We start from the raw sequence: 57,671 nt of genomic DNA on the forward strand, positions 1-57,671 counted from the left end.
AGGATATTGAATGGATTTGGTTGTTGTACACCCAGTTGCAATCATCGCAATGACGATTAGGCTTAAGAAAGACTTATTCATATGAAAACAGGCCTGAAGAATGGTTGATATATTAAAAACATGTGAATTTTTCGATATTGTTAAGCAATAATAAATAATTATTGTGACAAATGATACTGAGAATTATTCACTTTGCTCAGATAAAAATTGGTCTTATATTTGAGTACACTAATTTTTATTTTTTACTGATTAACCTTTCATTTTTTTAAATAAAATCTTTTAAATTCCCCGTCCGAATTGGGTAATAGGAGAAATTACTTTTATTTCACTTCAATCTATATCGTTGTTTAGGGCTTTTCGGCTTATCTGGAATGGTACGTTCAATAAGGTTTGCGTCTAACGCAGGATTGAGATAATTCTTTTGGAATGTTGCACGATGGGATAAATCTAATAACCGCATCAATTCAAACAAGCTATACTCTTTTTCCTGCATAACTGAAATTAAACGCTGAACTTGGTCGCTTACTTGTACGTCAACTTGAGCGCTATCTTGAGCGGTGTTATTTGAGTCCAATATCGCATCCAAAATCATCTGCAAAATAAACTCTATAAATGCTGCAGAATCAGTACTGTCTGTGCTGGCTTGTAAAGCCTCATAGTAGGCCTTTTGATTTTGATAAATCAGACTCTCAACAGGAATATTTGCAAAAATAGTATTCCATCGGCTAAGTATCAATGTTTGCCAAAGTCTCCCCATACGTCCATTCCCATCAGCAAATGGATGTATAAACTCAAACTCATAATGAAATACCGAACTCTGAATGAGTGGGTGTTCTTGACTATCTTTAAGCCATTCCAGTAAATCAGACATTAAACGAGGAACCTGATTCGCTGACGGAGCCATATGCACCACTTGATCACCAGACATGACACCTACATTGGCATGACGGTATTGTCCAACATCATCAATCAAGCCTGTCATTAAAATTTGATGTGCTTGTAATAAATCTACTTCTTGGCTGGGTTGCCATTTTTGAAATGCTTCATAAGCTTTTATGGCATTACGTACTTCTTGAACTTCTTTAGGTGGTGCAATTACAGCTTTACCATTCAGAATCGCGGTAATTTGTTCTGTGCTGAGGGTATTTCCTTCAATTGCAAGCGAACCTTGAATTGTTCGGATACGATTGGCTTTTCTCAGTTTTATGTTGTGTTGGACTTCCTCTAAAGCACTCAAACGCCCTATATTCTCACTGATCTGCACAATCAGATGAATAATTTTTGATGTGATGGTATAAGGCGGTTGATATTTCATGCCATTCCTAAACAGAAGTAAATACAAAGCACTGTTGATTAAACGCTAAAAGTTTTGTCTTTCATAGGCTATTGAATGCTTTCAGAAATGCCACCCTCTATTTAACCATAACCCTATAGTTGAAATAAAAAACAATCCTTTATCTCGACTCAGTTGGCATCACAACATCCGCAGACTGACACACCTCTTGCCATTTTAGCTTAAAATCATTAATCGCTTTTTGTCGGGTTAAAGGTATCTGATAAATCGGTACACCCTTTGCATCGTCAATCATACCTTTTAACAATACCTGTTCTTTTGCAGACAATGCTTCAGGATTAAAATCAACATCATCCAACGATAAACCGTTTTGACGTAACTGCATTAACATTTCGGAGGTCTGTTCAAGTAACTGACATTCTTTAGGAGCTTCAGCATGTGCGACAGAAACCAATAATAATAAAATACTGAATCGTTTCATTCTCAATTGTTCTAGTTTTTACTTAACTTAGTTATACGATATTTGAGCTATTTTTTGAAGCAAATAGATACATATCCACTCAACTAAAAAGACAATTGACTATTTCAATTCAAACTTTCTTGAATTAGTATCAAGTGAAAAGAACTTCTAGCACGATTCAAAGGAGGTGAAATACAAAATAAAAATCATATAGATGTAACGTTCTCTTAAGATAATCATGATGCGGTACTTATTAGCGATTCAAACAAGTTAAAAGCATAAAACTGCTATTCGGGAGTGACAATGAATAACAGCGCCAATTATGTAAGACAAGTCAAAAATGCTAAACGTGGTGGATACACCCCAACTATTGCCAAAGATGTAAATAAGCATAAAATTCAGAAAGCTATCCAATTGATTGAGCAATGGAGAAAACTCGCAAACGAATTGAAACCCCAAATGCAAATAGATATGGCAATCACCCTAGAAGAATGCGCACAAGATCTGGATCATATTTTAAGGAGAAAATAAGTCTATATTTCAAAACTGATAAAGATTTATTGATTTAACCCCAAATACTCAAGGCTTACCCCTCCGTAAGCCTTTTTAGTCGGAAGATTAAAGCGATTACTCATCGTTACTCTAGTTATCTTTGTTAACCTGAGTTCAATATAAAGTTCTTGATGAAATATGATACGCGGAAACGTCATCCGCAACTGTCTGAGGCAGGACTCCATTTATAAAGTGTTGTTTCTGCGATTCATTGAATGAGTTGCTGGTGGCCGACGAGTTTTGCAGTGAGCAGCGATGTAGCTGCGCAAGATGGCTGCCCTTGCGGAGCTTAGCTCCTCATGTCGAAACAAAAGTAGGGCGAGCCGCAGGCTGATCCAGAAATTGGATGAAAGCTCAGCAAGACTCCGCCAAGATCATTGTTTTTCAATAAGTCAAAGAGATAGCTAGGTCGAGTCCATGTTTTGTTATTTTTTCTGTCTACAAATTAAAAGCTGTAAAACCCTTTGCTCTCTAAAAATCTAAGCATCCATAGCACACGGCATTATCAGCATCTAAACAAGACCCCATCGCTAAGACTATAAATATTAAAGATTATTCAATTGTTTATTTTTTGGCTTGCAATCTTATAAATATTCTGTAAAATTCTCGCCACGTTGCCGGCATAGCTCAGTTGGTAGAGCAACTGACTTGTAATCAGTAGGTCCACAGTTCGAATCCGTGTGCCGGCACCATTTTTACTTAGCCTCGCTTTTTTAGTGAGGCTTTGTTGTTTTTGGCTGAGGCATTTTCTTATAATTTTTTGATCTGTTTGATCTCATCGTAAATAATAAAAATTATGTTTTGACTGCACTGAGCTGTATATATCGAACAATTCCCTCTTCAAATAACCTTTGACAAAGTTTTGCGGTCATTTGTATTTTGATTTGATCTAGCCCTCCACGCTCCGTTTTTGCTCGTGTCGCAATATATTGACTAAAACCAGCCAATACTGCTATAGAGAGATCTTCAAGCGCGATTTGCTCAAGACCATGCTGTTGCAGGGCATGATTGATTTGAGTCGTGGTCATCAGTGATTTTAAATCGACATCAGCGGCTTTAAGTAGCCATTTATATTTCATTTTTTGTTTTGAATTTAAAACTGTGTCTGAAAGCATCAACGTATGAAAACCCAAACGACCTTTTGAATTTAAAATTGGAACGACTGAATTTAAAAATAAACTTAAATCACTGTGATAAGCCGCATCAATACACAACACCACATCAAAAGGTTGCGTCAATAAAAGCGCATTTAAATTTAAAAAAGATTGGCAGTGAATCGCCTTAATCTGCGGGAGTTGTTTTTGAATTTTATCGACACACTGTTGTTGTAACTCAACCGCTTCTAAATCTTGAATTTGGTAGTGTTCTAACCAGTATTTTAAACTGGCACCCTGACCACAGCCTAGGTCTAGTACCCGATCATGTGGTGTAAGCTGTACCGCTTGTGCAAGTCGTTCAGCAAGTTGCTGACAGGCTTGAGGGTAAGAGGATGTAGCTTCATCCCAATAGCCTAGATTGCTCCAAGCACACTCAGCATTATCTCCTAACATTTTTGCATCGATTGCATATTTATGTTTTGGAAGTTTTTGCTGAATCGCTTGAAGCCATTTCATTTTAAATCATTCACTTATTCAGTTATGAATTCATTAAACTTTATATGAATTCACTGGGCTTTAATAGCCAAGTTGCGGAGCCACCTCAACTTTAGGTTTTAATCCTACAAATGGCAATGGTGCACCAAAAATTTCTGCGATATGCATTGCAGAAGTTACCGCAGATTCAAGAATTGGCAAACCATCACATGACCATGAGCCACAATAGAATACTTTACGATTAGCGACTTTATGACGCGCTTGCAACTCAATGTTCAATGCTACTGTTTCAGAATCCACCACAGCACGGGTTAAGGTCACTGTAGAAATGACTTTCTTCGGATCGATGCTGGTCACAGGACGCCATGTTTGGAACACTGGAGATTTACCCACCAGACTTGGTTCAATCGAGTTCAGCCAAACTGTGAATTGTTGTTTGGTAAATTTACGATCCATCATATAGCTCAACACAGCCCAATCTTTACGATTTGGCGGCATCACAGATGCATCGGTATGCATGACCAATTCGCCTTGCTCAAACTTAAATTTTTGCAATAAAGCGATATCATCAGCAAATTGTTGTTTATTTAAAAAGTTTTCTAATTTATTGGTCGGTGTTGCAACCACCACACGGTCAAATTGAAATTGCTCACCTTGTGCATTTTCAACCAGAACAGTATTACCCTGTTCCTCAACTTTGGTGATTTCAGAACCGCTATGAATATCAATACCTTCAATCAATTTATCGACAAAAGCAGGTGTTCCACCATGTAAACGCAATAAAGCATCACCATCGGTTAATTGCTTTAAAAAGATTAAGAGCGGTTTTGCAGGCCATTCACCAATAGTTTTAGGGTCACAGGTGCAAATGGTATAAAGCACAGGCATTACTGCACCATGCCAAAATACTTCTTCAATGTCATTGTGATTGATAAAATCAGCAAGGGTAATGTCTTGATTTTTAGATTTAAAAAATTGAGAAATGGCGGTTTTAAGCTGCAACATCCCTTTGACTAAACGCCAACCATACTGCTTAATCCCTTTACGGTTATTGATAATGGGGAAATTACCAATACGGGTACGTGATGTGGTCAACCAAGTTTCTGTTTTATCTTCAAATAACCAACTGCATGCCATAAAGGTACGCACTGGAAAGGTTTTTATGCCGAGGTGTGTTGCAAGGCTCAGTGTATTTTTCCATAAATGCTGATTCATCACGCGCAAAGGTGCATCAATTAAACCACCTTCAAACTCAATGCTGTGACTATCCATACCACGACCAGGTAATGCTTCGAAGATGGTAATGTTATGACCTGCATCTTTAAGAATTCTTGCGGTGGCCAGGCCAGCCATACCACTACCAATCACTGCAATATCCAAAGTTATTATCCGTGCGTAACCATTTTTTTTATTATGAGCTATAGCCGATTAAATCGCGGTATTAAAAAGTTCCAGTTTTAACTTTTTTTGTTGGAAATTTTTTAGGAAAAATCTCCATTCCTCGGTGTTTATTTAATTTTAGTGGTTTTAGACCAAGCTCTTGTGCGACACCCTGCTTATACTTGATTGATATTTATATATATAAAAAAATACTGTTAAAAACATACAGATAATTTAACTATTTATTAAAAAAACATTTACAAATGCCAATTTATTAATTATTATTTACAGCATAAAAACGATAAATAATTCACATTTACAATAAAAACAAATAATTATGACAACACACACAATAAAAGAAACTACAGCATAAAAAGGATCTCTATAGTGTGGAATAGGGATCCTTTTTTTTACCTTGAATTTGCTTTTTAAGTAGATCAATTGCACGACGTGTAAAATGACAGCATACAAAAAATACTGAAACAACGGATATAAATTAACCAAATGAAATATATTGTGCTTTACTTCACATTTTTAATTAATTATGATGCGCGAATAACAAAACAACCCAATCAAAACAAGACATAATCATCTAAAGAAAAAAACTACAGCGTAAGAGAGCTTCTGTTCGATAAGAGCAAAGCTCTTTTCTTTTTTTAAATTTCTGACCTTTTTGGTGCTAAAAATTTTACATATAAAAAAAGCGGATTTTACAATCCGCTTTTTGAGTTCTCTCGATATCTCATACATGGCTGAACTCATAGACTAAAGACATGCAAGGTATCCGTTATACACAAATACCTATCATCAACATCAACTAAGCTTCCGCTACAATTTCACCAAATTTGCCATTATTGAAATCGTTAAACGCTTGCACGATTTCTTCTTTGCTATTCATCACAAATGGACCATAGCCTTGAATTGGCTCATTCAGTGGTTTACCTGTAAGGACCAAAAACTTAGCATCTTGCACTGCTTCAAGTTGAATTGCTGCATCGCCATCTTTTTCAAACATGACAATCGAGCTATCAAGTACCTTTTGTGTGCCATTGAGCAGCATTTCACCTTCGAGTACAACCACCAAAGTATTGTGGTCAACAGGTACATGAATAATTTGCTCATGACCCGCTTTAAGCTGACCATCCCAAACATTGACAGGGCTAAAGGTTGAAGCAGCGCCTTGTTGTTCAGCGTATTTCCCAGCAACCACACGTAAGTGGCCTGCATCGTCATCAAAATGAATCACAGGAATATCTTGCGCAGAAATTGCTTGATACTTAGGTTGAGTCATTTTATCGGCCGCAGGTAAATTCACCCATAGCTGAACCATTTCAAAGATTCCACCTTTTTCAGTGAATTCATGTGAATGGAATTCTTCATGAACCAAGCCTGCGCCCGCAGTCATCCATTGCACATCACCTGTTTTAATGGTTCCACCTCCACCATGGGAGTCTTTATGAGTAACTTCACCTTGATAGGCGAGTGTCACTGTTTCAAAACCACGATGTGGATGTGAACCTACACCGTGCTGTTCATGGCTAGGTGCAAATGTATAAGGCGCTGCATAATCCAATAATAAAAAAGGACTAATCGCTTGACCTAAACGATCATAAGAAAACAAGTTTTTTACAGGAAAGCCATCACCGACCCAATGCATATTTTGATTGCGGTATACACCAATAATTCTTTTCATCTCAATACTCCTATCTCTAGGCTTTAATATGAATCCATTTTAGGTTTTTTAAAGTGATCAATACAGCAATCTACCAATACGCTGAATCCCAAATATAGGATATTCAATAGCGACGGCACAGCGTAGTTTTTAATCAATCATCTTATTTATGAGATTATTAATCTCAGTTTATAGGCTTAATTATCATCATTAAGCCACGTAACATGAAATCCATGCAAAATAATTTGTTTTGTATTTAAGCACAATTTAAATTTTAGTGACTTCAAGGATATAAAAAATGGGAAAACCTTACGTTCGTTTAAACAAAGATGATACTGCGGTATTGTTAGTCGATCATCAAACTGGATTACTTTCTTTAGTCCGCGACATTGACCCAGATAAGTTTAAAAACAATGTTCTGGCACTGGCTGCGGCGGCTCAATATTTTAACCTTCCCACTATCCTGACCACCAGTTTTGAAGATGGTCCCAATGGCCCACTGGTACCCGAGTTAAAAGCGCTTTTTCCAGATGCGCCTTATATCGCTCGCCCTGGTCAAATCAACGCTTGGGACAATGAAGACTTTGTCAAAGCGGTAAAAGCAACAGGTAAAAAACAACTGATTATTGCGGGTGTTGTCACCGAGGTTTGTGTTGCCTTTCCTGCACTTTCTGCCCTTGAAGAAGACTTTGAGGTCTTTGTGATCACCGATGCTTCAGGAACATTTAACCCGCTGACACGTGACTCAGCTTGGGACCGTATGAGCAATGCAGGTGCACAATTAATGACTTGGTTTGGTGCTTCTTGTGAGCTACATCGTGATTGGCGTAATGATATTGAAGGTTTAGGTACGCTATTTGGTAACCATATCCCTGACTATCGTAATCTGATCAACAGCTACACACAAAACACTTCTCAAAAATAAGATAATCGTTGTCGCTAGGAATGTAAGTCTTGCATTCCTCGCTTTTGTTTGTGCATTTTATTTGTACGAATTTTAAAATATTTTCCTATTAATGATACTATTTTATCATCAACACACCTGAGATGAAGCTGTGCACTCTTTTGATGACTACTATTATTTCTATCTTGTGGTAAAACATGGTGGATTTAGTGCTGCGAGTGAAGCCAGTAATATCACCAAGTCTAAACTGAGCCGACGTATTCTGGATTTAGAAGCCAAATTTAATGTGACTTTGATTCAACGCTCGACACGGCATTTTAAAGTCACACCACTAGGACAAGAATTCTTTGAGGAATGTGCAAAGATTATTGAACAGGCGGATAATGCTCAGAATGTCTTATTAAAACAAGAAATTGAATTACAGGGACTAATTAAAATTAGTTGCCCACCCGTCATGATGGAACATCAAATTCGACCGATTCTAAATCAGTTTTTAAAAAAATATCCCAAAGTTCGGGTTGAATTGGCTCTCACTAGTCGACGTATCGATGTGCTGCATGATGATATTGATTTGGCCATTCGTACTAACTTTTCAAGCAATGAAGATTCCAGCATTATCGTTAGAGATGTGATTAAAACCACGCACTGTTTAGTGATTAGTCCTGAACTTTTAGGCGATCGTGAAATTCAACATGTCACGGAACTTTGTGAATTTCCAACCATTGTATTAGGTACAGATAAACAGCACTATCATTGGCATTTACATCATATTCAGCAACGAGAAGAAATCGATATTCCATTACAGCCTCGGGTCAAAAGCAATGACTTAATGGGCGCATATTATGCGGTACTTGATGGCTTAGGTATTGCTGATCTTCCCTATTTAACGGTAGAACGAGACATTGCTTCAGGGCGTTTAATCCATCTGTTACCAGAGTGGTGTTCCAATATTGGGGTTGTACAGTTGGTTTATGCATCTCGCAAAGGTCAACGCTTAGTCATGGAAAAATTGATTGAAGATTTAGTCGATGGTATTCGTGCCTATGCCCCTAAACACGACGGTTATATTTTATAAAGCCAACAATCGAACAATAAAAAACCAGAAGCTAAACTTCTGGTTTTTCAATTCTAATCCTATGCAATGATTAGATTTTACCGATCAGATCAATTGAAGGTGCAAGTGTTGCATCGCCTTCTTTCCATTTTGCAGGACATACTTCACCTGGGTGTGCGTGCACATATTGTGCTGCTTTCACTTTACGCAGTAATTCTTGTGCATCACGTCCAATGCCACCAGCATTGATTTCAATAATTTGAATTTTACCTTCAGGATCAATCACGAAAGTGCCACGATCTGCAAGGCCTTCGGCTTCTATCAACACTTCAAAGTTTTTTGCCAAAGCCCAAGTTGGATCACCCACCATTGGGTATTGGATCTTTTTGATTTCATCTGAGTTGTCATGCCATGCTTTATGGGTAAAGTGTGTATCGGTAGAAACTGAATAAATTTCTACACCCATTTTTTGGAATTCAGCATAGTTGTCTGCTAGATCGCCTAACTCTGTTGGGCAGACAAAAGTAAAGTCAGCAGGATAGAAAAATACCACAGACCATTTACCCAAGAAGTCTTTTTCAGACACTTCGATAAATTCACCATTTTTATATGCAGTTGCGTTAAATGCTTTAACTTCAGTATTGATCAAACTCATTTGGTCTTCCTTCAATTGGTTTCAGGGATTGCTTATCTGTGAAATCACTATACGAAAAATTATTAAATCGGTAAAACTGGAGTTTTTAATAAAAATAATCGGTTTTATAGATTTATTTTTCCAATCTGTTGGCTTGGTTTGATCGAAAATATTATTTCAAACTTTGCTTGACCTTTCACCGTTTACTCTATAGATTTTCTTTTTGAGTGGACTTTAAAAAATGACGTTCTCAATTCTTTTGGACCAATTCCAAAACCTTCCTTTTGGTACAGACGCTTTTAAACAACTGAAAATAAACTGTGAATCTCAAATTGCTCATTCTGAGTCTGATTTTGAGAAAACGGCGATTTTTATGATTTATGGTTTTGCCAAAAACTATGTCTTACTTTATGAAGATCAAGCCATTACTGCTGAATTTGCAGCAAAAGCAAAAAACCAATTGCTAGGCTATATGCAGCAACTGGACACAGCAATTCAGACTCAAGATCGCGCAACAATTCTTAATCACTTAGATCAAGTCACAGCGCACTATATGCAAAGCTCACGAATTTTTTAATCATAGCATCCTTGATTTAACAAGCTTGGTTATTCAGCTTTGTTGTTACTGATATACGCTTTCTAAACTGCACCAAGCCGCATGTGACAATGCTGCTTGGTAAACTTTTGGCGTGGCTTTCACTTTACCTGACAACCATGCCCGACAATAACTTTCTGTCGATCCAACCATAAATGACAATAATAATTCATGGGGAATATTCTTGATCACCCCATAATCGGGTTGCTGTTTCATCCAAGCGAATAAGTGCTGATTACGTAAATGATTCTGCTGTTTTAGCTGATCCCGTTGAGTACTTTTAGAAATACTAAAATTGGCAGTATATAAAAATCTGGCGAAATCAGGATAATCCATGACCCAGTCTATATAACTTGCTGTCATCACTTGGATACCCTGCTGTAGACTTTGTGCAGACAATAATGCTTGATCACGGCGTTCTGCTTGGTCTTCTATGGCTAAAATATACAGGGCGGCCACTAAACCTTCTTTATTTTTAAAATGGTGATAAATCGCTCCCACACTGGTTTGCGCACGTTCACGGATCATTTCTATTGTTGTTGTTTCAATCCCATATTCTAAAAAACAGGCTAATGCTTCCGTTAAAATCACACGTTTTAATTCTGCACGACGCCCACTATAACGACGTTCCAACAAACTTTGATTATTCATGTACAGCCTTTGATTTTATTTAAGCATTTTCTATATGACATTTTACGCGATTCAAATCTTCTGTCGAGCCAATAACAGAATTTCATTCTGTATTAGAATAATATTCTGTAAACTAAATAAGGAATACAACAATGAGCCAAACCCTAAAACTGTGGAATAGATTTAAAAATAAGCCCGCTGGCAAATGGACATTTTCAAAATTATTGTGCTTAAAAGCGCCTTATTTCAGCAGTATTTCTCCTGTTTTTGAACGACTCGAAACGAATTATGCTGAAATTAAAATCAAAAAACACCGTGCTGTACTCAATCATATTGGTACAGTCCATGCTATTGCCATGTGTAATATGGCTGAACTTGCTGGTGGAACCATGACCGACGTAACTGTGCCTTCCACGCATCGTTGGATTCCCAAAGGGATGACTGTTGAATATTTAAAGAAGGCTGAAACTGATTTAATTGCGATTACCACGCCTGTTGAGCGCAATTTTCAGTGGAATCAAGGTAGTGATTATTTGGTCAATGTGGAGGTCAAAGACACGCAAAATAATCTGGTGTTTAAAGCCGTGATTACCATGTGGGTTTCTGCGAAAAAGTGATTGTCTAAACCCAAATCATGAAGTTCATAAAAAAACCCTTTGTTTTCACAAAGGGTTTTGATAAAGCTTGACCGTTTTTATCAATTAAAACGGTAAGTCATCATCCAAATCCGCAGGGGCAGCAGTAGGTGCTGATGGTGCAGCTGCAGGTTTAGGCGATTGAAAACCTTGGTTTACATTGTTTCCGCCATTGCCATAGCCACCTTGTGGATTGGCATTGCCGTAACCACCGCCTTGATTACCTTGATTCGCATAACCGCCACCGCCTTGGTTGTTGTTAAAACCACCTTGCTGGTTGTTATTGAAACGTGGTTGGTTATAACCACCATTGTCAGCAGCAGCGCCTTCACCTTGTTGACGGTTGTTATCAAGCATCTGCATTTGTTCGCCACGAATTTCAGTGGTATAGCGCTCTTGACCATTTTGATCCGTCCACTGACGGGTACGTAAAGAACCTTCAATATAAACTTTTGAACCTTTACGTAAATACTGCTGTGCAATCTCACCTAAACGGTTGTGCAATACAATACGATGCCATTCCGTTTGTTCTTTTCTTTCACCGGAATTTTTGTCTGTCCAAGATTCACTTGTCGCAATTGAAAATTGAGTGAGAGAACCCCCATTTGGGAAAGTTTTAGTCTCAGGATCACGACCTAAAGTACCAACTAAAATAACTTTATTTACACCACGCATTAGATGTTATCTTCCTATTCGATTCTATGTTTTACTTTATAAGAGTTATGTTTAAATGGCTACCTCTTTCCCAAACAACTGCGTTAAATGTTGTCGCGCAGCATCATCAATTTGCTGTTTATCAACTTTTATATACGCAACTTGCTGGTCAGACATAACCACAACTTCCTCAATACCACGAATTGACAACAACTGAGAAGTCCAATTATCGGTTTGTTTATCCTCAGGCAATCGTAATACGATTGATGTTAAATATCGTGGTTGAGCTAGCCCAAAACTAATGAGCAACCAAAGTATAGCAATAGCTGATAAGACACTCCAACCCATTGTTGTATTATTGAGCAAAATTAATTGTCCACCGAGCGTCCCACCAAAAAAAGCCCCTAAAAATTGAGCACTTGCATTGACACCCATCGCTGTTGCTTTGGATTGAATCGGTGCTGCTTTAGACAACCATGAAGGGAGTAATGCTTCCATGACATTAAAGGCAATAAAGAACAATCCAAGGCCTAACAACAAGATATATTTGGATTCATAACCAAAAATCAGAACGACTAATCCCGCTATAATTCCCGCAATTGCCGTTAGAAAAATGCTGCGCATTTTACGGTATTTTTCAGCCAGAATAATGCTCGGAAATGCAAAGAACAAACTTATGACCAACAAAGGCAAGTAAACAATGCCATGCTGAGCCAAAGGGATCCCAGCAAAATTGATCAATTGAGAAGGCACATAAACAAACATTGCAGTAAGCAATAAGTGCAGCGCAAAAACTGAAACATGTAAACGATTTAAATCGCCCATTTTTAAGACTTGTTTGAGCTGATGCAGATAACCTTGTTTAAAGTTTTTATGGTGACGTGTGGTTTTAGGCACCATAAACAACATGAGGATTGCCAATAATCCCATGATTGTTGTTACCCAGAATAGTCCTGAAATCCCCACCAAACTGGTGAGCCAAGGCCCTAAACTAAAAGCCACAACAAAAGACAATCCGATACTCATGCCCATCACAGCCATAGCTTTGGTTCGATTCTCTTCACGGGTGACATCCGCCAACAAAGCCATAACAACCGCAGATACAGCCCCAGCGCCAGCAATCGCACGGCCAATAATGACCCCATAAATGGTTTCAGACATTGCCGCAACAGCACCGCCCAAAGCAAACAGCAGTAAGCCAAAAACAATCAAAGGTTTACGACTAAAACGATCTGCCCATAAGCTAAAAGGAATTTGCAGAAGTGCTTGGCTGAGGCCATAAACGCCGACCGCTAAACCGATCAAAGCAGGTGTGGCATACTGATAAGACTGACCAACCACCGCAAACACAGGGATAATCATGAACAACCCCAACATGCGTAAAGCAAAAATACTACTTAATGCAAAGGTCGAGCGGCGTTCTAAAGGATTCATCATATCTACTGGCTTATCAAAACTGGCGAGCTAATTATCAAACACATCATCGCATATTGTGGCAACTTTGTGGAAACATTGAGCATAAAAAAGAGCACTGTTAAAGTGCTCTTGTATTGTAATCTCTTTTCTTAAAAAAGGATTAACTCTGTTGTTCAATTCGCTTGTTATATTGAATCGATGCAATGACTGCCCAAACAATAAAGGCAACACCAATCAAACCTGTTACCACCTCAGGTACATGTAAACCTGTACCACTTGCAATCATGATAAATGCCAAAGCACCAATGGCATAATGCGCACCATGCTCAAGGTAGATATAGGCATCAAGTGTACCTTTATCGACCAAGTAAATTGTCATTGAACGAACAAACATCGCACCAATGGCCAAACCAAGCATAATGATGACAACATCAGAGGTAATCGCAAACGCACCGATCACGCCGTCAAAACTAAACGATGCATCTAAGACTTCTAGGTAAATAAAGCCACCAATACCCGCTTTGATCACACCTGTAGGTGCACCATTGGCATCATGACCCACAGCATTGCCGTCTTCATCCACTTCTGGCTCGCCACCCAGTAAATGACTGAGTACTTGTACACCAATATAAATCACGATGCCCCAGATACCTGCCATTGTGACCACAAGGCGTTTCGCTTCATCTACATTTGCAGCCATAATCAGCAATGCCACTAAAGCAAGGAATACCGACATTGCTGGTACATTGGCCAAGTTGGCTAAACGCTTTTCAATCCATTTAAACCAATGGGTATCTTTGCCTTCATCCAAGAAAAAGTTTAAAAATACCAATAACAAGAATGAACCACCAAAAGCGGCGATTTCAGCATGATGTGCCAATAATTTTTCTGAGTATTGAATTGGATCATTTAATGCCATTTTCACAACATCAAACATGCCCATATCCGCTGTGACTGCAACAATCACAACAGGAAATACCAGTCGCATACCAAACACAGCAATCAAAATACCAACAGTTAAAAAGATCATTTTCCAGAAATGATCCCAATTACGCAGTACAGATGCATTTACAACAGCATTGTCAAAAGACAGAGACACTTCCATCACAGCAAGAATTGCCGTAATAGTCAGTGCAGAGAGCATGGCTTGCACGCCTGCATTTGGACCATGGGTAAAGCCCCAATATGCAGAGATTGCCAAACACACGATCGTAAAAAATATTGAGAAACCAAAATGTTTCATCATGGGAATTCGACCTACGGAGAATAGTTTTTGAATCAGAAAACTGAAATAAAAATCGCGTTTTTAATGCGCACATTATGACGACTTTTTCACATTTATCCAAAGTTCTTTGTCATATTTTTATGCAAATACAGCCGAATTTTCTGCATTCAAATACCTAAAGCAATTTAGAGTTGTTATAGTCTTGCAAACTGAAATCATTTTATAACTTGAATCATTGCATAGGAAAATGACATGTCTTTTTCTCAAGACGTATGGCAACGTAATCTTGCTTTATATAACAAAACTTTAGCGCTTCCATTTAACCAAGAACTCGCGACAGGCTCATTAAACAAGGAAGCTTTTTGTCATTATGTGATTCAGGATGCGTATTATCTGGTGGCTTATGGTCGTGCATTGGCTGTCTGTGGCGCAAAAGCATTTGATGCTGACGATATCATCCAATTTACCCAAGGTGCGAAAGAAGCAATTGTGGTTGAACGTAGCCTACACGATGGATTTATGAAAGATTTTGGGATTAGCAAAGCTGACTTTGAGAATACCCCGCTTACCCTTGCCTGCCATCACTACACTGCTTTTTTAACTGCGACGGCTTGGTCTGAAAGCTATCCTGTGGTTTTGGCTTCGTTACTGCCTTGCTTCTGGATTTATGCAGAAGTTGGAAAAGATATTGTGAGTAAATCTATTGCCAATAATCCATATCAAGCATGGATCGATACCTATTCGGGTGAAGAGTTTAACGAAGCAGTTAAAAATGTTTTAGCGACGATTGACCGTATTGCAGAACATTGCGATGCAGATACCCTTGAGAAAATGCATAAGGCTTATACCAAAGGTGCTGAGTTAGAGTGGTTGTTCTGGGATAGCGCTTATCATCAAAGACAATGGTTAGGCTTAGATCAGTAATATAATTTTATTGAAAATTAACGATGTAGATAAAGATGAATAATTAAGCTACTTCATGTATTACATCTACAACTATCCCTCATAAAACTGAGGGATAGCCTCAATAAAAAAGAGTGCCAAAGCACTCTTTACTCGCAACAGAATACATCAAAACGCTATTTTAAATTAATCTGATAAATTGCTGTACTGCCACTGACTTCATTGCCCACAATCAACATAGGCTTTGCATTTGGTGAATCTTTGGCAGAGACAAACGTCAGTCCTTCAGGACCTAAATCACTTTTCTCAATCAGAACCGGTTTATCATCCTTGTTTAAGATTGGCTGACCTTGGGCATCTTTATAAACCTGATCCTGTTTAAAGGTACGATTATTAAAATACTGTATAAACACAGGCTTTTGTGGATTGCTAATGTCGTATACCATTATCCCACTTTGGCGCTCTAAGCCGATAAAGGCAAAGGTTTTTTTACCAATTGTACCCAGCGCTAAACCTTCAGGCTCAGGTCCTTTCTTGCCACTTCGGTCATCAAAAGCCGCCGCTTCATGATCACTATTAAAATAATTTGGAAATAGCTCAGCAACTTTACGCTCAAACTCACTGCCTGAATCCCAAACTAACTTACCTTGTGCATCCCATATACTGAAAGAACGTGCGCCATAGCTATAAAGTTTACTATAGGTCAATAATCCATTGGCATCCAATTTTGGTGAGCCATCCGTGTTGGTTTGATAACCCATATTCCAAGCAATGTTTAAACGTCCTAATTGTGTATCATCACGGCACATGCCCGGATCAGTCGCTGTTGCACCACAATAGGCAAAAACTGTGGCATCTAGTTTGGCCCCTTTTACACCCGCAACAAGATTGGTCAAATGAGCAGGATAATCGCCTTTATTATTGAAACCTTTGACGTTGAATAAATGCTTCATTCGAATTGCTTCTGCAAAACCTTTACTTTGATCTCCAGCATAATATGCAGTTGAGTCCTTCAACCATTCACGTGAATCACCTTCATTGGCTGTGACTAAATAACTTGCCCCATTGGCTTGATAATGGGCAATTGAATCAGGTTGATACATCCCCACCAAACCCGGCCAAGCCTGAATATTAATTTTTCCATCTTTATCACTGACATCTAGCGCATTATTGGCAAGCCCATGATCTTTATAACCTAATGGAAAAATATCTGTCACTTTTTTAGCGACGATATCAATTTTGGCAATGGCATTATTTTCTTGTAAGGTCGCCCAAGCAGTTTTCCCATCATTGCTGATGGTGATGTACTCAGGTTCTAGATCCTGAGCCACTGTCGCTTTAGGACCAAAAATGCGTACACCCGCTTTAATCAAATCGGCTTTTTTATCATTAAACCCTTTAAAATCGACAAGGTTGGCGGTTGGTCGTTGAATATTGCTGATATCAATAATGCTGATTGAACCTTCAGGATCGATACTATAGTCATCATTGGGTTCAGCCTCATTTGCCACCAAAACAGTTTTACCATCTGGGCTAAATGTCAGCATATCAGGCAAAGCACCAACTTCGACTGTACTGATCAATTTCAAATCTTTGGCATTAAAAAATGCCACAATACCCTTATCTGTTTTTTGTTTGGCTTGAACGGCTAGTGCCACAATGCCATTTTTAATCGCAACTGAATTTACTTCTGAATCAGCTAAAGCTTCACGGGCCGAAAGCTCACCAATATGCACAGGTGTTTCGGGTTTAGACACATCTAATACATCAACTAAACCCTTTTTGGCATTGACCACAAATACCCGTTTTGTTGTTGCATCATATGCAGGAATTTCTGCTGCACTTTCAGCAAAAAAACCCGTTTCATAACGCCCCAATAAGCTTAAATTAATGCTTTCAGGTGTGGCTTCTTCAACCGTTGGCGCTGTTGTTTTATTATCATCATTACATGCCACTAAGCCAACAGAAAGCATTGCTAAACACAATGCTGAAACTTTTATGTTCATAAACAGTCCATTTTTTGTTTAATTTGGCTTAATGTATTCATCACGGGTGTAAGTTCCATGACAAGCAGATTACAGTTTCATGGCAATTTCTTGAACATTCAATTGGGTATCGCAGCTGATTCAATATAAAGCAACGATTTCATACAGATTTAGTCAGATGATTGTTTTAAAATATTCACAAAATGAGATTATTTAAGTTCTATGACGACTACGCCATCGCACAGTAAACTCCAACCTAAATTCTATTTATTGGTTTTTTTAGTTTCGATCGGCTTTTTCATGCAAGGCTTAGATACCACGATTATCAATACCGCTTTGCCTGCTATGGCAGAAAGCCTGCAAGAAAATCCATTAAAAATGCATGGCATCGTGATTGGCTATGTCTTGGCGGTTGCTGCGTGTATTCCTTTAAGCGGTTGGCTGGCAGATCGCTTTGGGGTACGAAATATCTTTTTTGCAGCGATCGTAATTTTTACCGCTGCCTCATTGGGCTGTGCACTGTCCAATGACTTCAATCTACTTATTGTATTTCGAGTTATTCAAGGTATCGGTGGCGCGTTACTGGTTCCAGTCGGGCGACTCGCCATGTTAAAAATCATCCCTCGTGAGCAGTTTCTTTCTGCAATGAGTTTGATGAGCTTAGCAGGCTTACTCGGTCCATTAATGGGCCCGATCTTAGGCGGTTGGTTGGTCGAATATGCCTCTTGGCACTGGATTTTTTTGATTAATTTACCCATCGGTATTTTAGGCACTTTTGTCACCTTTAAAGCCATGCCCAATGTGGCTGAAGCATCGGTAAAATCCTTTGATTTCAGTGGCTTTATTCTATTGGCGATTGCAATGGTGGGAATGGCTTTAGGGATTGAAAATATTGCCAGCAATGAAATATCCCGAAGCCTGAGCTTAGGCTTACTTTTCGCTGGGATAATCTCAGCCTTGGTCTATGCCTATCATGCCCATACCCATAAAAATGCATTGTTTCGTAGTCGACTGTTTAAAAATAAAATCTATACCATCGGTGTACTCGGTAATTTCTTTGCACGCTTTGGTGGAAATGCCGTTCCCTTTATTTTGCCACTGATGCTCCAAGTTGCATTTAAAATGGAACCTTTTATGACTGGGGTAATGATGACCCCAATTGTACTCGGTTCATTATTTTCTAAACCCATCATTCGCCCGATTTTACAACGTACCGGTTATCGTCCATTTCTACTGGTCAATACCTTATTGATCGGTGCATGTATTGCCAGTTTTGCCTTACATACAGCAGATACCCCGACATGGTTAGGTGTAGTGCATTTCTTTATTTTTGGTGTACTCAACTCATTACAATTTGTGACCATGAATACCCTTACGCTTAAAGATCTCCCTCAACAGGATGCCAGTAGTGGGAATAGCTTTTTATCGATGATTATGATGTTATCAATGAGTATTGGGATTGCTTTGGCAGGTACTTTACTCAATGCATTTACAGGCTATTTTAGTGAAGCGCATATTACACAAGCATTTCACTATACCCTGATTTGCTTAGGTGCGATTAACATCATTACGGCATTGATATTCTTTCAAATTCCCAAAGTTGCGCAAATTTAAGTGTTGCAATTTTTATCCAGCCATCGTTTTTTAGAACCAAAGCACGTTAAACTGATCCATCTGGATATTTAGAAAAACCATGTCAAAATACGCTGCGAAAAAACACAAACAGCAAAAAATCACTCGCAATAGCTCAGTTTTAGCGATCGCACTTTTCTGCTGCGTCATACTCGGCACTTTGTTTTTTGTTCATAATAATGCTGCCTTGGCTGAAGCCTATCCGATTAAAGGTTTCGATGTATCACATCATCAAGGTGATATTGATTGGAAAAAAATTTCTCCACAGCACTATCAGTTTGTCTATCTCAAAGCCACTGAAGGTGGCGATTATCAAGATGATAAGTTTCAGCAGTATTGGTTAGAAGCACGTGAACGTGGTCTACGCGTGGGGGCTTATCACTTCTTTCGTTTATGTCGCGATGGTGACATTCAAGCACAAAATTTTATCAAAACAGTGCCAAATAAAAGTAATGCCTTGCCCCCTGTGATGGACTTGGAGTATGACAGCAGTTGCATAAACACCTATACCAAAGAACAATTAATCAAACACATCAAAAATATGCATGATCAATTGCAAAAGCATTATGGTAAACAACCGATTTTTTATACCTCTAAAATCTTTTACAACATGGTACTCACAGGTGAGTTTAAAGATACACCGATTTGGATTCGTGAATATAAAGATAAGCCAGATTTAAAAGACCAACGTGCATGGACATTTTGGCAACAGAGCAACCAAGGCAAAATTCAAGGCATCGAAAAAAATGTCGATTTAAATGTGTTCTATGGTGATGCAGAACAATGGCAGCAGTTTTTACAGAAAAATAAGTTGAATTAAGCGTAATCAAGATCATTCATGACATAAGCTGTCGCATATTCTTTACAAAATTCAAATTCATCAATAGAAACAAATCAAGATCGGTTAGAATAATCACACAGCGTTTCAACACTGTGTAATTCATGAGAAAAATCATCCATATTGACATGGATGCATTCTATGCATCTGTAGAGCTACTCGACCGTCCTGAACTAAAACACTTACCTGTGGTGATTTCCTCACATCATCCTCGGGCTGTGATTGCTGCTGCATCCTATCCAGCGCGTCAGTTTGGATTACGCTCTGCCATGTCGATGTCACAGGCAAAAAAACTCTGCCCTCAAGTCTATGTGATTGAACCGAATTTTGAAAAATATCGCGATGTTTCTGTAAAAATTCATGAAATCTTTCAAAAATACACTGCGCTTATCGAACCTTTATCTTTAGATGAAGCTTATTTAGATGTCACTGAGAATTTACAAAATATTCCCAGCGCCACTGAAGTGGCGGAACGAATTCGAGCCGATATTTTTCAACAAACAGGGCTTACGGCTTCGGCAGGTGTGGCACCGAATAAATTTCTTGCCAAAATTGCCTCGGATTGGAATAAACCCAATGGCATTTGCATCATTAAACCGATCCAAGTTCAACATTTTATCCATGATTTACCCCTGAAAAAAATTCCCGGTGTTGGAAAGGTCACTCAGGAAAAACTGAAAAGCTTAAACTTAGAGACTTTGGGTGATTTGCAAAAAATTGAAGAAAATATACTGATCCATCATTTTGGCAAATATGGCAGACAGTTGTTTTTATATGCCCAAGGTATTGATGATCGCCCAGTACAAGCCGAACGACAACGTCAGCAAATTTCCAAAGAAACCACATTTGATGATGATCTCAGCCTTGAACAGTGTTCAATCTATTGGGACAATTTAATTGAACGTGTTTGGCTCAGTTTAGAAAAAAAACACATGCAGGCTCGCGGTGTCACCGTTAAGTTAAAACTCAAGAATTTTCAGGTTTTACAGCACAGTAAAAGTTTTAAAACCGCACTTCAATCGCAACAAGAAATGGTTCAGGTCATTCAAATATTATTAAGCGAAATGCAAATTCCTGAGCATTTCCAATTCCGTTTAATCGGAGTGGGTTTGTATCAACTAACAGATCAGCAAGATGAAGCACAATTGTCATTATGGTAAACATAAATGAAAAAGACCTGTGCGACTTCAGCTTTAATCTTTTACTTTATATCAGAAATAAAATCGTGAATTAATCTGGCCACTTGATTGGCGTGTACATTGGCCAAATCATGTTCCCCTTGTTCAATGATATGCAATCTGGAATGCTGAATTTTTTCATGCAAATATTTACCCACGCCCACAGGGCTAATGGGATCTGCATCTCCCCAGAGTAACAGGACTGGGCACGCTATTTTGTATAATAAATCATCTAAATGGGATTGATGATCGACAAACCAATTGGGCACTGCAAATGTTTGCTGGTAATCGCCTCGCCAATCGGCAACCTGAAAGGGGCTTAAATCAATTCCACCAGAGCTTGCAACCAAAACAAAAGCTTTGATCAATTCAGGTTTTTGTAGTGCTGCTTGAACTGCAAAAACCCCTCCCATAGATTGAGCAATCACAATGCAGGGCTGTTGAATTTGGTCGAGAATATAATCCTGCAAATCGTCAAAACTATCAATATGCGGATGCTCTGGATACCCAGCAAAACTTGGATAGGCCATCACTGTTTTTTGATGATCGGCTGAAAGCTGCTGCATAACAGGTTGCCAAAACGCTGTGCTTCCCGATGCGCCTGGTAAAAAAATTAAATGCATTCTCCAATCACCTTGATATACAAAATTTAATCATCACTCTTTAGTTTAGCGCGTTGAAAAGCCGGACGCTGCTGAATTCGTTCAGCATATGCAGCCAGTCGAGGGGTTTTATTTTTGGTTCGTTGCTGCATGGCAATCACGGGAAAACTCATTTGAATGTCGGCAAAAGAAAACTCACCTGCGGCATAGTCATGTTGACTAAAATAAGCTTCCAAAAAGGCTGCATGTTCTTTTAAACGAGGATTGCTAAAGCCGCCACGGACGCCTTCTGAAATTTTCTTTGCAATCGGGCGAATTAAAAAAGGAACATGTTTTGGCATATTGGTCATGACCAAGGTCATCAACAAATAAGGCATTAAAGAACCCTCGGCATAATGCATCCAGTAGTTATATTGCATTAAGTCTTTAGGATTCTGAGGCTTAAACTGATTTTTTGTATCATAGGTTGCTTGAAGATAATCTAAAATCACAGCAGATTCTGCAATAGTCAGGTCACCATCGGTCAATACAGGTGACTTTCCAAGCGGATGAACTGCTTTTAACTCAGGGGGCGCAGCGAAAGTAGGCAAGCGCTTATAGTGCTTAATCTGATATTCAAGTCCCAGCTCTTCTAAAGCCCAGATAATACGGAGTGAACGAGATTGATCTAGGTGATGTAATGTAATCATTGTATTGCCTCAGTTTTTATCCTTCGACTATAAATTGATCTCAACTTTTCAACAATTCTATTACTGTATTTAAATCATTTTTTTATCAACTTTGTTTATACTCTAGATTCAATATTGGTTATTCTGAGAATAAAAATGAAGTCACTTATCCCGTTAATTTTCTTCTTTATTTGTTCAAATCTATATGCATATCAACCCAAGCTTATGTTATTGGGATCTCTTGAGAATAAGGGTGAATCCTTTATTGATGTAAATGCACATCAAAAAATTCGTGATTCGTTTAAGCAAGCTGTCATCTATGAAAAATATGCCAACCCTATTAAAGATGAGCAAGGTGCAACATATCAATCGGTTATTAAACAGCTTATTGTAGATTGCACAGGAAAAACCATCGCCATTCGGGGCGCTGATTACTTTGCAGGAAAAACATCAAACAGTAAATTAGTGAAAAAATTTGATGACATTACCTTGAGCCATGATGGTGAAACGGGAGCAGCTTTTTATTCCTTTGACGACTTAGAGTTTAAAGCCTTGAATCAAGATAAGTTCTATAACAAGATTTATGCAAACACCTGTAAATAATCAATAAAAAGAACCTTACATAATCTCACTGGCAGAAAAAAAGATATTTTGTTTTTTATACAAAATATCTTTTTACAGATCAATGACAACGAACATCTTTTACATAGCCGCTTTTATATAACCGTTTTTAAATAATCGTGGTATTGATTTCCACACTACGCAATAAAGTCTTGGTCACTGGGGTTTTTTGGCAAATGTCTAACACTTTTTGATGCAACTCTTCAGACAACGGAGTCGCAAAAGACAAGCGACGCTCGACCCATTCTTTCCCCTCTTTATTGGCATTAAAATCAGCTTCAACTGTAAACTCACCCAAATCAAGCCCTTTGTGTTGAGCATACATGCGCAAAGTAATCATGGTGCAAGAGATTAAACCTGAACAGATAAAATCATAAGGCGCTAAGCCCTTGTCTTGCCCACCGAATGATTCTGGTTTATCGGTAATCAGTTGATGTTTTCCACTCACCACCTCACCTGACCATGGTTCTGGATAGGTTTTTACCTTTGCATTTGCAATAATTGCCATTTTATTTTCCTTTAATCTTTAAATTTTTAGTGAATGCCAGTTTAAATAAAAACTTGTAAACGCAACACTTGCGCTAAAGGATGATCAAGCACGTCTTTAACGCAAATTATTTAGTTTGAATCCCTGTCTAAAGATCGATAATGCGCAATGCAGCACATCACTTCGATGCTCGCATCTTGTCTGGGAATGCTGGTGCTTCTAAACGTGGACCATCATAATCAGGGATCGTTCCAAAACGCGCATCCTGATTTGCCCATTGCTCTGTTGCTGTTTTTAGTTCTTCCTGTGTTCTGCCCACAAGATTCCACCACAGTAAAATAGGCGACTCAAAAGGTTCACCACCAATCAACAGTAAACGCGAGCCTTTTGGTAATTCAACCTCAATCTGTGAAATTCCAGGTTCAATCACCACCATATTGTCACTATTTAAATCATGACCATTTACTGTTGCTTCACCTTCTAATGCCATAAATCCATATTCAAAATGAGGATTCAGTGCAATACGTGTCTTGGTTAATTCTTTTGCAAAAAAATCGATCCCCACTAATTCCGTATGCACTTTGACAGGAGATTTGGTATTCATGAATTCACCGACTAAAACTGTAAATTCAATATGGTCCTGCTCTACGATGGGTAATTCTGGATAATGATCAAACTGCGGTGCCATATTGATCTTATCATCAGGCAATGCAATCCAAAGCTGTGCAGCATGCATTCTCGTTTCAGTATCGGGAGCAACTTCTGTATGGGAAATTCCATAACCAGCAGTCATTAGATTCACTTGTTTAGGACGAATCAATTGCTTAGAGCCAATGCTGTCTGTATGCATCATCGTCCCTTCGATCATCCAAGTGAAGGTTTGTAATCCAATATGCGGGTGCGGTCCAACATCCAATCCATCTCCCTGAGGAAATACGACTGGACCTGCGTGATCTAAAAAGCACCATGCGCCAATCATGCGTTTTTGACGACTGGGTAATGCACGTTTAATGACGGTGCCTTTGCCTATTTCTGCTGAACGGATTGGAAAATCTTGAATAAACTGATTCACATATTTTTCACAATCGTCAGAGTTAGAAATCTCGGTATAGTTGGTATTGGTCATTTTGTTATCCTAAATTTGTCCATCAGCTCAGGACGTTATTGCAACATCTACAATTTCATTTTATTTAGCTTATCGGTTTTATATACATCGACCTATAGCTATCTTAATACGCTGAATACCATGAATAGGACAATAATAGTTTGGTTTTTGTTATGCAGTTTCTGATTACAAAATCTGGGAGCAATACTTTACCGAGTTGCATATTCACTTTGAAATGTTTACAGGCCTGTCATCGCATCATGATATCTTCAAAGCCTTGATCGAATTAAGCAGAAGGTGGTGGCGTAAGATCTACAAATAAGCCTGTGAAACGGCGAACCAGAGGTAAAAAAATTAATACTGTGGGAAAGGCAATCATCCATGAAAATAGCCAGACGCTAAACCATTTTGCAAAAAATCCATCGAACCACCCCACATTTTTCCATAAATTAATCATGGAAATGGTCGCACTCATCAAAGCTGAGAGTATCAACGGCATAATCCACCCTGCATATTTTGCTGGTAATTTCGGAATTCCAGCAAAAATCATGGCAGGTTTATGTTGATCGCGTCTATTTTCGATCTTGATCTCTGGTTTTAAATCAGGCATTTTTCTTGACGTTCTGCTTTAGGTTTTTCATAAATTGTTTAACTGCGGGTTCAAAGTCTTGAAATAGCACATGATCACGGTGGGTAATCATCACCTCTAAAAAGAGTTTTAATCCTACCGCAAACGCTTTGGTGGTTTCTTCATCAAAAAATTCAGCAGCTTTTAAGCGCTCTACGATTTGGAAAATATCATCGTGATTACCCACATTAAATTCGATATTTTCATTGTAGGTTGACGGATGACCTTGCGCATCTGCAAGATGTTGAACAGTTACATAATATTGATGTTGTTTCATAAGATTTCTCTAACTTGTTAAATATTCGGCTGGGTTTAATGAAGGGTCTGTTGACAATTCGTCTACGTTTGCGACTACGTGTGTTTTTTAGACGATACTAGGCGCGAGATACGAAATTTAGTCATTCTAAATGAGTATTTCGAAACGACGTAGCGGCAAAAAACACGCTAGTCCCGAAGGGTTGTGGCTAAAATTATCTCAGCCTACGTTATGAACCTCGAAAATAGTCTCGCTATTCTCTTCGTTTCCTGCCTTGCCTGCTCAATTTTAACCTACAACGCAAGCCATTTATGAAATGTCAACAGACCCTCATGTCGTACTAAATTTAATATCCAAAACATCAATATCAAACGCTTGAAAAACCTGTTCCAGTGAAGCGATCAAAGATGCTTTATTGATCTGGGTTAGGTCGGCACATTGGATATTGAGTGACTCCACTTCGGATAAATAAGGCAAAGCATATTTGGCTTCATCTCTGCCATGCAGATTTTGCGTAATCAAACCCACTTTCTCTAAATCACTCACCACTCGATATATGGTCGATAAGCTGATCTGCTTATTTTGTACATATAACTGCTGATAAATCTGCTTTGCTGTCAGTTGTGTTTTTTGGTCCAAAAGCGCTTTGAATACAATCACTCTTGCTTGGGTCACTTTTAAATTTGCATGACGCAGCTTTTGTTGTACCTCAATACTCATGTCTCACCTAAACCTTCTATTGCCCTATTATTGCACTGTTATAAACGTCCAATTTCTACTGCAGCTTGATCAATTTTTTCAGCGACTTGTCTAACTTGCTCAGCATCAAAATCTTTACCCTTGAGCTTTAAGCGTAATGATGTTTTCAAGTTTTCCATCGCACGATGAATATCCAAATATTGGTCGTTTTCATGAATTTCGCGTCGAGTTTCTAAACGCTCTAATAAGTGTTGGATATGCACATGCTGCTCTTTTAAATGTAATTTTCCAGCATCAGTAATCTGATATTGCTTACGATCACCTTCTGTATTTTCAGCATGCACAAAACCAATTTCTTCAAGATAGGTCAGGGTTGGATAGATCGTACCCGAACTTGGGGTATAGCCCCCACCGACCAGATCACTGATGGCTTTGATAATTTCATAACCATGCTTTGGCTGTTGCTGTATCAGATGTAAAACCAAAAGCTTCATTTTACCCGATTCAAACAACCGACCTCGTCGTCCGCCATAACCTCGTTCGGCATGCTGTTCACGATGCTCAAATTCATTTTGTGAATGATCATGTCGCTCTGATTTCATCTTTATTTTTCTCAAATTGATTAATTTATGCATATTAAGATATATCTTAACAAGTCTTAATACAAGACGATAGAACAAAATCAATTCTAATATTTTGATAAATAATGAATTAAATAATTTTAAATCGATCTATCTTAAAAAATTAAGACATAAAAAAGACCGATTAAAAGCCTTTAAACCGAATCTATTTGCTATTTTTATTGTTGTTATGGATTGCTTAAAGCTTGACTCAGTTACCCATTTTTTAAGCATTGTTTTTATGTCATGGCGCAGCAAACTTTTAATTTTCAGATCTTTAGCCTTGACATAGAGATTAATTTACATACAATGCGATTTGTAACAAAAAATTAATATTTTTATAACAAAAGGGTCACACAATGTTTAAGAAAACTTTATTTGCTGCATTACTTGCTAGTTCTTTTGGGTCTGCACATGCATACCAAGCTGAAATCGGTGGTTCACTCGGTATTGTTGATCCAGATAAAGGGGATACATCTACTGGTTTTGCTATTGATGGAACATATTATTTTAACCCTGTTCAAGTTAAAAATAACCCATTAAACGAAGCTGCCTTTCTAGATCGCGCAAGCAACGTAAATGCTGGGATTAGCTATATCGATTATGATGCCTACGATGTAACAGCTTATGGTGTTGGTATTGAATATTTCGTTCCAAATACCGATTTTTATGCAAGTGCTGCTATTGGACGCTCTACAGCTAAGGCCGATCATGTCGATGATTTAGACACAACAACTTACTCTGCTGAAGTAGGTTACTTGCCAATCCCAGGTCTTTTGATTGCAGTGGGTTTAGCAGGCTATGATAATGATTTTAATGATGATATAGATCCAACTATCCGTGCTAAATATGTCACTCAAGTGGGTCGCTATGACATGAATTTTGAAGGTGGTGCAAGCTTTGGTGATACCGATGCTTACAGCGTAGGTACAGATTTATACCTAGATAAAACTTTCAGTGTCGGATTGGCTTATTCAGGCAGCCGCACTGATGGTACTGATGAAGACAGCTTTACAATTCGTGCAAAAAAATTCTTTACTCAACAAATCAGCTTAGAAGGTTCTGTTGATTTTGAAGATGACGATAATATCTATGGTCTTCGCGCTGCTTACCGCTTCTAATTATTGGTAAACTTTAAAAACCGCTCTTGTATAAGCGGTTTTTTAATCTCTAAATTTACTGTTCTAAATGCAGCATTCTTAACTGCAAACTCACATTGCCATTAAATTGATTTTTATCCAATTCATAAACAATACGTACCATATCTTGCATGGGATCAAAATTGAATTTATCGCGTACATTAAAGGCAATCGCATCAATCGGTTGGCCATTTTCCAAAGCTAAACGCAATTTCAGATGCACTTCCTTTAACCAACGATAATCGATGACTTTAAAACGCCCTTCAAATACCGGTGCAGGAAACTTTTGCCCCCACGGTCCCAATTGCGCCAAGGTATCTACAGTTTGCAGTTGAAATGCCTGAGCAGGTAATTCACCATCCGTCCACAACACCGCTTGGAATAGTGCATCATCTGATTGAGCAACCAACTCAGTAAACCGTTGTTTAAATTCTTCAAAATGTTGCTTTTGAATGGTCAAACCCGCCGCCGCCGCATGCCCACCAAAATGACTAATCAAATCAGGATATTGCTCGGCAACTTTTTCAATACTGTCTCGAATATGAATACCATCAATCGAACGTGCGGAACCTTTGATATGAATCCCATCTTTATCCGCCGCAAATACAATACTGGGGCGATGAAATTGCTCTTTTAAACGCCCTGCCACAATACCAATCACCCCTTGATGCCAATGTTCTTCAAACATGACCAGCGCTGCGGGCAAATGATCTTGATCAAGCTGTAGATTTTCCAGCGCTGCCAAAGCCTCTTGTTTGATCTCCGACTCAACTTGACGACGTTCTAAGTTTAAATCATTGAGCTGGCGTGCCAAAGCGTGAGCTGTCTGCGTATCGGTTGCCAAAAGACATTCAATACCAATGTCCATGGTTTCCATACGCCCTGCGGCATTAAGGCGAGGCCCTAACACAAAACCTAAATCAGAGGCTTTTAACTCAGCAGGATCACGCGCTGCAATGTCTAATAAGGCACTGATTCCTGCACGACATTGATTCTGTTGAATCCGTTTAACCCCTGCATCCACTAAGATACGATTGTTATGGTCGAGGCTAGCAACATCGGCATAAGTACCCAAAGCAACCAAATCCAAATATTGCGGCATTTTTGCAGCCGATTTTCCCTGTTTTACCCGATGGCTACTTAACTTTGCCAATAGGTAAAATGCCACGCCAACGCCAGCCAAAGCCTTACTTGGAAATTCGCAACCTAACTGATTTGGGTTAACAACCGCTTCAGCCTGAGGCGTTTCCTTGGTCGTTAAATGGTGATCGGTGATAATCACCTGCATTCCATATGACTGCGCTTGTGCTACCCCTGCATGACTGGAAATTCCATTGTCGACCGTAATTAATAGATCCGGCTGATATTTTTCAAAAGCCAAATCGGCAATTTTAGGGGTTAGGCCATAACCATATTTAAAGCGATCTGGAACGAGGTATTCAACATTGGCGCCCATTTCTCGTAAAGCCAGCATCATCAGCGCGGTACTGGTGGCACCATCTGCATCATAATCACCGACAATCACAATTTTTTTATTTTGATCTAAGGCTTGATCAATAATTTGAATGGCTTGCTCCAAACCTTTCATTTCTGGTGCAAGTAAATATTTAAGCTTTAAATCTAATTCTTGTTCAGATTGCACACCACGACGGGCCAAAATTTCAGCAATAAAGGGTAACACGCCCTGAAAGTTTTCAGGGCGTGTGATCAATGGTCGTTGTTTAATTTGTAATTTTTGCATTTATGGCATCAAACGTTGTATTGTCCAAGATCCACCTACTTTTTCATAAGTGAGGCGATCATGTAAGCGATTTGGGCGGCCTTGCCAGAATTCATAATACGTCGGCTCTAAACGATAGCCTCCCCAAAATTCGGGTTTAGCCAATTCATTCTTTTCAGCCACTTGATCATACAACGCTTGAAAACGCTGTTGTAAATGTTCACGACTTTCAATCACGCCACTTTGTGGGGTGCTGATATGTGCTGCAATTTGGCTATCACGCGGACGTTTATGATAATAATCAGTAGATTCTTGTTCAGATATTTTCTGAACTTGACCACCCACACGAACCTGACGTTCTAACTCAGGCCAATAGAATAGCAATTCTGCATAAGGGTTTTCAGCTAAATCTAGACCTTTTTGACTGTCATAATTGGTATAAAAATCATAACCAGCCTCAGTGGCTCCACGTAATAACACGGTACGCACATGTGGACGCCCTTGTGCATTTGCGGTTGCCAACGACATTGCGTAAGGTTCATGCAGTTTTGCTTCTAAAGCCAAATTAAACCAATTGAGAAACTGCTCATGAGGATGAGCATCAACCTGCTCCTCATGTAGTTCACCTTTTTGATAAGTAAGACGAAGCTCACTTAAGTCTTTAATTACATCACGCATGAAGCAAAACCTTCTACAGACGATACAATATTTTAAGCCGCATTTTGACGAACAGCATCTGCTAAATGATTTGCCAAATCAGTTACTTCTTGCAGATTATCGCCTTCTACCATAACACGGATGATCGGTTCCGTCCCTGACTTACGAATTAAAATTCGCCCACGTCCTTTAAGTGCTGCTTCTACTTTATCAAACTCGGCAACCAATGCTGGCACTGCGAATGGGTCAAACATTTGTTCAAGGCGAACATTGACCAAAACATTGGGTAAAGTTTTAAAATCTGCAACCAATTCATCTAAAGCTTTATTCTGTTCGACCAATACTGTTAACACTTGTAGGGCTGCAATGATTGCATCGCCTGTTGTGCTCTTGTCTAAAGTCAAAATATGACCAGATGGTTCGCCACCAATCACCCAGTTGTTTTCTTCTAAATTTTGCAATACATAGCGATCACCCACTTTAGCACGTACAAAAGGAACTTTAGCTTTTTCAAGTGCTAACTCTAATGCCATGTTACTCATCACTGTACCCACGATACCCGCCGGTTTTTGAGATGCTTGGGTTGCTAAAATATACAGAATATGGTCGCCATCAATCAATTTACCAAAACGGTCAACCAAAACCACACGATCTGCATCACCATCAAAAGCAATACCTAAATCTGCTTGATGCTCAATCACGGCTTTTTGTAAATTTTCAGGATGCGTAGAACCACAATCCTTATTGATATTTAAACCATCTGGTTCGTTATAAAGCGCAATAACTTTTGCGCCTAATTCACGAAATACTGCTGGGCCGACGCTATACGCTGCACCATTGGCACAATCCACCACAATTTTTAAATGGCGTAAATTGAAATGATACGGGAATGTCGATTTGCAAAATTCGATATAACGACCATTGGCATCTTTAACACGCACACTCTTACCTAAGTTTGCGGTGTCTTCAATGATGATATCGTTCTCAAGCTCTCGGTTAATCGCATCTTGAATCGTATCTGGAAGCTTCTTCCCTTCATCTGAGAAGAATTTAATCCCATTATCAAAATAAGGGTTATGTGAAGCAGAAATCACGATCCCTAAGTTGGCATGCAATGCACGGGTTAAATGGGCAATTGCAGGGGTCGGCAGCGGTCCAAGTAAATGTACATAAACACCTGCAGCATTGAGACCCGCCTGTAAAGCTGCTTCAAGAATATAACCTGATAAACGGGTATCTTTACCTAAAACCACAATTGGTTTTGATTTGGGGCTAATTTGCTTTAATACTTTCCCTGCCGCAAATCCGAGTTTAAGTGCAAATTCTGGGGTAATTGGGAGTTCACCAAATTTTCCACGAATCCCGTCTGTTCCAAAATAACTCATCTTTTACCCACTTATTATGTGTTGTATAACAATCAATTTTTAACTTTTACTACTTTACACCAAAATAAAAAAGCCGTCATAAACTGACGGCTTTTTCCAATCAAAATATTACAAAAGATTAACCTACACGATAGTTCGGTGCTTCTTTGGTAATCGTTACATCATGCACATGTGACTCTTGCATACCTGCAGCGGTAATTTTCACAAATTTTGCATTTTGACGTAAATCTTCAATGGTTGCAGAACCGGTATAGCCCATAGATGAACGTAAACCACCCATCATTTGATGTACGATATTGCCCATTGGACCTTTGTACGGTACGCGGCCTTCTATCCCTTCTGGGACTAATTTTTCAGCGCCTGCTTTCGAGTCTTGGAAATAACGATCGGCAGAACCCGTTGCACCAGCCATTGCACCCAAAGAACCCATACCACGGTATGCTTTATAATAACGACCTTGGAAGAATTCAACTTCACCAGGCGCTTCTTCAGTACCCGCCATAAGTGAACCCACCATAATCGTGCTTGCACCAGCACCAATTGCTTTGGCCATATCCCCAGAGAAACGGATACCACCATCAGCAATCAATGGAATTTGGTCTTTCAATGCATTGGCAACACTGTCAATTGCAGAGATTTGTGGCATACCAATACCTGCAACGATACGTGTCGTACAGATTGAACCAGGACCAATACCCACTTTCACCGCATCTGCACCCGCATCAAGTAATGCCAAAGCAGCATCACCCGTTGCGATATTACCGCCAATCACTTGAACTTGAGGGAAGTTTGCTTTCACCCAACGTACACGCTCGATCACACCCGCAGAATGACCATGCGCTGTATCGACAACAATCGCATCAACGCCCGCTTCAACCAAAGCTTCAACACGACTCGGAGTTTCAGCGCCAGTACCCACTGCAGCACCAACACGTAAACGACCTAATTCATCTTTACAGCTATTTGGATAAGATTCCGCTTTACGGAAATCTGTAACTGTAATTAAGCCTTTTAGTGCATTGCTTTCATCAACCACCAATACTTTTTCAATACGGTGTTTTTGCAATAATGCTTGAATATTTTCTTTCGATTCATTTTCACGAACAGTCACAAGACGATCTTGCCCTGTCATGATATTGCTTACTGGTTGTTCCAAGTTCGTTACAAAACGAGTATCTCGGCCAGTTACAATCCCAACCACTTTGCCATCTTTAACGACAGGTACACCGCTGATGTTGTTGGCTTGTGTAATTGCCATCAAATCACGGATCGTGGTTTCAGGTGTTACGGTAATTGGATCTTTCACCATTCCCGCTTCGAATTTTTTTACACGGCGAACTTCTGCAGCTTGTGCAGAAATATCCATGTTTTTATGTAAAATACCAATACCACCGTTTTGCGCCATTGCAATCGCCATACGTGACTCAGTCACAGTATCCATTGCTGCTGAAACCATAGGGATGTTCAGTTGAATGCCGCGTGTGAGGCGTGTCTTTAGAGAGACATCTTTTGGGAGGATAGTAGAATAGGCAGGGAGTAATAAGACATCATCGAAGGTTAGCGCTTCTTGAACGATGGTCAACATAACAGTCTCGCTGGTAATTTCCGTGAGCTATTATATACAAATTTCCGTTCAATTTTCATTTTTTATTGTGCGGATTTATCTTATTCTCAATCACACTTTATTTTTCAGTATCTTATTGAAATAAAAATGGGCTTTGAATATAAAATTATCGTGGATTTAACACCACAGTAGACTGTCGACTTACAGTCTCTGCCTGATATCCTAAATTTTCCCACTTTAGCGTTAACACACCTGATCAAAGTCTTCATCATTGCTGGATGTAGCGACTTCTATTTCGATCAGGGGAATTAAACCATAGCCTTGTCTTGCTTTTGCACATTGTGAATCCCCAGCATGTACCTGTTTGCATGAAGAACTCCGTTGCTCATACATACTACAGCTGACTTGCTGTCCAATCTCACCCTTTAATGCCACACAACGCGGTTGCTTTTGATTGGTGCCCTGCATACAAGAATACACGGCTGTCAAAGGTTCGACATAATCTGGCGGCATGGCCTCTCCTTCAGCCCAATAAAATGAGACTCGGAAAAAGGCGCAACACGCCCCGCAACTTAAGCACGCATCCTGTGCTGAGATTTGTGACAACATTTTTTTAAGATTCTCGTTATCAATTTAAAATTTTGGCAAGAAAATCCTAAAAAAAGTCGCACTCAAACTCAATATCTTTTTTGAATTTTTTATTGCGGGCAGGTAAACACAGACTCATCCATCAAATCGACACCACATTGTAAATTTTCGATCCAGTCTAAAAACTGATGAATCATCTCTTTACCAATAAACGGCTTACCATGTTGCGGCACAATCATTTCAATATCCATTTGACGCACCATTTTCACCCATAAACGGATCACCCGATTGGTACACATATAGCGCTGATGAAAACCATGCATGGTTGGAATGTGCATTGCAAAATCTTCAATTGGTTTCGAGGCATCATCAACAATCGATGCACCCATATCACCTGAGAATAAAATTTTTGAAATTGGATCGTAAAACTGAAAATTTCCAACGGAATGTAAGAAATGCGCAGGAACCACGATGATGCGCGTTTCTCCCAATGGAATAGAGCCACCTTGGTCTGGCAATTCGATCAGACGTTCTAACCAGCCCCCTTTCATACGATCACTCATAAATGCAGAGTTTAAATGAGGTAAAAAGCGTGCCCATAATTTAGATGCGACCACTTTGGCATCGGTATAGACCAACCAACGTGGCATTGAGGTAATGATGTCAGGGTCTTGGTGAGATGCCATGACATAGTCTAAATTTTGTAATCGGGTGTATTTATTAAGCTCCATGGTCAGGGGTACATAGGTCAAATCACCACCTGGATCTAATACTGCTGCACGTTCATTATTTAAAATAAGAAACTGATTGGCTTGTACACCTTCACCTTTCACCAAACTGGTAAAACTTATACATTTATGAGTGCCATTATCAAACAAAACTTGCGACGTGGTGCGATCTAAAGCCATACCAGAAACCCCAAAACCTTTTTTAAAATAAATCTTTAGTTATCCCATACAACATATAAGGTTTTCTTCAAAGTTACAATAAATCTACAACCTAAGTTTAAAGATTATTTGTGTCATCATTCTCAGAATAATAAAAAACCCAACATTAAGTTGGGTTTTCAGCTTTAAAAATAGATGACTTTATTGATGTTAAATAAGCTTGGAGAATTGCGCTTAAAAAAAGTAATGCTGAACTAAAGCTGCGACACCAATAATAAAGAAGATTGCAGCTCCAATTTTATGAATCAACGCAATAGGTAATTTATCTGCCAATTTATTCCCAATAAATACAGCAGGTGCATTGACCAGCATAATCCCCAATGTCGTACCTATGGTTACCCAACCGATACTGTCAAAGCGTGCAGCAAGTGCCACTGTGGCGATTTGGGTTTTATCCCCAATTTCTGCAAGGAAGAATAATACAAAGGTTGCACCAAAGACCCCATATTTTTGCCATTTATTAATACTTTCAGATTCATCACCCAATTCATCTGGAATCAACATCCACCCGGCCATACCAATAAAGCCAAGTGACACAATCCAAAGTAACACTGTCGGGCTAAGGACCGTGGTAATCCACTGACCAAGCACTGCCGATACACCATGATTGACGATGGTTGCTAATAAAATTGCAATTAAAATAGGAATAGGTTTACGAAAACGTGCAGCAAGAAGTAATGCGAGCAGTTGTGTTTTATCGCCCATTTCGGATAAAGCGACAACCACTAAAGAGATGAGGAAGGCATTTAACATTTCAAAGTCTCTGGCTAGCAATATTTACCGATGACTTACCCCTCCTGCTAGCCAATATGAATAGTCGCCTATTCAACGCGGAGTGATAAATCAAAGGTCTTGCCAACAAAAGATAGCTGAGTAAACACCTTCAGCTAAATTGGTTCTTTGCTATGATGACCATACTCTGTTGAGTAATTATGTTGATCATCACCCATTTATCATCTCGCAGATGATAAACAGCGGCTACTCCCCAATGAAGTACAGCTATTCTACAACGCTTTATCAATCATTTTCAATTTTTAAAAATTAAAAAATTTAAAGCTCAGATAAACTTCAAAAAATATCGTGCCAAAGCATTTTTAATGCCCGCAGAGGATGAATTCAATTTCGTTTCTTCACTAATTTTCAACCCTAGATGGTTATCCTATCGTGGGGCGACATGGATGTCGCCGTTGGGCGGGGGTACAGGACGTACCCCTCGCCCATGAGCAAAAACAAAGTACGGCTTTGTTTGCAGCGCAAGGTTTGGCATCCCCCTACGAAAAGTGAAGCATCGCCTACGCAATGGTATTTAAACTTTGAATGTAAGGTGTGGCATTGCACGCTTTTTTATAATCAAATAATTTGTTTTTCATATAATTGATTTAATAAAAAATATTAATTAAGAGAAATTATATTCTTGTGCCTGAGTTTTTTGACAGATTGACTATATTGAATGATAACTTTAAAGCAGATTTGAAAATTATTGATAAAACAAAATTAGATCCATATAAAAAACCTCGCCTAAAGCGAGGTCTTCTATGATTTAGAACTTAAAGCAAGATGTTACGAATATCTGATAACAACTTGGTCAATTTATTGGTAAATCGCGCAGCATCCGCACCATTAATCACACGATGGTCATAAGACAATGACAATGGCAACATCAGTTTTGGATCAAAGCCTGAGCCATTCCATACCGGTTGCATCGTTGCAGGTGAGATACCCAAGATCGCAACTTGCGGCCAGTTCACCAATGGCGTAAATGCAGTACCACCAATTGAACCTAGGCTGGTAATGGTAAAATTTGCACCTTGTAAGTCTTTCGGAGAAAGTTTCTTATCACGTGCTTTTTTACTTAACTCACCTAATTCAATGGCAATTTGCTTAATCGATTTTTGATCAGGATTACGCAATACTGGAACAGTTAAACCATCTGGTGTCGCCACAGCGATTCCCATATGAATTTCTTTACGCAACAGCACAGACTTTTGATCATCTGCCAAGTGACCTGCAAAATAAGGCTCTTCTTTGAGTAAGAACGCCACCGCTTTTGCAATAAAAGCAAGGATCGTTAAGCTAATACCATCTTGCTTAAATTTCCCTTTTAACTCACCGCGCCAAGCTTCTAGTTCAGTAATATCTGCTAAATCAAATTGTGTCACTTGCGGAATAAAATTGTTTAATGACAATTGCGGTACAGACACTTGCTGTAAACGCGTCATTGGTGCAATTTCACTACCACCAAATGCACTGAAATCTGGTAATGCAGGCAAACCTGAAGCGACTGGCGCAGCAGTTGTTTGAGCTACTGCTTGCGGTGCAGTCAATTTGGCTTTAACAAAAGCAAAAACATCATCTTTCATCACACGTGCATGAGGACCAGAGGCCTCAACTTGTGATAAAACCACACCCAGTTCACGCGCAAGCTTACGCACGGCTGGACCAGCATAAACTTTGGCATTTTCAGCTTGTTGCGCTTTAGATAACTTTTCAGTACCCGCTTGAGCAACGGCCACTTCAGCTTTTGGCGTTGAAGCTATCGTTTTCGCGGCTGGTGCTGATACAGCTTGTGATGCTGGAGCAGCTGGCTTTTCTTGTGGTGCTGGTGAGGTCTGACCTTGTGCTTCAATCGTCACCAAAGCACTGCCCTGGCTTACAGACTGATTCAATTCCACATGGATCGCCATTACCGTACCTGCAACCGTACTTGGCACTTCTACAGAGGCTTTATCCGACTCAGCGACGCAAAGACTTTGATCTTTTTCAACTTGATCGCCTACGCTCACCAAAATTTCAGAAATTGTTGCTTTATCTACACCAAGATCAGGAACAGCAACTTCAACTTTACCCGATTGGGCTGGCGCTGATGCTTCTGGTGCAGCAGCTTGAGTTGGTGTTGCTGACGCTTGTTGAGGCGCTTCAGCAGGTGCTGCTGCCGAAGTCGTTGCAGCGCCTACAGTTTTCACTGTAATCAGTACCACACCTTCTTTAACATTATCGCCTTCTTTGACCACAACACTTTCAACCGTGCCGGCAACTGTACTTGGAACTTCAACCGTTGCTTTATCCGATTCCACTACAACGATGCTGTCATCTACCGCAATTTCGTCGCCCACTTTAACCAGAACTTCGCCGACCAAAGCTTTTTCAACACCAATATCTGGCACTTGAACTTCAACTGTTTGAGATGAAGCTGTCGTAGATGCAGAAGGTGCAGCAGACGCCACAGGTTCAGCTTTAGTTTCTACAGCAGGTTCAGTTTTTGCAGCTTCTTGAGTAGGCTGTGCTGCTGTTTCTGTCTCTGTTGCATCCGCAGACTCAACTTCGATCAACACAGCACCTTCTGAAACTTCATCACCTTCCGTAACAGCAATACTTTTAACCACACCTGCTGAAGTGCTTGGCACTTCAACAGAGGCTTTGTCTGACTCAAGTAGAACGATACTCTCATCAACAGCGATGGTATCCCCGACTTTCACCAAGATTTCTGCAACAGTGGCCTTATCAACGCCAATATCAGGAGTTTTAACTTGCATCATTATTTCTCCTCTGTCACTTCAGTATAAGCAGCAACTTCTTGTACAGATGGGTGCGCTTGCGGTAACCATGCAACTGGACGATCAACATCAAGTTCAAATGAAGAGATTGCATCTTTCACCAAACGTGGATCCACTTCACCTTCATCAGCAAGTTTTTTCAATGTTGCAACCACAATATGTGCCGCATCTACACCAAAGTAACTACGCAAATTACTGCGTGTATCTGAACGACCATAACCATCTGTACCCAATGTTACATATGGACGGCTATCTGGAAGGTAAGCACGGATCTGTTCGCTATAGGCACGCATATGATCTGTTGCTGAAACAACAATACCATCCGTGTCACGTAATTGCTGAGAAACCCAAGACTCTTTACCGTCTTCAAGTGGATGTAGGCGATTGTATTCTTCAACAGCCATACCATCACGTGCCAATTCATTAAAGCTTGTTACGCTCCATACATTGGAATGGATTTGGTATTCATCACGTAAAATTTGTCCAGCTTTAATCACTTCACGCAGAATCACGCCTGAACCCAATAACTGAACTGTGGCTTTTTCATCTTTATTGAACAAGTACATACCACGTTTGATGCCTTCTTCAGCACCTTCAGGCAATGCAGGTTGGTCATAGTTTTCATTCATGAGGGTCAAGTAATAGAACACACGTTCCTGATTCACATACATACGTTGTAAACCATCATGCACAATCACAGCTAACTCATAACCAAAGCAAGGATCATACGCTACACAGTTTGGAATCGTTCCTGCCAAGATATGAGAATGACCATCTTGGTGTTGTAAACCTTCACCATTTAATGTTGTACGTCCAGCTGTTGCACCACACAAGAAGCCTTGTGCCTGAGAGTCACCCGCTGCCCATGCAATATCCCCAATACGTTGGAAACCAAACATTGAGTAATACATATACATCGGAATCATTGGTAAGTTATTGGTTGAATAACTGGTACCCAATGCTGACCAAGCGCTCATTGCACCTGCTTCATTGATCCCTTCTTGTAGCATGTGACCATCTTTTGCTTCACGATAGTTCATGAGCTGTTCTTGGTCTTCTGGGGTATAGTTTTGTCCATGCGCAGCATAGATACCCAACTGACGGAACATGCCTTCTAGACCGAAGGTACGCGCTTCATCAGGTACGATAGGCACAACACGGTCTTTAATGGCTTTTTCTTTTAACAATGCTGCAATCAAGCGCACCATAACCATCGTGGTTGATTGTTCTTTACCACCACTGCCTTTAAGCACGCCATCAAATACTGAAATCTCAGGAATCGCCAATACTTCACTGTCTTTACGACGTGCAGGCAAATAACCACCTAAAGCTTCACGACGTGCTTTCATATATTTCAATTCAGGTGAGTTTTCACCTGGACGATAGAATGGAAGCTCTTCAAGTTGCTCATCAGAGAATGGCAAATTGAAACGGTCACGTACATATTTCAATGAATCGTGTTGCATTTTTTTGATTTGGTGGGTTTTGTTGACAGCTTCAATTTCGTCAGACAAACCATAACCTTTCACTGTTTTCGCTAAGATTACAGTCGGTTGACCATTGCTGGTCATTGCTGCAGCATACGCGGCATACACTTTGTATGGGTCATGACCACCGCGATTCAGATTATCAATATCTTCATCACTTAAGCCTTTTACCAACTCCGCAGCTTCAGGGTATTTACCAAAGAATTTTTCACGGGTATAAGCGCCACCTTTTACTTGGTAGCGTTGGTATTCACCATCCAGCGTTTCATCCATACGGGCTTTTAAAGCACCTGAAGTATCTTTGTCGATCAGAGGATCCCAATGACGACCCCAGACCACCTTAATCACACGCCAGCCTGCTCCACGGAACAGTGACTCTAGCTCTTGAATGATTTTACCGTTACCACGTACAGGACCATCTAGACGCTGTAAGTTACAGTTAACCACCCAGATTAAGTTGTCTAATTTTTCGCGACCCGCAAGCGAGATTGCACCTAAGCTTTCTGGCTCATCCATTTCACCATCGCCAAGATACGCCCAAACCTTACGGTTTTCTTCTTTGATCAAACCACGATTCATCAAGTACTTTTGAATATGCGCTTGATAAATTGACATGATTGGACCAAGGCCCATCGAAACGGTTGGGAACTGCCAATAATCTGGCATTAAGTAAGGATGAGGATAACTTGAAAGTCCCTGACCACCCACTTCACGGCGGAAATTACTCAATTGATCTTCGGTCAAACGACCTTCTAAAAATGAACGTGCGTAAATACCTGGCGCACAATGACCTTGGTAATAGATCATGTCGCCACCGAAGCTATCGCTATTGGCACGGAAGAAATGGTTAAAACCGACATCATATAGGGTTGCTGAAGACGCGAAACTTGCCAAGTGACCACCTAAGTCATCACCTGTTTTATTGGCACGTAGAACCATTGCCAAAGCATTCCAACGAATTAATGCTCGAATACGACGCTCCATATCTTGGTCGCCTGGCATCGCTGGAGATTCTTCAACTGGAATGGTATTTAAATAAGGGGTATTTAGACGCTGAATAGGTACATGCTTCGAAATTGCTTGTTGATATAATTTTTCTAATAAAAACGCAGCACGATCCGTACCCATATGCTGGAGCACTGAATCAAAGGCATCTTGCCATTCTTGTGTTTCCTGAGCGTCGCTATCACCATAATACGCCATTTCCCACTTACTCCTTGAATAGTTTTCTATATATTATATGTATCATGTTTTGGGCCTGTTAAGTTATCGTTACAGCCAAATGCAGATTGTGAGGATTATTTAGCAACTAAATAGTTGTTGACTAATTAACACTTAAAATAACAAAAAACCGCCAATAAAGGCGGTTTTTTATACAAAATAATTTTTTATTTGATGATAGTCTGAATACACTATTTAATTCATCGCGACTACGAATTCAACCATGCATACAGAGCATCAGTCATAAGCTCAACAATCAAATGTTTAGCGTTATGGCAACATGGCTAAGTAAGAAGATGGATTTTTACGTTGACCATCTTTCACTACTTCATAATGCAAATGTGGACCTGTGCAACGACCTGTACAACCCACGTTAGCAATATGTTCACCAGCCTTCACCTGATCACCTACACGGGCAATTAGACGTGAAGCATGCGCATAACGTGTGATATAGCCATTACCATGGTTAATTTCTACATATTGACCATAACCAGTGCCCCAACCAGACTTGGTCACAATACCAGGACCTGTTGCATAAATTGGTGTACCACTTGGTGCTGAAAGGTCTAAACCAGAATGATGTTCTGCACGACCACCCATTGTACGACCACCAAAATCAGAGCTTACGCGCTTCATGTCTGGAAGAGGATGAGTGACTAACCAAGAATATGGAGAGTTTGCAGTGTAACGAGAAGCAGAGTTTGCGCTAGAACCGTATTTTTTAGCGATACTTGCATTGTTTAACTCGATTGGTGCATCTTGGCTACGTAAAGTAATATTCATCTTTGCTGAAGCAGGAAGATCTAAATCATCTGGATTATAAGAGCCTTGAGATAAAGTCTTTGATAATTGTTCTAAACGATCTGGTGATTGAACCAAGTCTGCAAATGCAGCGGTTGCAGCGGAAGCTGCTAAAGTAAAAGCCAATAAAATACGTCGCGTGTGCATAAAAACCTCTTTAACTGTTCTTAGTCAAGTTTCTTGAGTGATCTCATCCTTGATATCTATCGAAATGAGCGCTTAAGATAAGACATAAATATGTAGGAACCATGTATGTCTGAACCCAAAAACGTCTTTCAACCAACAAGACAACACTTAAAAACAGGAAACTTATCGTTTCTTACAAAGCAAGTTGCCGAATGGCAAAAACTTACTAAATTAATTCAACCGCTACTTCCTCAACCTGAGAATTGGCGAGTTGTCTGTTATCAATACGGTATTTTGACCATCACCGGTGAAAATCAAGCCATGATTAGTCAACTCGGTTATCTTCAAAAACAGTATATTTCTCAATTGTCACAAATCAACGAACTTCGTGATTTACAAAAGCTGCAAGTTCGTTTACGTATTCAAAACAGCAATACTGAAACACCCCCACAACTCCATAAAACTGTAAGAAGCATACAACCTGCAACATCTGAAATGTTACAAAATGCCGCTAGTTTTGTGAGCGACCCTAAGCTTAGCCAAGCTTTACTACGTTTGGCAAGCAATAAAAAGTAACCTAATTAGATTAAATTAAGATTAAAACTGGTTAAAATATGACAAATATCACACTTTTTATTGTTACATTATAACACAATGCCTAAAAGACAAAGACTTATGTCACGTTGACAAAATGAATTGGGCACAGCTTCTCGTCATCAAATGTTACAATTTCATAGCTACTTGGATCGCTTTTAACATTGCGTAAAAGTTGATTATTCAGTGCATGACCCGATTTATAGCCATCGAATTTGGCAATAATTTGATGCCCAAGTAGGTATAAATCACCGACTGCATCCAAAATTTTATGCCGAACAAACTCATCAGCAAAACGTAGACCTTCTTCATTGACCACGCCAGTATCATCTAAACCGACAGCATTATCTAAGCTCGCACCCAGTGCCAGATTATTGGCTTTTAAATAATCGAGATCTTTCATAAAACCAAAAGTACGTGCACCACTGACTTCATAGACAAACGTTTCTGTTGAAAAATCAATGGTCGCCGATTGGTATTCTTTTGCAAATGCAGGATGATCAAAGTCGATAGTAAAATTGATTTGAAAACCATCGTGAGGGGTAAAAATTGCGCGCTTATCTTCTATGAGTGCTTCAACAGGTTTGAGAATTCGAATAAATTTTTTCGGTGCGTCTTGTTCTACTAATTCGCCCTGCATAAGTAAGTATATGAATGGACCTGCGCTACCATCCATAATCGGTATTTCAGAAGCAGACACTTCTATAATCAGGTTATCTATACCCAAGCCAGCGATTGCACTGGTGACATGTTCAATGGTTCCAACCTTAGTTTCATGACTGACCAAATTGGAACACATGAATGCTTCTTGAATCAGCATAGCATCTGCTGGCAGATCGACAGGTGGATTTAAATCGATACGGCGAAATACAATACCCCCGTCCGCCACATGCGGTAAAAAGTTAATCATGACTTTTTGTCCGCTATGTAGTCCGATGCCACTCGCTTTAACGACTCGCTTCAGGGTACGTTGTTTCAACATGCTAATTCGGTCTTCATTCTCAAATCCGCTATACGTTAGCACATTTAGCCATTGATAAAAAACAAAAAAGGTAATGAATCTCACTACCTTTTTCGTTGATATTAATTATTTTTAATAATTATCAATCATTTACGCTGTTGATTTTTCAAATAATCTTGAATGCTCATTGGCGTAGAACGACCGCTTGAACTTGGTGCTGCAACAGGTGCACCATCTTCTTGACGTTTATTGATCGCTGGAACGTCATCTTCATCAACCACAGTGTTGTGGCTGGCTTGCTGGCTATATGATTGCGCAACATTGCTGATATGGGTTCTGCGTTTTGCTTCAGTTGCATCACTGGCATTACGTGTTAAACCTGTAGCAATCACAGTGACACGGATTTCATCACGTGCGTCTGGATCAAATACAGTACCAAAGAACACTTCACCTTCTTCAAGGTCAACAATCTGGTTCACAACATCTGTAATCACTTCAGTTTCACGTAAAGTCACATCAGCACCGCCAGTGATGTTAATTAACACCCCTTTGGCATTCATGATATTTACATTATCCAATAAAGGACTACGGATCGCCAAACGTGCAGCTTCTTCAGCACGGTCTGGACCACTACTCTTACCTTCACCCATCATCGCATAACCACGTGTACTCATCGCAGTTTTCAAGTCAGCAAAGTCGAGGTTAATATGACCAGGACGAACAACCAGATCAAAAATACTACGTACCGCATTCAGCAACACGTCATCTGCTTTACGGTAAGCATCTTGCATAGAGATGTCACCATAAACGCTGAGTAAACGTTGGTTCGGTATAATAATTAAAGAATCAACATGTTGTTCTAATGCTTCAATCCCTTTTTCAGCCGAACGTTGACGACGACGACCTTCAAAGTTAAATGGCGTTGTCACCACACCCACGGTAAGAATACCCATTTCTTGAGCAATCTCAGCAACAACTGGTGCAGCACCTGTACCTGTACCACCGCCCATTCCAGCGGTCACAAATACCATATCCGCACCTTCAAGGTGTTGACGGATTTGCTCACGGCTTTCTTCAGCAGCAATTTGACCTACATCTGGATTAGCACCAGCACCCAAACCGCGTGTGCTTTGCTCACCAAGTTGCATTTTAAAAGGGGCATTCATGCGATCAAGGGCTTGCTTGTCTGTATTTGCACAAACAAATTTCACACCTTTAATGTCAGATTGCACCATGTGTTGTACAGCATTACCACCGCCGCCACCAACACCAAACACAGTAAAACGGGCTTGACCGTTGTTATCGGTTTGTCCATCGTCTAAAAATTCAAATGAGGCCATGACCTTTAGATTTCCTAATATAATTTGGCAGTCACTTAAGCCCGTATACTGCCTTGATCTTCAATAATAAAAATTGTTTTTAGGATGCTGTTCATTGCAGAGCTTGTCAAGTATTGGACAGAACACTTACAACTTCCTAACAATATTCCCCAAAAAACCACACCTAAAAAATACCTTTTAATTTGTTATTTAAGGCATTCCAACCATTCACAATCCGATCAAAGAATGGTCTTCCACCTTGAACTTCAGGTTCTTCAATCGCCTCTTGCATGTCACTTTGACTAAACAAAAGTAACCCTGCTGCTGTAGCATACATTGAACGACGTAAAGATGGTAAATTCTGATCATCGGTCACCACTTGTAACGGTGGATTGCCTAAGTGTGCAGAGATACCCAACATACGACGAGCCAATGTCACCATGCCTTCAATCTGGCAAACATCACCTGTCAGTACTACACCATGATACAAACTTTGTAGTGCACTACGTTGTTCTAATTCGTATCGTACTTTACCTAAGATATCTTCATAACGTGCGATAATAATTTCAGTCAACTCAATACGACTAATGGTTTGTGGGCCATCAATTGCCTCAAACTGAATCATATGATCCGGTTTAACTTGGTGAATATCAACACAACCATGCAGTAGCTTAATCCGTTCAGCTTCTTCGGTTGTGGTTTGCAACACTGTTGCAATATCACGTGTGACATTTTCACCACCACATTGAATGGTATGGGCTAATGCCAAATGCCCTTCAATATAGACTGCAATATTGGTCGTTCCAGCACCAATATCGAGCAAACAAACGCCATATTCCTTTTCATCTTTCAGCAAACTGCCTTCTGCAGTTGCTAAACAAGATACCACCATTTTTTCAACCGAAATATTGGCGCCTTTCATTGCACGATCCAAGTTCTGCATAGTACTGATTGGCATCATCATCAATTGATAATGGGCTGTCATACTATTGGCAGATAAATTGATTGGGTTCTGTACCCACTCACTTGAATCATCCAGCTCAAAACCTAAAGGCACTGCACTTGCTAAGTAATGATCGGCTGTCATATGACTAGCTTTAGCAAGCTCTAATGCACGCACCACTTCAGTTGTCGTAATGGTATGTTCTGAATTTGAAATCGGCGTACGACCAATCGCATAATGGCTTTGTAATTCGGTGCTTGGAATAGAAACCCAAGCTGAATGAATACGACACTCAGCCATATCTTCAGCTTCTTGAACGGCTTGTTTAATTGCATTTGTGACTTTATCAAGGCTCACAATTTTGCCTTTATTCATTCCTTTATTGCGTGCGCTTGCCATGCCAATAACCTGAATATTATCAGGGGCATGTACTTTACCAATCAGTACTGAAACTTTATGTGTCCCAATGTCAATTGCAACAACTGAGGGAACAGCTTCATTCATCACTTTGCTACCATTATCTTCATTGTTTATGTTTGGCTATATGCCTCTTTTTCAAGCCACGTATTATGGCTGTGCAACCATCCCACCTGCAACGCTTATGTCATTACTGGTTACAACAAACTGACCATTCACAATTTTTGGTGAAATAGAATTTCTCCATTGAATTGCCAAACCATTTCGGTAGCGCAAATCAATGGCGGAAATATTCGACCAAGTAGGTTTCAAATCAGTTTGTGCCAAGTGACTTAAACGTTGTAGCTTACTCATGGTTTGATCTTGATCTACGATCACTCGTAGTCCCGAATCAAACTGCATAAACCAAGTCATACGTTCAGTGAGATAAAGCTCTTTTAAACGTAAGTTGACTGGGTGAAATAATTGATTAATTTCATTATAGCGACGCATCATCACTTTGGATTGGCTGAGCGGCCCATGAAGCAATGGCAGGTTTGAATAATTCTTCGCCACCGCTTCTGTATAGACATCTCCAGCATCACTCAGTAATCGCCCGGTTCCCCAACGAGCGATTGCATGACGTGGCATAATCCGCACGCGAATACCATTTGGCCATGCCCGTGAAACCACAACACGATCCACCCATGATACTTCTAGTGCTTTATCTCGAATCTGTTCTAAATCCGAGGTGAAATAATTATTTTTAACAACAGGTGCCAAATGTTGTGTAATCGCTTGTGATTCTACCGATGAGGTAGTACCTACCACTTGAAGTGTGGCCACCCGAGCATCGGTAATCACTTTATACAGACCATAGATTCCTGCAAATAGCACAGCAATAGCAATGACCATAAGCAACCAGCTTCCCACGTTGAGAAGCTTTTCCTGACGTGTTGGCGGCTTATCGTGTATTGATGTAATAGCCGCACGTTTGCGACGCATCGAAGCAGGAAGTTGAGCCATAAACTTAGTGTGCTTGTTCCGTGAGCGTTTGCGCTAAAATCGCAACACACAATTCATCAAAGCTATAACCTACAGCTTTTGCAGCTTTAGGAACAAGCGAGTGACTGGTCATGCCAGGTACTGTATTCACTTCTAACAACCAGAAATGACCTTGTTCATCTAACATCGCATCAATCCGTCCCCAACCACTGGCACCGACGGCTTGGAAAGCACGTAAACACAATTCTTGTAAGTTCTTTTCTTCTGACTCGCTTAAACCACATGGAATACCATATTCCACGTCATTACGGTTATATTTTGCTTCATAGTCATAGAATGCAACATCAGCAGGCGGTTGCAAACGAATCACGGGTAATGGCAAACCATTGAGGAAAGAAATAGTGTATTCACGCCCCGTGATCCATTTTTCAGCCATCACCACAGCATCATGTATTGTGGCTTTTTCAATTGCAGCAGCAAGGTCTTCCGCTTTTTCAACCTTGCTCATACCAACACTAGAACCTTCATGTACAGGCTTAATGATGAGCGGTAAGCCAAGGCTTTCAATCACTTCAGTTAAATCAGAATCTTTGGAAATAATACGATACGGTGCTGTCGGTAAATCTGAACCTTGCCAGATTTGTTTGGTTTTAACTTTGTCCATACCAATCGCTGAACCCTGAACACCTGTGCCTGTATACGGTACATTCATCCATTCTAGCGCGCCTTGGATTTGACCATCTTCACCACCACGACCATGCAATACAATAAATGCGCGATCATAGCCCACGAGTTCCGTCACACTACGCTCTTGTGGATCGAAGCCTTCAGCATTCACCCCCGAACGTAATAATGCTTCTAAAACAGCTTTACCACTATCTAATGACACCTCACGCTCAGCAGATTTCCCACCAAGCAATACCGCTACTTTGCCGAATTTAGAAGCATTTGACACGTTTAAATCCTTAAACTTATAAGTTAGTCAATTTAATTTCTAGGCTTTATTCAAATCCAAATTTAAACAAAGCCAAATCAATTATTTTAAATACAGTTGGTTTTGAGCCAATTCTACAGAAATTGCTCCCACGTTACCCGCACCTTGTGTTAATAACAAGTCATTCGCTTGTAACACTTTTTGTATCGCGTTCTGCAAATTGCCTTCCACTGGGTCAATCAAGATCGGTTCAACTTCGCCACGCAGACGAATACTCCGCGCCAAAGAACGACTATCTGCACCAACAATCGGTTTCTCACCTGCAGAATATACTTCTAACAACAACAATTGATCGACTTGTGACAACACATCTACAAAATCATCAAAACAGTCACGAGTACGACTATAACGATGTGGCTGGAACATCATCACCAAACGACGATCTGGATGGCTGGCACGTGCAGCTTTAATGGTCGCTTCAACTTCTTTCGGATGATGCCCATAATCATCTACAAGTTTTACAGTGCCTTCATCCAACTCAAACTCACCTTGAACTTGGAAACGGCGACCTACACCACTAAAGCTTTCTAAGGCACGTGCGATCGCAGCATCAGAAACACCTTCATCCGTTGCAATACCAATCGCAGCCAGTGCATTTAGAATATTATGCAAACCTGGAAGATTAATGGTTAAACGTAATGGTTCACGACCTTTACGCAATACCGTAAAGCTTGATTGCATACCGACTTGTTCAACGTCAATTGCGCGAATATCATTGTCTTCATCAAAACCATAGGTCAGCACTGGGCGACCAATACGTGGCATGATTTCACGAATATTAGCATCATCACCACAAACTACAGCCAAGCCATAGAACGGCATTTTCTGTAAGAATTTGATAAAGGTGTCTTTAAGTACATCAAAACTACCGCCATAGGTATCCATATGATCTGCATCAATATTGGTAACAATGGCCGCCATAGGCTCTAGATGTAAAAATGATGCATCTGATTCGTCTGCTTCTGCGACAATAAAACGACTAGCACCCAACGCAGCATTAACACCGGTACGGTTTAACAGACCACCGATCACATAAGTTGGATCCATGTTTTCTTCTGCCAACATGCAGGTCACTAAACTGGTTGTGGTGGTTTTACCATGGGTTCCTGCAACCGCGATACCATGACGATAACGCATCAATTCACCCAACATTTCTGCACGGCGCACTACTGGTATACGATTTTCAATTGCTGCTTTTACTTCTAAATTTTCAGGGTCAATTGCAGTAGAAACAACCAGTACATTTGCACCTTTGATATTGTCTGCCGTATGTCCAATAAAAACTTTAATGCCGTTTTCTTCAAGTTGAACCGTTGTTTTTGATGCCTTAATGTCAGAACCAGAAACCTTATAGCCTTGGTTTTTCAATACTTCTGCAATACCACACATCCCAGCGCCACCGATACCCACAAAATGGATATGTTTAATACGGCGCATCTCTGGAATTTTAATTAGGTTTTTTGCTTTATCAGCAGGGCTTGTTGGAGACATAATCAACTCTAACTTACAAATCTTGAATTAAACCAACCACACGTTGTGTTGCATCTGGTTGAGCTTGTTGACGAGCTTTTACCGCCATTTCCATCAATAATTGGCGGTTCATCAACGGTGTTAGTAAATCCTTTAACGAATCTGGAGTCATGCTCTGCTGCGGACAGATTTTCGCAGCACCTGTTTTCTCCAAAAATCTTGCATTGGCAGTTTGGTGATCATCCACCGCACTTGGTAATGGCACAAATACAGCCGCCACACCAGCAGTCGCCACTTCAGTGACTGTTAGTGCACCTGCACGACAAATAATTAAATCTGCGTTGCTATAGGCCAGTGCCATATCTTCAATAAATTGCTGAACCTCAACCTGTATATTTGCAGGTGCATCCGCATATAAAGCCTGTGTGGTCTCTTGTTTATTTTGCCCACACTGATGAAATACTTTTAATGGAACATCAAATTGTTTTAAGGCTTGAGGTACACATTCATTCAGAGCTTGCGCACCCAAAGAACCACCGACAATTAAAATATGTAAAGGTTCAGCCGCATTTTCGCGTTCTTTATAACGAAAAGAAGGATTATAAATTGCGGTAATTTCTGCCCGTACAGGATTACCTGTCGTCACAATTTTTTCACTTTTCGGAAAAGTATCTGGAAATGCTTCGCAGACTTTTTTAGCAATTCTTGAAAGCTGGGTATTGGTAAAGCCTGCCACTGCATTTTGTTCATGAATAATCACAGGAATACCCAACAAACGTGCAGCCAAACCACCTGGCCCCGCAACATACCCCCCAAAACCAGCCACTGCATCGACATTGAGCTGTTTCATATAGCGCATTGCGCTCAAGGTTGCTTTTAAAATTTTAAAGGGTGCAGCTAATTTACGTACAATACCATTGCCACGTACACCTTGAATATCAATTTGATAGATTGGAATATCATGTTGTTTTAAAAGTCGATTTTCCATACCTGTCGGAGTCGCCAACCAAGACACTTGGCTGCCTTGTTGTTGCAATTCTTTTGCAACTGCCAGTGCAGGGAATACATGTCCACCTGTACCTGCCGCCATCATCATGATGTGTTTCGGTGTGCTTTGCTGGGGTTCGGTCACGGTCTAATTCTTCAATGCAAAAATAAATATTTAACGAATATCTTAAACAACCAATTGTAATCACAATCCGCTATGGGGAAAAGTTTATTTACTTTTTTTCACCAAGCCTTTCATTGTTTTTTTCTACTGATTTGAAAGTTTAAACTACTTTTATCATTAATCCGTTAAAAAAAGTGGAATTAAACGTTATTTTTTTATATTTCTCGATGATTTATCATTTTTATAGCCAATCGACAGCAAAAAAATAGAGCCGCGAACGACTCTATTTTTTAGTTGAGATTTAGAATGTAGTATCCCAGCTTAAATTAAACTGACTGACCTGCTTCTAGTACATTAAACAAATCATCTGCAATTGAAGTACCAAATTGATCATCAATTTCACGAATACAGGTTGGACTGGTGACATTGATTTCAGTGACATAATTTCCAATCACATCTAATCCGACAAAAACCAAGCCTTTGGCTTTTAAGAATGGTCCAACTTTGGCTGCGATGGCTTTGTCATTTTCAGTCAATGGACGAGCTTCACCCAAACCGCCTGCTGCCAAATTCCCACGCACCTCACCATTTTGAGGAATACGAGCCAAGCAATAAGGTACAGGCTCACCATTAATCAGCAAAATACGTTTATCACCATCCACAATTTCAGGGATATAACGTTGTGCCATAATCGGTTGTGTGCCATTTTCAGTTAAAATTTCAATGGTTGAACCAATATTGACGCCATCTTGATATAAACGGAAGATCCCCATTCCACCCATACCATCCAGTGGCTTAACAATAACGTCACCATGTTCTTTTAAGAATTCACGAATCAAACTTTGCTGTGAGGTCACTAAAGTGGGTACTTGTAGATCTGGAAATTGGGTCGCAAATAGTTTTTCATTACAGTCACGCAAACTTTGTGGTTTGTTAATAATCCACACCCCTTCACGCTCTGCCTGTTCCAAAATATAAGTGGTATAAACAAAGTTCATGTCAAAAGGCGGATCTTTACGCATCAACACCACATCATACGTTGCAAGCGACTCTTTGGCTTTTTCACCTAACTCATAGTAGTGATCATAATCTTCAAAAACCTGAAGCGGTGAAATCAAACCAAATGCTTTGCCTTGGTCAATATATAAATCTTGTTGTAATGCATAGCCTAACTCATGCCCTCGACGTGCAGCCGCCCATAACATTGCCATTGTTGAGTCTTTTTTCAGGTTTACACTTTCGATGGGATCCATCACAACAAGTACGCGCATATTGATGCTCTTATAAAATTTTGGATTGAATGCAGTATAGCGGAGAATCTGGTGTACTTTTTCGAAATTTCGCTAAACTCTTAGCAATTATTGTGAATATGATGATCGAAATGCAACAAGCCATTGTGGGATTTCATTTGGATGAGGAGCAACATTATGTTGCTGAACTTGCGTGTGGGCATCAACAACATGTACGTCATCTTCCGCCTTGGCAGAATCGTCCGTGGGTGTTGACAGAACAAGGACGGCAGGAAAAAATAGGCATGTTTTTAGCGTGTAAAACGTGTGATCTTCAACAAAATAGTTTATAAGTTGAATTAGTTTCTATTCGTCAATAAAAAGAGTTATTCAATGTCGAATCAACCTGACTCAGAGATTAAAAATTACTATAACGAACTTGCACACGACTACGATAACAACCGTTTTAACAACAGTTATGGGCAATATTTAGACCAACAAGAGCGTGCTTTTCTCAAGCGTATTCTCAGTAAAACAGCACCTACACATTGTATGGATATCGGTTGTGGTACAGGTCGTTTACTCGATTATGCCGATTACGGTGTAGATTTCAGCCCTGAAATGCTGAAAGTTGCTAGAGAAAAATATCCACATAAAATTTTGCTTGAAGGCTCTCTGACTGAAATTCCGATCGAAAATCATCAGCTTGAGGTGATTTATAGCTTTCATGTGATCATGCATCAAGACCATGCAACCACAGAACAATTTCTAAATGAGGCGCAGCAAAAATTAAAACCCAATGGCAAGCTTATTTTTGATTTCCCCTCCGCCAAACGTCGACAAGCTGTAAAGCATCAACAACAAAGCTGGCATGCTGCTCATCAAATGACATTGGTAGAGATTGAAAAGCTGCTTGGCACTCAATGGAAGCTGTTTGAAAGTCAGGGCTTTTTATTTTTCCCTATCCATCGTATTCCAACGATTTTACGCCCACTGTTTAGAAGCCTAGACAGCTTGATGTGCCGTTCATTTTTAAAAGAATATGCATCATACTTGGTTGTCGTTTTAGAAAAACAACCGTCAGTAAACAATTAGAATAAGCAGGTGGAATATGCGGCAATATTTACCCAAATCATGGAAACTGCTTTATCAGTTATTACGCAGGTATTGTCGTGAACACCTTTTCTCGAAGCTACAGTTTGCCTTAAAACATCAAACACTGTGGCAATCAGACCAGCAAATTTCAACCCAACAAAGCATCAAGATAAATCATTATTTTGAAAATAAAACCCATAACATTGATCTTGCGATTCAGAGCATAAACGGTTTGGTCATTGAGCCAAATCAAATCTTTTCATTTTGGCATTTGGTAACAGCCCCGACGTTAAACAATGGCTTTAAAACAGGGCGTAATTTGGTCAATGGAAAAATTTCAGAAGATCTGGGTGGTGGGATCTGTCAAATTTCTTGCTTGCTCTATATCAATGCGTTAAAAGCGGGTTTAACCATCACAGAACGACATTCACATTCGATTGATATTTATCAGGAACATGAGCGCTTTACCCCTTTAGGCAGTGATGCAACTGTGGTGTATGGCTATAAGGACTTACAGTTTCAAAATTGTTTAGATCAGGCACTACAAATTCAAATTTTCAGACAACATGACCAACTGGTCGCCAAGTTGGTTGCTCAGCAGTATTTAAAGGAATATGCACTCAAATTTATTGTTGAAGATTCTAAAACCCATCGGATTGTCCGCACCTTGCAAGATCAAAAACAGATTGAGCAAAGTATCTACTTGCTCAATTCACATACTGATTAAGCTTATTTTTCTTGAAATTGTTGTTGGCTATTTTCTATCAGGTATTGATGTGCAGTCCGTGGATCACGCGGTAAGGCCAGTTTGACACGACAGCCCAACTCGATATCATCTTTTTCAAACACAATGATTTCAGCATCTAGCTCGATCGGGCGACCAATTTCAAAATCGGTTTGATCTAAACTTTCTCCCAATAAGTCTGCATATTTCTTTTCTAAGTGCCCAATAGTTAAATCTTGAATCATGACTTTAATCGAGTATTGTTGTCTCGAACATTCAGGTTCACGTTGAATACGTGATTTCTTGATATAACTGTTCTCAGATGCTCTTAACATCAATTCATTGATTAATTTTTTCTGGGCGTGCACGTTGATATTTAAAACCAGCTCAAACTGTTCTAAACCTTTCCATTGAAATGGATATTGCCGAAAAAACATATCCCGCTCAAATTGGTAACGTTGCCAACGTCGTTGGTCAATATGTTTGACCAGCATAATGCCAAGTACAGCAACCACGACGATTATCAATAGAATGAACATTTAAAATGGCACCTAATCCTTTATAGTCCATAAAAATAAGGAGCTTATGCTCCTTATCTTATCCTTTTTTTTAACTTATATACCATATTTCACACGGTAAGCTTCCATTTTTGCTAAAGCATCTTGCTCGCCTTTAGCATCTAGATAATCCATTAAGTCTTTCATGCTAATTAAAGCATGTACTGGAATCTCAAGTTCTTGTTGAACTTCTTGGATGGCAGACAATTGACCTTGCCCTTTTTCTTGACGATCTAGCGCAACCAATACGCCTGCAATTGTCGCACCTGCATTTTTAAGAATTGTGACAACTTCACGAATTGCGGTACCCGCTGTAATCACGTCATCAATAATCCAGACTTTTTTACCTTCTACTGAAGCACCAACCAATACACCGCCTTCACCATGGTCTTTGGCTTCTTTACGGTTAAAGCCCCAAGGCACACTTACACCATGTACTTGTGACAAAGCCACAGCTGTTGCTGCAACAAAAGGAATTCCTTTATATGCAGGTCCAAAGATCACTTCAACGTTGTTACATTGTGTTAATTTATCTGCATAACCTTGAGCTAAAAGCGATAATGCTTCACCATCGTTGAGTAAACCTGCATTAAAAAAATAAGGGCTCACACGGCCTGATTTTAAAGTAAACTCACCAAATTTAAGCACACCACGTGATAATGCGAGTTCGATAAAAGCTTGCGGGTTAAACTGAGCTGGCGTTGACATGAGGTGCTCCAAAATTCATACATTGAGGTTATGACTGCGCATGATACCAAAGAGTAGCTATCCAAGTGATCAAAAAATTTTAAGAGTTGTCTCAATTAACGTAAATGGCTTACGTTCATCCGTCACTAAAGGCCTACTTGAATGGATGGAAAAGTCAGATGCAGACGTGATCTGTATCCAAGAAAGCCGTATTACACATGAACAATGGACCGATAAATTCAAACCCGAAGGTTGGTTTACCCATCTGTTTCCTGCGGAAAAATCAGGCTATGCAGGTACAGCAATTTACAGTCGCTTGCCATTTAAATCGATCCAGAATGGTTTGGGTTTTGAACTTGCCGATAGCCAAGGTCGTTTTATTAGCGCAGAATTTGATGTCGGTTTAGCCAAGCCTGTGCATATCTGTTCACTGTATTTACCTTCAGGTTCATCAGGTGATGAAGCACAAGCCCGTAAAGATCACTTCTTAGAAGAATATCGAAAAATTTTAAAACAATGGCGCGATGAAGATAAGTCGATCATTGTATGTGGCGATTACAATATTGTGCATAAACGAATCGATATTAAAAACTGGTCAGGCAACCAAAAATCTTCAGGTTGTTTACCGCATGAACGTGCTTGGTTAGACCATATTTATGACGAACTGGGCTATGTCGATACATTTCGTGAAGTACGTAAAGAAGCTGAAGTATATTCTTGGTGGTCCAATCGTGGACAAGCGCGTGCTAAAAATGTCGGTTGGCGAATTGATTATCAAGCATGCTCACCTGACTGGAAAGATCGCACAGTCAATGCCTGGGTCTATAAAGATGAATGGTATAGCGACCATGCCCCTGTGATTATTGATTATCAAATTTAAACAGACCATTGCTCAATTTTTATCTAAAAATTGAGCAATTTTGTGAACAAGTGTTCACTGATTACAGGGTAATAACTTACAAATTTTGTCGTGTTATCTTATATTTTCTTCATATCAACAAGCGCATTATACACGCACGGCACAGGGACATTGTCAGGATGACAGCAAAAGGATAGGACGCCGTAGGAAGAAAAGGAAATAAGTATTTTGAATATTTATTTTTCAAGGATGTGACATTGGACGTTGTAATGAGACCCGCATAATCAGGATGATTAGATGCGGGTTTTCTCTTTTTTTAATTTCAATTTTTTTTAGTTTCATTTTTTATTTTTAAAATTTAAATCATTTAGTCAGCCAGTCTGCTGCTCGCTTCAATAAAATATTAAGCGCAAATTGTTAAATTCTGATGACAGCAATCATGCCTTTTAAAATATTTTATCTATTCTTATACTGTACATATTGGCAATTTTGCTACTCTTTCTGTCAAATCAAACAATTGAATATTAGGTTAAGACATGTTGAAAATTTATGGAATCAAAAATTGTAACTCCATGAAAAAAGCTTTTGATTTACTGACTGAACTTGGCTTGAGTTATGAGTTTCATGATTATAAAAAACAAGGCATAGATGCAGAGACGGTTAAACAATGGCTCGATCATATTGGGCAAGATCTTGTGCTCAATAAAAAAGGCACAACGTGGAAAAAACTCAGTGAACAAGAACAACAACTGGCCTTATCGAGTGAACAAGCACTGATTCAAGCGCTTACCACACACACCAGTTTAATCAAACGCCCTGTGATTGATCAAAATGGCCAATATGTAATTGGTTTTGATGAAGATAAAATTAAAGCTTTAAAACTTACAACATAAAAATAATCGAGCAACAAAAAGCCTGATCAATAGATCAGGCTTTTTGTTGCAGTGAATCAATCTGCTTAGTTTGCACGCACCCAAGTTTGGTTGCGACCTAAAGCAGAAATACCCATATAACCACGTAACTTTAACTGATTACCAGCAAGTTCACCTTTGAGTTTATAGGTCTTGCCATTTTTAGGATCTAGAATCGTACCATTGTCATAGTTTTTACCACCGACATTTTTTAAACCATTGACAATCGTCACGCCTTTCAATGATTTATTGTGGTAAGGGCCTTCACATTTGGTACAAGTATTTTCCTCACCTGGTGTTAAAATACTTTGAATTGTTGCCGTCAATGTTCCATTTTTTTGTTCAGTGAATTTCACAATTGCTTTTGGCTGTTTCGTTGTGTCATCAATTGTTTTCCAAACTGTTCCATTGAGTGGATCCGCAGCATTTGCAAGAACTGTTGCTGATAATAAGCCTAATGCAAGTACAATTTTTTTCATTGTTTTGTTTTCCCTAGTCTAATTGACACTTTATAGTATCAAAAATTTACGTCGATTTAGCAATTCTTGAATGTGACTATATAGTGTACCCTTGTAACAAATGTTGATAAATCAACAAAAATAAAGTCAAAAGTTTAACAATATGGAAGGAACATGAAGATTAACCCAGCTCTGAAACAATATCTTACAGAATCTATTCTTAAATCTAGCTTCAAATTTCCAAGTCGTT

Annotated in this window: 59 protein-coding genes, 1 tRNA gene and 1 riboswitch (2 of these 61 running past the window's edge); of the genes, 19 read left to right on the plus strand and 41 right to left on the minus strand. The window is 39.6% G+C overall.

The features are described 5' to 3' along the window. From F981_RS03715 to F981_RS03725, 3 genes are all read right to left on the minus strand, one after another. Positions 1-81 carry the beginning of a hypothetical protein gene (locus tag F981_RS03715; RefSeq protein WP_004718541.1) on the minus strand. 753 nt of this gene lie to the left of the window's left edge, so 81 of the gene's 834 nt are visible here — the first part of the coding sequence; its start codon is at positions 79-81; its stop codon lies off the left edge, out of view. 244 nt (positions 82-325) lie between these two features. Further along, positions 326-1,315 (minus strand): Fic family protein, encoded by a 990-nt coding sequence (locus F981_RS03720; RefSeq protein WP_004718543.1) that lies wholly within the window; start codon positions 1,313-1,315, stop codon positions 326-328. A 139-nt stretch (positions 1,316-1,454) separates the two neighbouring features. Next, positions 1,455-1,775: a hypothetical protein gene (locus F981_RS03725; protein ID WP_004718545.1), complete on the minus strand. Its 321-nt coding sequence runs from the start codon at positions 1,773-1,775 to the stop codon at positions 1,455-1,457. Between the two features lie 282 nt (positions 1,776-2,057). Here F981_RS03725 and F981_RS03730 point away from each other — a divergent pair, with 282 nt between their 5' ends. Both F981_RS03730 and F981_RS03735 read left to right on the plus strand, forming a co-directional pair. Continuing rightward, positions 2,058-2,285 carry a hypothetical protein gene (locus tag F981_RS03730; protein WP_004718547.1) on the plus strand — a complete coding sequence of 76 codons (228 nt, stop codon included), beginning with the start codon at positions 2,058-2,060 and terminating at the stop codon, positions 2,283-2,285. A gap of 637 nt (positions 2,286-2,922) precedes the next feature. Beyond that, positions 2,923-2,998, plus strand: a tRNA-Thr gene (locus tag F981_RS03735). 102 nt (positions 2,999-3,100) lie between these two features. On the opposite strand, the gene F981_RS03740 is transcribed toward F981_RS03735, so the two are convergent. From F981_RS03740 to F981_RS03750, 3 genes are all read right to left on the minus strand, one after another. Beyond that, a complete protein-coding gene (locus F981_RS03740) occupies positions 3,101-3,919 on the minus strand; it encodes an SAM-dependent methyltransferase (protein WP_004718549.1) in 819 nt (272 codons plus the stop codon). Positions 3,920-3,979: 60 nt separating this feature from the next. Beyond that, positions 3,980-5,278, minus strand: a complete 1,299-nt coding sequence (locus F981_RS03745) for an FAD-dependent oxidoreductase (RefSeq protein WP_016539109.1) — start codon at positions 5,276-5,278, stop codon at positions 3,980-3,982. Between the two features lie 817 nt (positions 5,279-6,095). Next, positions 6,096-6,971 (minus strand): pirin family protein, encoded by an 876-nt coding sequence (locus F981_RS03750; RefSeq protein ID WP_004718553.1) that lies wholly within the window; start codon positions 6,969-6,971, stop codon positions 6,096-6,098. Between the two features lie 277 nt (positions 6,972-7,248). On the opposite strand from F981_RS03750, the gene ycaC reads away from it, so the two are divergent. Continuing rightward, positions 7,249-7,875 carry an isochorismate family cysteine hydrolase YcaC gene (ycaC, locus tag F981_RS03755; RefSeq protein WP_004718556.1) on the plus strand — a complete coding sequence of 209 codons (627 nt, stop codon included), beginning with the start codon at positions 7,249-7,251 and terminating at the stop codon, positions 7,873-7,875. Positions 7,876-8,005: 130 nt separating this feature from the next. Then, positions 8,006-8,929: a LysR substrate-binding domain-containing protein gene (locus F981_RS03760; RefSeq protein ID WP_004718559.1), complete on the plus strand. Its 924-nt coding sequence runs from the start codon at positions 8,006-8,008 to the stop codon at positions 8,927-8,929. Positions 8,930-8,999: 70 nt separating this feature from the next. On the opposite strand, the gene ahpC is transcribed toward F981_RS03760, so the two are convergent. Next, complete coding sequence (gene ahpC / locus F981_RS03765) at positions 9,000-9,563, minus strand: alkyl hydroperoxide reductase subunit C (RefSeq protein ID WP_004718560.1); 564 nt, start codon at positions 9,561-9,563, stop codon at positions 9,000-9,002. Between the two features lie 220 nt (positions 9,564-9,783). Here ahpC and F981_RS03770 point away from each other — a divergent pair, with 220 nt between their 5' ends. Then, complete coding sequence (locus tag F981_RS03770; protein ID WP_004718562.1) at positions 9,784-10,119, plus strand: hypothetical protein; 336 nt, start codon at positions 9,784-9,786, stop codon at positions 10,117-10,119. 45 nt (positions 10,120-10,164) lie between these two features. Here F981_RS03770 and F981_RS03775 read toward each other — a convergent pair whose 3' ends face one another. Continuing rightward, a complete protein-coding gene (locus tag F981_RS03775; protein WP_004718564.1) occupies positions 10,165-10,788 on the minus strand; it encodes a TetR/AcrR family transcriptional regulator in 624 nt (207 codons plus the stop codon). A gap of 131 nt (positions 10,789-10,919) precedes the next feature. On the opposite strand from F981_RS03775, the gene F981_RS03780 reads away from it, so the two are divergent. After that, positions 10,920-11,384, plus strand: coding sequence for a hotdog fold domain-containing protein (locus tag F981_RS03780; RefSeq protein WP_004718566.1), 465 nt, complete (start codon positions 10,920-10,922; stop codon positions 11,382-11,384). An 84-nt stretch (positions 11,385-11,468) separates the two neighbouring features. Here F981_RS03780 and ssb read toward each other — a convergent pair whose 3' ends face one another. The 3 genes from ssb to F981_RS03795 form a co-directional block, all read right to left on the minus strand. Continuing rightward, positions 11,469-12,077, minus strand: coding sequence for a single-stranded DNA-binding protein (ssb, locus tag F981_RS03785; RefSeq protein ID WP_004718569.1), 609 nt, complete (start codon positions 12,075-12,077; stop codon positions 11,469-11,471). 51 nt (positions 12,078-12,128) lie between these two features. Beyond that, positions 12,129-13,493 carry an MFS transporter gene (locus tag F981_RS03790; RefSeq protein WP_016539108.1) on the minus strand — a complete coding sequence of 455 codons (1,365 nt, stop codon included), beginning with the start codon at positions 13,491-13,493 and terminating at the stop codon, positions 12,129-12,131. A 139-nt stretch (positions 13,494-13,632) separates the two neighbouring features. Next, positions 13,633-14,715 (minus strand): DUF475 domain-containing protein, encoded by a 1,083-nt coding sequence (locus F981_RS03795; protein ID WP_171066888.1) that lies wholly within the window; start codon positions 14,713-14,715, stop codon positions 13,633-13,635. A 234-nt stretch (positions 14,716-14,949) separates the two neighbouring features. Here F981_RS03795 and tenA point away from each other — a divergent pair, with 234 nt between their 5' ends. Continuing rightward, the gene (tenA, locus tag F981_RS03800; RefSeq protein WP_004718574.1) at positions 14,950-15,621 is read left to right on the plus strand and encodes a thiaminase II; all 672 of its coding nucleotides are present in this window, start codon (positions 14,950-14,952) and stop codon (positions 15,619-15,621) included. A 155-nt stretch (positions 15,622-15,776) separates the two neighbouring features. Here the strand turns inward: tenA and F981_RS03805 are convergent, their stop codons facing one another. Next, positions 15,777-17,606, minus strand: coding sequence for a choice-of-anchor I family protein (locus F981_RS03805; protein WP_004718577.1), 1,830 nt, complete (start codon positions 17,604-17,606; stop codon positions 15,777-15,779). Between the two features lie 201 nt (positions 17,607-17,807). On the opposite strand from F981_RS03805, the gene mdtD reads away from it, so the two are divergent. The 3 genes from mdtD to dinB all read left to right on the plus strand — a co-directional run bounded on the left by mdtD (position 17,808) and on the right by dinB (position 21,215). Continuing rightward, complete coding sequence (mdtD, locus tag F981_RS03810; protein ID WP_004718578.1) at positions 17,808-19,199, plus strand: multidrug transporter subunit MdtD; 1,392 nt, start codon at positions 17,808-17,810, stop codon at positions 19,197-19,199. 79 nt (positions 19,200-19,278) lie between these two features. Next, the gene (locus F981_RS03815; protein WP_004718580.1) at positions 19,279-20,037 is read left to right on the plus strand and encodes a glycoside hydrolase family 25 protein; all 759 of its coding nucleotides are present in this window, start codon (positions 19,279-19,281) and stop codon (positions 20,035-20,037) included. Between the two features lie 122 nt (positions 20,038-20,159). Further along, complete coding sequence (dinB, locus tag F981_RS03820) at positions 20,160-21,215, plus strand: DNA polymerase IV (protein ID WP_035371607.1); 1,056 nt, start codon at positions 20,160-20,162, stop codon at positions 21,213-21,215. Between the two features lie 41 nt (positions 21,216-21,256). Here dinB and F981_RS03825 read toward each other — a convergent pair whose 3' ends face one another. Both F981_RS03825 and F981_RS03830 read right to left on the minus strand, forming a co-directional pair. Next, a complete protein-coding gene (locus F981_RS03825) occupies positions 21,257-21,856 on the minus strand; it encodes an alpha/beta fold hydrolase (protein WP_004718583.1) in 600 nt (199 codons plus the stop codon). 26 nt (positions 21,857-21,882) lie between these two features. After that, positions 21,883-22,524, minus strand: coding sequence for a glutathione S-transferase family protein (locus F981_RS03830; protein WP_004718584.1), 642 nt, complete (start codon positions 22,522-22,524; stop codon positions 21,883-21,885). Between the two features lie 135 nt (positions 22,525-22,659). On the opposite strand from F981_RS03830, the gene F981_RS03835 reads away from it, so the two are divergent. After that, on the plus strand, positions 22,660-23,106 hold the full coding sequence (locus tag F981_RS03835; RefSeq protein ID WP_004718586.1) for a surface-adhesin E family protein: 447 nt from the start codon (positions 22,660-22,662) through the stop codon (positions 23,104-23,106). A gap of 127 nt (positions 23,107-23,233) precedes the next feature. Here F981_RS03835 and F981_RS03840 read toward each other — a convergent pair whose 3' ends face one another. The 6 genes from F981_RS03840 to F981_RS03865 all read right to left on the minus strand — a co-directional run bounded on the left by F981_RS03840 (position 23,234) and on the right by F981_RS03865 (position 26,901). Next, positions 23,234-23,632, minus strand: a complete 399-nt coding sequence (locus tag F981_RS03840; protein ID WP_004718587.1) for an OsmC family protein — start codon at positions 23,630-23,632, stop codon at positions 23,234-23,236. 157 nt (positions 23,633-23,789) lie between these two features. Further along, positions 23,790-24,737, minus strand: coding sequence for a pirin family protein (locus F981_RS03845; RefSeq protein WP_004718589.1), 948 nt, complete (start codon positions 24,735-24,737; stop codon positions 23,790-23,792). Between the two features lie 265 nt (positions 24,738-25,002). Further along, the gene (locus tag F981_RS03850) at positions 25,003-25,326 is read right to left on the minus strand and encodes a DUF2798 domain-containing protein (RefSeq protein ID WP_004718591.1); all 324 of its coding nucleotides are present in this window, start codon (positions 25,324-25,326) and stop codon (positions 25,003-25,005) included. After that, a complete protein-coding gene (locus tag F981_RS03855; protein ID WP_004718593.1) occupies positions 25,319-25,621 on the minus strand; it encodes a DUF3861 domain-containing protein in 303 nt (100 codons plus the stop codon). Before F981_RS03855 ends, F981_RS03850 begins: the two co-directional genes overlap by 8 nt. Positions 25,622-25,930: 309 nt before the next feature. Beyond that, a complete protein-coding gene (locus F981_RS03860) occupies positions 25,931-26,320 on the minus strand; it encodes a Fur family transcriptional regulator (protein ID WP_004718594.1) in 390 nt (129 codons plus the stop codon). A 38-nt stretch (positions 26,321-26,358) separates the two neighbouring features. Beyond that, positions 26,359-26,901 carry a PadR family transcriptional regulator gene (locus F981_RS03865; RefSeq protein ID WP_004718596.1) on the minus strand — a complete coding sequence of 181 codons (543 nt, stop codon included), beginning with the start codon at positions 26,899-26,901 and terminating at the stop codon, positions 26,359-26,361. Between the two features lie 377 nt (positions 26,902-27,278). On the opposite strand from F981_RS03865, the gene F981_RS03870 reads away from it, so the two are divergent. Further along, the gene (locus F981_RS03870) at positions 27,279-28,040 is read left to right on the plus strand and encodes a putative porin (RefSeq protein ID WP_004718597.1); all 762 of its coding nucleotides are present in this window, start codon (positions 27,279-27,281) and stop codon (positions 28,038-28,040) included. A gap of 55 nt (positions 28,041-28,095) precedes the next feature. On the opposite strand, the gene recJ is transcribed toward F981_RS03870, so the two are convergent. The 10 genes from recJ to F981_RS03925 form a co-directional block, all read right to left on the minus strand. Further along, positions 28,096-29,799 carry a single-stranded-DNA-specific exonuclease RecJ gene (recJ, locus tag F981_RS03875; RefSeq protein ID WP_004718599.1) on the minus strand — a complete coding sequence of 568 codons (1,704 nt, stop codon included), beginning with the start codon at positions 29,797-29,799 and terminating at the stop codon, positions 28,096-28,098. Then, positions 29,800-30,456 (minus strand): pyridoxamine 5'-phosphate oxidase, encoded by a 657-nt coding sequence (gene pdxH / locus F981_RS03880; RefSeq protein ID WP_004718601.1) that lies wholly within the window; start codon positions 30,454-30,456, stop codon positions 29,800-29,802. Between the two features lie 32 nt (positions 30,457-30,488). Continuing rightward, positions 30,489-31,820 carry a phosphoglucosamine mutase gene (gene glmM, locus F981_RS03885; RefSeq protein WP_004718603.1) on the minus strand — a complete coding sequence of 444 codons (1,332 nt, stop codon included), beginning with the start codon at positions 31,818-31,820 and terminating at the stop codon, positions 30,489-30,491. A gap of 118 nt (positions 31,821-31,938) precedes the next feature. Beyond that, positions 31,939-33,405, minus strand: coding sequence for an IMP dehydrogenase (gene guaB, locus F981_RS03890; RefSeq protein WP_004718605.1), 1,467 nt, complete (start codon positions 33,403-33,405; stop codon positions 31,939-31,941). 222 nt (positions 33,406-33,627) lie between these two features. Continuing rightward, on the minus strand, positions 33,628-33,993 hold the full coding sequence (locus F981_RS03900; RefSeq protein WP_081401065.1) for a YkgJ family cysteine cluster protein: 366 nt from the start codon (positions 33,991-33,993) through the stop codon (positions 33,628-33,630). An 89-nt stretch (positions 33,994-34,082) separates the two neighbouring features. Beyond that, on the minus strand, positions 34,083-34,880 hold the full coding sequence (locus tag F981_RS03905) for an oxygen-binding di-iron domain-containing protein (protein WP_004718609.1): 798 nt from the start codon (positions 34,878-34,880) through the stop codon (positions 34,083-34,085). Positions 34,881-35,093: 213 nt separating this feature from the next. After that, entirely contained in the window at positions 35,094-35,672 is a 579-nt protein-coding gene (locus tag F981_RS03910; protein ID WP_004718610.1) for a TMEM165/GDT1 family protein, read from the minus strand. A gap of 88 nt (positions 35,673-35,760) precedes the next feature. Further along, positions 35,761-35,918, minus strand: a riboswitch (yybP-ykoY riboswitch). A gap of 548 nt (positions 35,919-36,466) precedes the next feature. Continuing rightward, positions 36,467-38,452 (minus strand): 2-oxo acid dehydrogenase subunit E2, encoded by a 1,986-nt coding sequence (locus tag F981_RS03915; protein WP_171066930.1) that lies wholly within the window; start codon positions 38,450-38,452, stop codon positions 36,467-36,469. A gap of 2 nt (positions 38,453-38,454) precedes the next feature. After that, positions 38,455-41,163, minus strand: coding sequence for a pyruvate dehydrogenase (acetyl-transferring), homodimeric type (gene aceE / locus F981_RS03920; RefSeq protein ID WP_004718613.1), 2,709 nt, complete (start codon positions 41,161-41,163; stop codon positions 38,455-38,457). Between the two features lie 288 nt (positions 41,164-41,451). Next, positions 41,452-42,129, minus strand: a complete 678-nt coding sequence (locus F981_RS03925) for a M23 family metallopeptidase (protein WP_004718614.1) — start codon at positions 42,127-42,129, stop codon at positions 41,452-41,454. Positions 42,130-42,234: 105 nt separating this feature from the next. On the opposite strand from F981_RS03925, the gene F981_RS03930 reads away from it, so the two are divergent. Next, a complete protein-coding gene (locus F981_RS03930; protein ID WP_004718616.1) occupies positions 42,235-42,684 on the plus strand; it encodes a hypothetical protein in 450 nt (149 codons plus the stop codon). 97 nt (positions 42,685-42,781) lie between these two features. Here F981_RS03930 and lpxC read toward each other — a convergent pair whose 3' ends face one another. The 8 genes from lpxC to gshB form a co-directional block, all read right to left on the minus strand. Next, positions 42,782-43,684 carry a UDP-3-O-acyl-N-acetylglucosamine deacetylase gene (lpxC, locus tag F981_RS03935; protein WP_016539103.1) on the minus strand — a complete coding sequence of 301 codons (903 nt, stop codon included), beginning with the start codon at positions 43,682-43,684 and terminating at the stop codon, positions 42,782-42,784. Positions 43,685-43,809: 125 nt separating this feature from the next. Continuing rightward, the gene (gene ftsZ, locus F981_RS03940) at positions 43,810-45,003 is read right to left on the minus strand and encodes a cell division protein FtsZ (RefSeq protein ID WP_004718620.1); all 1,194 of its coding nucleotides are present in this window, start codon (positions 45,001-45,003) and stop codon (positions 43,810-43,812) included. Positions 45,004-45,166: 163 nt separating this feature from the next. Then, on the minus strand, positions 45,167-46,429 hold the full coding sequence (ftsA, locus tag F981_RS03945; RefSeq protein WP_004718623.1) for a cell division protein FtsA: 1,263 nt from the start codon (positions 46,427-46,429) through the stop codon (positions 45,167-45,169). 63 nt (positions 46,430-46,492) lie between these two features. Continuing rightward, complete coding sequence (locus F981_RS03950; RefSeq protein WP_004718624.1) at positions 46,493-47,347, minus strand: cell division protein FtsQ/DivIB; 855 nt, start codon at positions 47,345-47,347, stop codon at positions 46,493-46,495. Positions 47,348-47,351: 4 nt separating this feature from the next. Beyond that, entirely contained in the window at positions 47,352-48,281 is a 930-nt protein-coding gene (locus F981_RS03955; RefSeq protein WP_004718627.1) for a D-alanine--D-alanine ligase, read from the minus strand. An 81-nt stretch (positions 48,282-48,362) separates the two neighbouring features. Beyond that, positions 48,363-49,811: a UDP-N-acetylmuramate--L-alanine ligase gene (gene murC / locus F981_RS03960; RefSeq protein WP_004718629.1), complete on the minus strand. Its 1,449-nt coding sequence runs from the start codon at positions 49,809-49,811 to the stop codon at positions 48,363-48,365. A 13-nt stretch (positions 49,812-49,824) separates the two neighbouring features. Further along, on the minus strand, positions 49,825-50,922 hold the full coding sequence (gene murG, locus F981_RS03965) for an undecaprenyldiphospho-muramoylpentapeptide beta-N-acetylglucosaminyltransferase (protein ID WP_016539102.1): 1,098 nt from the start codon (positions 50,920-50,922) through the stop codon (positions 49,825-49,827). 305 nt (positions 50,923-51,227) lie between these two features. Next, entirely contained in the window at positions 51,228-52,172 is a 945-nt protein-coding gene (gene gshB, locus F981_RS03970) for a glutathione synthase (protein WP_004718633.1), read from the minus strand. A gap of 110 nt (positions 52,173-52,282) precedes the next feature. Between gshB and F981_RS03975 the strand changes: the two genes are divergently transcribed. Genes F981_RS03975 through F981_RS03985 form a run of 3 tightly spaced genes read left to right on the plus strand, consistent with a single transcriptional unit; the run spans position 52,283 to position 53,952 of the window. After that, positions 52,283-52,483, plus strand: a complete 201-nt coding sequence (locus F981_RS03975) for a DUF3565 domain-containing protein (RefSeq protein ID WP_035371612.1) — start codon at positions 52,283-52,285, stop codon at positions 52,481-52,483. 40 nt (positions 52,484-52,523) lie between these two features. Continuing rightward, positions 52,524-53,225, plus strand: coding sequence for a class I SAM-dependent DNA methyltransferase (locus F981_RS03980; protein ID WP_004718637.1), 702 nt, complete (start codon positions 52,524-52,526; stop codon positions 53,223-53,225). 16 nt (positions 53,226-53,241) lie between these two features. Beyond that, positions 53,242-53,952, plus strand: coding sequence for a VanW family protein (locus F981_RS03985; RefSeq protein WP_004718639.1), 711 nt, complete (start codon positions 53,242-53,244; stop codon positions 53,950-53,952). Positions 53,953-53,954: 2 nt separating this feature from the next. On the opposite strand, the gene F981_RS03990 is transcribed toward F981_RS03985, so the two are convergent. Together F981_RS03990 and pyrE are read right to left on the minus strand one after the other, a co-directional pair. Continuing rightward, entirely contained in the window at positions 53,955-54,488 is a 534-nt protein-coding gene (locus F981_RS03990) for a hypothetical protein (protein WP_004718640.1), read from the minus strand. Positions 54,489-54,563: 75 nt separating this feature from the next. Then, positions 54,564-55,214, minus strand: a complete 651-nt coding sequence (gene pyrE / locus F981_RS03995; RefSeq protein WP_004718641.1) for an orotate phosphoribosyltransferase — start codon at positions 55,212-55,214, stop codon at positions 54,564-54,566. A gap of 40 nt (positions 55,215-55,254) precedes the next feature. Between pyrE and F981_RS04000 the strand changes: the two genes are divergently transcribed. Together F981_RS04000 and F981_RS04005 are read left to right on the plus strand one after the other, a co-directional pair. Next, a complete protein-coding gene (locus F981_RS04000; protein WP_004718642.1) occupies positions 55,255-56,073 on the plus strand; it encodes an exodeoxyribonuclease III in 819 nt (272 codons plus the stop codon). Between the two features lie 515 nt (positions 56,074-56,588). Continuing rightward, a complete protein-coding gene (locus tag F981_RS04005) occupies positions 56,589-56,945 on the plus strand; it encodes a Spx/MgsR family RNA polymerase-binding regulatory protein (protein ID WP_004718643.1) in 357 nt (118 codons plus the stop codon). Between the two features lie 65 nt (positions 56,946-57,010). Here the strand turns inward: F981_RS04005 and F981_RS04010 are convergent, their stop codons facing one another. After that, entirely contained in the window at positions 57,011-57,442 is a 432-nt protein-coding gene (locus tag F981_RS04010; RefSeq protein WP_004718644.1) for a DUF2147 domain-containing protein, read from the minus strand. A 153-nt stretch (positions 57,443-57,595) separates the two neighbouring features. Here F981_RS04010 and F981_RS04015 point away from each other — a divergent pair, with 153 nt between their 5' ends. Further along, on the plus strand, positions 57,596-57,671 hold the 5' end (the start) of the coding sequence (locus tag F981_RS04015) for an alpha/beta hydrolase (protein ID WP_004718645.1). 839 nt of this gene lie beyond the right edge of the window; 76 of the gene's 915 nt are visible here — the first part of the coding sequence; the start codon lies at positions 57,596-57,598; its stop codon lies off the right edge, out of view.

Source organism: Acinetobacter guillouiae CIP 63.46 (genome assembly GCF_000368145.1).
Taxonomy (GTDB): Bacteria; Pseudomonadota; Gammaproteobacteria; order Pseudomonadales; family Moraxellaceae; genus Acinetobacter; species Acinetobacter guillouiae.

Coding starts and splice junctions, on each gene's coding strand:
- F981_RS03775 (WP_004718564.1), bottom strand. CDS start 10,788: ATGAATAATCAAAGTTTGTTGGAACGTCGTTATAGTGGGCGTCGTGCA.
- F981_RS03930 (WP_004718616.1), top strand. CDS start 42,235: ATGTCTGAACCCAAAAACGTCTTTCAACCAACAAGACAACACTTAAAA.
- F981_RS03780 (WP_004718566.1), top strand. CDS start 10,920: ATGAGCCAAACCCTAAAACTGTGGAATAGATTTAAAAATAAGCCCGCT.
- F981_RS03840 (WP_004718587.1), bottom strand. CDS start 23,632: ATGGCAATTATTGCAAATGCAAAGGTAAAAACCTATCCAGAACCATGG.
- tenA (WP_004718574.1), top strand. CDS start 14,950: ATGTCTTTTTCTCAAGACGTATGGCAACGTAATCTTGCTTTATATAAC.
- glmM (WP_004718603.1), bottom strand. CDS start 31,820: ATGAGTTATTTTGGAACAGACGGGATTCGTGGAAAATTTGGTGAACTC.
- F981_RS03870 (WP_004718597.1), top strand. CDS start 27,279: ATGTTTAAGAAAACTTTATTTGCTGCATTACTTGCTAGTTCTTTTGGG.
- F981_RS03865 (WP_004718596.1), bottom strand. CDS start 26,901: ATGAAATCAGAGCGACATGATCATTCACAAAATGAATTTGAGCATCGT.
- F981_RS04000 (WP_004718642.1), top strand. CDS start 55,255: ATGATACCAAAGAGTAGCTATCCAAGTGATCAAAAAATTTTAAGAGTT.
- F981_RS03825 (WP_004718583.1), bottom strand. CDS start 21,856: ATGCATTTAATTTTTTTACCAGGCGCATCGGGAAGCACAGCGTTTTGG.
- F981_RS03750 (WP_004718553.1), bottom strand. CDS start 6,971: ATGAAAAGAATTATTGGTGTATACCGCAATCAAAATATGCATTGGGTC.
- F981_RS03845 (WP_004718589.1), bottom strand. CDS start 24,737: ATGACCAATACCAACTATACCGAGATTTCTAACTCTGACGATTGTGAA.
- F981_RS04010 (WP_004718644.1), bottom strand. CDS start 57,442: ATGAAAAAAATTGTACTTGCATTAGGCTTATTATCAGCAACAGTTCTT.
- F981_RS03910 (WP_004718610.1), bottom strand. CDS start 35,672: ATGTTAAATGCCTTCCTCATCTCTTTAGTGGTTGTCGCTTTATCCGAA.
- lpxC (WP_016539103.1), bottom strand. CDS start 43,684: ATGTTGAAACAACGTACCCTGAAGCGAGTCGTTAAAGCGAGTGGCATC.
- F981_RS03805 (WP_004718577.1), bottom strand. CDS start 17,606: ATGAACATAAAAGTTTCAGCATTGTGTTTAGCAATGCTTTCTGTTGGC.
- F981_RS03830 (WP_004718584.1), bottom strand. CDS start 22,524: ATGATTACATTACATCACCTAGATCAATCTCGTTCACTCCGTATTATC.
- pyrE (WP_004718641.1), bottom strand. CDS start 55,214: ATGTCAACGCCAGCTCAGTTTAACCCGCAAGCTTTTATCGAACTCGCA.
- F981_RS03915 (WP_171066930.1), bottom strand. CDS start 38,452: ATGCAAGTTAAAACTCCTGATATTGGCGTTGATAAGGCCACTGTTGCA.
- F981_RS03770 (WP_004718562.1), top strand. CDS start 9,784: ATGACGTTCTCAATTCTTTTGGACCAATTCCAAAACCTTCCTTTTGGT.
- F981_RS03815 (WP_004718580.1), top strand. CDS start 19,279: ATGTCAAAATACGCTGCGAAAAAACACAAACAGCAAAAAATCACTCGC.
- F981_RS04005 (WP_004718643.1), top strand. CDS start 56,589: ATGTTGAAAATTTATGGAATCAAAAATTGTAACTCCATGAAAAAAGCT.
- F981_RS03905 (WP_004718609.1), bottom strand. CDS start 34,880: ATGGCTTTAGATCGCACCACGTCGCAAGTTTTGTTTGATAATGGCACT.
- F981_RS03855 (WP_004718593.1), bottom strand. CDS start 25,621: ATGAAACAACATCAATATTATGTAACTGTTCAACATCTTGCAGATGCG.
- F981_RS03925 (WP_004718614.1), bottom strand. CDS start 42,129: ATGCACACGCGACGTATTTTATTGGCTTTTACTTTAGCAGCTTCCGCT.
- ftsZ (WP_004718620.1), bottom strand. CDS start 45,003: ATGGCCTCATTTGAATTTTTAGACGATGGACAAACCGATAACAACGGT.
- pdxH (WP_004718601.1), bottom strand. CDS start 30,456: ATGCGTGATGTAATTAAAGACTTAAGTGAGCTTCGTCTTACTTATCAA.
- F981_RS03790 (WP_016539108.1), bottom strand. CDS start 13,493: ATGATGAATCCTTTAGAACGCCGCTCGACCTTTGCATTAAGTAGTATT.
- F981_RS03835 (WP_004718586.1), top strand. CDS start 22,660: ATGAAGTCACTTATCCCGTTAATTTTCTTCTTTATTTGTTCAAATCTA.
- aceE (WP_004718613.1), bottom strand. CDS start 41,163: ATGGCGTATTATGGTGATAGCGACGCTCAGGAAACACAAGAATGGCAA.
- F981_RS03975 (WP_035371612.1), top strand. CDS start 52,283: ATGCAACAAGCCATTGTGGGATTTCATTTGGATGAGGAGCAACATTAT.
- F981_RS03990 (WP_004718640.1), bottom strand. CDS start 54,488: ATGTTCATTCTATTGATAATCGTCGTGGTTGCTGTACTTGGCATTATG.
- mdtD (WP_004718578.1), top strand. CDS start 17,808: ATGACGACTACGCCATCGCACAGTAAACTCCAACCTAAATTCTATTTA.
- F981_RS03720 (WP_004718543.1), bottom strand. CDS start 1,315: ATGAAATATCAACCGCCTTATACCATCACATCAAAAATTATTCATCTG.
- F981_RS03850 (WP_004718591.1), bottom strand. CDS start 25,326: ATGCCTGATTTAAAACCAGAGATCAAGATCGAAAATAGACGCGATCAA.
- F981_RS03985 (WP_004718639.1), top strand. CDS start 53,242: ATGCGGCAATATTTACCCAAATCATGGAAACTGCTTTATCAGTTATTA.
- ahpC (WP_004718560.1), bottom strand. CDS start 9,563: ATGAGTTTGATCAATACTGAAGTTAAAGCATTTAACGCAACTGCATAT.
- murC (WP_004718629.1), bottom strand. CDS start 49,811: ATGTCTCCAACAAGCCCTGCTGATAAAGCAAAAAACCTAATTAAAATT.
- F981_RS03980 (WP_004718637.1), top strand. CDS start 52,524: ATGTCGAATCAACCTGACTCAGAGATTAAAAATTACTATAACGAACTT.
- F981_RS03950 (WP_004718624.1), bottom strand. CDS start 47,347: ATGGCTCAACTTCCTGCTTCGATGCGTCGCAAACGTGCGGCTATTACA.
- ssb (WP_004718569.1), bottom strand. CDS start 12,077: ATGCGTGGTGTAAATAAAGTTATTTTAGTTGGTACTTTAGGTCGTGAT.
- F981_RS03730 (WP_004718547.1), top strand. CDS start 2,058: ATGAATAACAGCGCCAATTATGTAAGACAAGTCAAAAATGCTAAACGT.
- F981_RS03740 (WP_004718549.1), bottom strand. CDS start 3,919: ATGAAATGGCTTCAAGCGATTCAGCAAAAACTTCCAAAACATAAATAT.
- recJ (WP_004718599.1), bottom strand. CDS start 29,799: ATGCAAAAATTACAAATTAAACAACGACCATTGATCACACGCCCTGAA.
- ftsA (WP_004718623.1), bottom strand. CDS start 46,429: ATGAATGAAGCTGTTCCCTCAGTTGTTGCAATTGACATTGGGACACAT.
- guaB (WP_004718605.1), bottom strand. CDS start 33,405: ATGTTGACCATCGTTCAAGAAGCGCTAACCTTCGATGATGTCTTATTA.
- F981_RS03725 (WP_004718545.1), bottom strand. CDS start 1,775: ATGAAACGATTCAGTATTTTATTATTATTGGTTTCTGTCGCACATGCT.
- ycaC (WP_004718556.1), top strand. CDS start 7,249: ATGGGAAAACCTTACGTTCGTTTAAACAAAGATGATACTGCGGTATTG.
- gshB (WP_004718633.1), bottom strand. CDS start 52,172: ATGCGCGTACTTGTTGTGATGGATCCCATCGAAAGTGTAAACCTGAAA.
- F981_RS03795 (WP_171066888.1), bottom strand. CDS start 14,715: ATGAAACATTTTGGTTTCTCAATATTTTTTACGATCGTGTGTTTGGCA.
- F981_RS03900 (WP_081401065.1), bottom strand. CDS start 33,993: ATGTTGTCACAAATCTCAGCACAGGATGCGTGCTTAAGTTGCGGGGCG.
- F981_RS03860 (WP_004718594.1), bottom strand. CDS start 26,320: ATGAGTATTGAGGTACAACAAAAGCTGCGTCATGCAAATTTAAAAGTG.
- dinB (WP_035371607.1), top strand. CDS start 20,160: ATGAGAAAAATCATCCATATTGACATGGATGCATTCTATGCATCTGTA.